Genomic DNA, 57,469 nt, shown 5'->3' with positions numbered 1-57,469 from the left:
ATCAACCAAAGGCGAATGCCCATACTATTCCAAAAAACTTAAAGAAGAATTAACTGAATTTATCGATAGTAAGGAAAAGGAAGCAAAAAACTTAATTAATGCTAGAAAAAAAGGAGAAATCCTTGATGAGGCCTATGGAAGAATAAAGAGAGGATAATAGATGTTCCTATTAAACTTTAAAATTACTTATCAGAATGCACCCGTGCATGTAAGAGAAAAATTCTCCTTTTCAAAAAAACATAGAAATGAACTTATGCGGCAAATATGCTGTGAAACTGGGGTAAAAGGATGTGTCATATTAAATACATGCAACAGAACAGAAATATATGCTGTAGCGGACAGAGGGGAATCTATAGAAGGGATCATACTACTTTTGAAAGATATAAGCCCGGATGTTGAGAATTATTTAGAAGTTTCTAGTGGAAATGAAGCAATAAGGCACTTGTTTAGAGTTTCTTCAGGCTTGGAATCCCTAATAATTGGTGAAAATCAGATTCTATCCCAAGTTAAAAATAATTATTTTGAATGTAAGAGCGAATGTTCAACAGATTCTTTATTAGATATAATTTTTAATCAAGCAATAAGAGTGGGAAAACTTGTAAGAACAAAAACGGATATTTCTAAAGGAGGAGTTTCCGTTGGTAGTGCTGCAGTTAAACTTGCTGAGAAAATATTTGGATCATTAATGGATAAAAGAATATTAATCGTTGGAGCAGGGGAGATGAGTTGCCTCATTGCAAAGTCGCTTTCATCGAAAGGTGTTGAAGGAGTATATGTTTCTAATAGAAATTATGAAACAGCAAGAAATATTGCGGAAACTATCGGAGGCCAAGCATTAAAATTTGACTATCTAATAGATCACATCAAAGTTTCAGATCTTGTTATAACTGCAACTTCTGCACCTCACACAATAATTCATGCAAGCGATATCAAAGAAATAATTAAAGAACTAAATAAAGATCTTGTTATTATTGATATTGCTATACCAAAAGATGTTGATGAATCGGTCGGAGAAATTGAAGGTGTTCACTTATACAATATTGACTCTCTTTCAGAGATAGCAAAAGAGAATATGGAAATAAGGAGAGAAGAAGCAGAAAAAGCCTCCTTAATAGTAGAAGAAGAATTAAAGAAACTTGAAACTAGTCTCAAGGGAATGTTTGTAGAGCCATATATAGCGGATGTCTGGATGAAAGCTGAAGATATAAGGAAAACAGAGCTAGATAGGGCATTAAAGATGTTAAGAACAAATAATGAAAAAGAAATAATGATTATAGAAGATCTTACAAAGGCCATCGTTTCTAAGGTACTTCACAAACCTGTCAGAGATTTAAGGGAGAAGGTATACAATAATTTGGAGGCGGTAGAATCTTTCCAGAAGTTAGATTAAGAAGACTAAGAAAAAATGAAAAATTAAGAGAACTACTTAAAGAACACGATGTAAACTCAAGTGATCTAATTTATCCCATATTTGTCCATGAAAAAAATGAAGTTGAAGAAATACCGTCTATGCCTGGACAATTTAGGTATCCCATTTCAGAGTTGAAATCCATAACAAAAAAAGTCGAGGATCTTGGAATTCCAGGAGTCTTACTTTTTGGTATGCCTGACAAAAAAGATGAGGTTGGTAGTGAAGCATATAACGATAAAGGGATTGTTCAAAAGGCCATAAGGACTATAAAAGAAAAAACAGACCTTCTTATAATAACGGATATTTGTCTTTGCCAGTACACTTCACATGGTCACTGTGGGATAGTTTGCGAGGGAACTATAAAAAATGATGATACACTTAAATTATTATCAAAAACTGCATTATCTCATGCAAAAGCAGGTGCAGATATAGTGGCCCCATCCGACATGATGGATGGAAGAGTAAAAGCAATAAGGGCAGAATTGGATAAAAATTCTTTTGAGGATATTTTGATTATGTCCTATGCTGCAAAATACTTATCTTCATTTTACGGACCTTTTAGAGAAGCCGCACATTCTGCACCCGTCTTTGGAGATCGAAGAACATACCAAATGGAACCGGCAAATATATTGGAAGCTTTGAGAGAAGTTGAGCTTGATATTAAAGAAGGCGCAGATATAATTATGGTGAAGCCTGCTTTACCGTATCTTGATGTGATTTATAGAGTAAAAGAAAGGTTTGAAATGCCAACAGCAGCATATAATGTTAGTGGAGAATATTCGATGGTAAAAGCAGCGTCGAAAATGGGTTGGATAGACGAAAATAAAGTAATCAAAGAGTTGCTTTTAGGAATAAAGCGTGCTGGAGCAGATTTAATAATATCGTACTTTGCATTGGAGTACGCATCTCTATGAATAGTTTCGAAATATATAATATTTTAAAAAATCATTTTGGTGAAGTTGGCAGCTGGTGGCCCAAAGATGGGCCTTTTGAAGTCATTATTGGCGCTATTTTAACTCAACAATCCACATGGACAAATGTAGAAAAGGCATTAAGAAATCTAAAAGAAGCAAATGTTCTTACACCAGAGGGCATAGTATCATTACCTTTGGACACTCTGAAAGAACTAATTAAGCCTAGTGGTTTTTTTAATCAAAAGGCAGAAAGACTTAGAAAAGTTTCAGAATATCTCATAGAAAATTATAATGGAGAGCTTGATTTACTATTTGCCAAAGATAAGGAAAATCTAAGAAAAGAACTATTAGAATTAAAAGGAATAGGAAGAGAAACAGCAGATAGCATTATTCTTTATGCTGCAGAAAAAAATGAATTTGTTGTGGATGCATATACAAAGAGATTATACTCAAGATTAAGTATCATAGAAGAAGAAATTGACTATGAAAATCTAAAGAATCATATAATAAGAGAGATTCCTGAAGAATTATTGCTATATCAAGAGTTTCATGGGCTTATAGTATTATTAGGAAAGAATATATGTAAGAAAAAAAATCCAAATTGCAAAGAATGCCCGCTTAGTTCAAAATGTAAATATTAAATAGAAAATTTAGCCATTCTTGAAGGCTTTTTTGTATATACTTTTTGCACTTTCAGAAAATCTTTTTGCGTCTTCCGTTCTACCTTGGGATTCATACATCTCGGCGAGATTCAACATTGCCATTGCTACATCAGGATTAGCACTGCCAAATACTTTCTCCAAAACTAGAAGCCCTTTCTTGAAATAAAATTCTGCTTCTTCATACCTTTCTTTTGCCCGGTATAATCCTGCAACGTTGTTTAAGAAAGTCACGAAAGAAGGATGATTTTCGCCCAAAGTATTTTGGCATATACTTATTGCTTCTTTGAAGTAACGCTCTGCATCGTCATATTGCCCCATCCCTTCTTTTACCAAAGCAATATTATTAAAGGTCATGGCATTATAGTGATGATTTAGCCCATAAGTTTTTTCATCGATCATCAAGACTTCCCTGTAAAGTTTTTCAGCTTCTTCATAATTCCCTTCAAGATAGTAAATTCCGGCGATATTATTTATGGCTGTTGCAATGTCGGGATGGTCGGGACCATAAGCAATCTTCCAAATTTCAAATGCCCTCTTGTATAGTTTTAGTGCATCGTCATACTGGCACTTAATCTTATATATTTCTGCAAGATTGTTCAAAGAAGAGCCGATATTTGGATCCTTAACATTCTTATTATGTTCAAAAATCTCAATAGCCTTTCTGTATAGAGACTCTGCTTCATTAAATCTTTTCTCTAAACGGTAAAGGTCAGCCAAATTGTTATAGCTTGTAGCAGTTTCTAGATGGTTCTGGCCAAATGCTTTTTCCTTAATCTCTAAAGATCTTTTGTATAAAGGTTCTGCTTCTTTATATTTGCCTCTTGATACGTATATCCCTGCAAGATTGTTCAGGCAAGTAGCAATGTCAGGATCATCTGGGCCTAGATTATGTTCCCATATCTCTAATGCGTTTATAGAAAGAGATTCGGCCTCGGCAAATTTTCCTTGAACATCATATATCAATGAGAGATTGTTCATAGAAATTGCTACTTTGGTGCTATCTTTCCCGTAGATTTTTTTGCAATATCAATAGAAAGCTTTGCAAGTTCTGCAGCTTCGTTGTACTTACCTTCTCGATAATTTGTTATAGCTTTGTAGGTAGTATTGTCCCATAGTGCATCATAGGCTTTTCCCTCATTTTTAGAGACCAATTCATTACCTCGATTATACTAGTATATAAAAACTAAATAGATTTATATTTCTCTATTATATCTTTCAGCTCGTTAAATCTAACTGGCTTTCTCAAAACTTCTTTAGCTCCTGCTTCTAAAGCCTTGGAGCCTATAGTAGAGCCATAAGCAGTGATTGCAATTATTTTTGCTTTTGGATCAATTTGGATAATTTCCTTAGTCGCATCAATCCCACTTTTCTTTGGAAGTTTTAAATCCATAAGGACTATATCTGGCTTATGTTCTTTGTAGAGGGATACAGCCGATTCGCCATCTGAAGCGGTAAATAAAGTATCTCCTTCTAAGAATTCTTGGTAAAATTCAGATAAATCTTTATAATCTTCCACTATTAAAATTTTAGACATAAAATCACTCTAATCTAAAATATCTATTTTCTGTATGTATTTATCGTATAAAAACTTTGTCATGGAAAACGATAGACTTTTAATTGGTACTAATTTAACCCAATTGGAACTTATCCTTTCAACAAAAACTTTAAAAGTCCTAGAAAGTATGATAAGTAACACAAAATCTAAATAAAGTAACACGATACGTTTGAGGTGTAATAAATGAAAGGTGCAATATTAGTTGGACATGGAAGTAGGCTCAGCTACAACAAAGAGCTCTTAACAAAATTATCTGAAATTTTTAAAGAATATTTCGACGGAAATATTATTGAGATTGGATTTATGGAAATGAATACTCCAAAGATAATGGACGCAGTAAAAAGTGCCGTAAAAAAAGGGGCTGATGAATTGTACATAGTTCCAGTTTTTTTGGCAAAAGGTGTCCATACAACAGAAGATATACCTGGTGAAGTCGGTGGTTTCGAAAACGGAAAAAGTACAATCGATATTGAGGGAAAGAAGGTTAGACTCATTTACTGTGAACCCATCGGACCTGACAGAAGAATTGCTGAGATTCTTTGGGACAGAGTAAAGGAAAAATATTAATGAAAAAATTCATTATACTTGATATAAATCATGGAGGAGATTACCTAGCTTCTATCCTTAAAGATAAAGGCTACGAAGTAATTGTCTATGACATATATCAAAAGAGAGGGGAAAAACGACAAAAACTCAACCAAAAAGGAATTAGGGTTTTTGAATCTGTTGATGGACATTATCCAGACTACACCGTCTCATATCCTGTCCATTGCCCCGATCATTTTCTTTCTTCTTTTTCTAACAATGCTAAATTAACTCACCACGAACTAGTAAATTTTCTATTTAACGGCGAAAATAATACAATTGAGATAACAGGCTCAAAGGGTAAAACAACAACTGCATATACCTTAGCTTTTCTTCTGTCATTTGAAGAAGAATTGTTGCTAAACTCTTCAAGAGGTTTTGAAAGTTTTCTAAATGGTGAAACTAAGTCAATAGAAAAAACAAATTCTATATCTGCTGGATATACGGCAAAAATATTGTCTAATGGTTACTCGAGATGCCAAGTTTTTGAAGAGAGTCTAGGGGTATGTGGAGTGGGCAATATATCAATTCTAACAAGTATAAATCCAATTTATAACATAAAAGGCGGGAATGGTAATTCTCTAGATGCAAAAAAGCAATTATTTCAATTATCAAAAGAAAATATTATTATCGATTTGAAAGATAAAACTGCAAATGATTTAGCTAATAAATATGAAAAAGATGTTTTTCGAATATGGGAAGATGTAAAAATAGAAATTCCGGATTATTTAGAAATCGGGAAGGATGTTAGTACTAGTATTTTTTTTAAAGATATAGAATTGAAATCCAAATTTAACGGGAATTATATTATAGTAGGTTATCTAAATCCTATATTGTTTAGCTTTATGGCCTTAAAGATACTCAACAAAAATCTAGAAAAAGCTTCTTATCATATGTCAAATTATAAAGGTGTTAATAATAGGCTATCAGTTGTTACTGAAAATAATTATACTAAAATAATCGATAAATCTGGAGGATTCTCAGAAGAAAGTCTAAGATATATTTTATCTCTTCTAAAAAAGAATTACGATATGTTTTATAAAAACATTAATCTATGTATTGATTTAACTAATGTATCACATTGCCAAAAAATAGATGTCTATCTATTAGATAGTGTAATTGGAGAATTTGGAAATCTTATAGACAATGCATTTTTAGTGGGAGACTATGATTTTGAAAGATTTAAATACCTAAAAAATAGCACTGAACTAAATATACAAAAAGGGGACCTTTTAATTGAATGTGGTAAGTGATAAGATGAATATTTTGACTCCAAGACCTAATCCGATAGTTGCAGCCTTGTACACATTAAGAGATCTTGATGTTGATGTTGCAGTATTACATGGGCCCTCTGGATGTGGATTTCGTGCAGCTAGATTATTAGAGGAAGACGGTATGAAAGTTGTAACGACTTCTATGTCTGAAGAGGATTTAATTTTTGGTGCCAGCGATAAACTAATCGAAGTATTGAATGAAGTTGATGAGCTTTTTTCACCGAGGACAATAGGAGTTGTTGGTTCTTGTGTGAGCATGATTATTGGGGAGAATGTAAAGAAAGCTATAATTGATTCTGGATTAAAGGATAAAGCGTTCTTTGTTGAAATTCACGGTTGTATGGGGGCAAATACAAGAGGGGCAATAGAAACTTTGAAAGCTGCAATGGAATTTGGCCTAATTGATGAAAAAGAGTTTCAAAGACAGGAAAAGATGCTTCTTTTAGCAACTGAAGTCGAATCAAATAGCGGTATGGCAAAATCAAAGTATACTAGGCCCTCAAGAGGTGCAGAACTTAAAACTGTTGCAGAATATATAGTCAATCTATTAAAAGATAATAAAAAAATAGCAGTTATTCTAAATGCAAAGAAAGAAACTGCATACCTTTTTGCTGATGTTCCACTTTCAATAAATTTGGCCTCTAAAAAACTAGGCGGATCAATTATAAACGTAGGTAATCTTTCTACTGAAGTAGGACTCTCAAGAATCAAAAGATATGCCGAGGATATCAAAAAAGAGTTTGAATCAAATGAAATTTCTATTGATTTTATTTCTGGAGGTATGGACGAGTATCCTATAGCTGGTAAAAATGCAATATCATATCTTAATGACAAGGATTTTGACCTTCTTGTTGCAGTAGGTATACCTCAAGCCTTGCCTCTTATAGATAAAGAATCAATAGCAGTCACAAATGGCCCAAGAGAAGTACACCCGCTAGAAGATGCAGGATATAAATATGTGACAGTTGAAATTGCTTCACACTCAACTGTTATGGGTACAAGGGAAATAGTTCTTAGTGAACTTGGTGAGGCAATAAGAAAAGCTGCAGGGATTCAATGAAACAGATTGCGATATATGGAAAAGGTGGAATAGGAAAATCATCAATTTCTTCAAATCTTTCAGTTAATTTAGCTTCCGAAGGATACGAGGTATTACTTATTGGTTGTGATCCGAAGAGTGACAGTACTATTAATCTCTTTGAAGGTAGAAGAATAGATACAGTGCTAGATTTATACAAAAAAGGGATTACCGACCCAGATAAACTAGTTTTTGAAGGGTATAATGGAGTAAAAGGTGTTGAGGTGGGAGGCCCCGCTGCAGGTGTAGGCTGTGCAGGAAGAGGGATTCTAGTTGCTTTAAAAACTCTTAACAAAGATTACTACCTTGAAAAAGGATTTGATATTGTAATATACGATGTCCCCGGAGATGTTGTATGCGGGGGTTTTGCAGGCCCAGCAAGAGAAGGGTATGCAGATGAGATCTACATAGTTACAAGTGGAGAGTATCTCTCAATATATGCGGCAAATAATATTGCAAAGGGATTATTTAATTTGAAAGTAAAGATGGGCGGAATAATAGGCAATATGAGGGGCATCCAGAAAGAAGAAGAGAAAATTCAATCTTATGCGGAAGAGATAGACTCTCAAATGATCAAAGCTGTTGAAAGAAATCCCAAAATATATGAAAGTGAAATTGAGGGTAAAACTGTTCTAGAAAAATATCCAAATGATCCTCTAAATTTAAAATTTAAAGAGATTGGAGAAAAAATTTTTGAAAATAAAAAAGCTAAAGTTCCAAATCCAACAACAGATGAAAAAATAAGATCAATACTTGGAGGCCTCTATTGAACATACCTAGGGTCGTAATTGCTGGAACTGCATCTGGGGTTGGCAAGACTTCAATTTCTTGTGGAATAATGAAAGCTTTATCAAAGAAAAATGATGTTGCGCCTTTCAAAGTAGGGCCAGATTTCATTGACCCCATATATCACAGATTTGCCACAGGAAACTTCTCGAGGAATCTTGATACTTTTTTTATGGAAAAAGATGCACTGATAGAGAATTTCCAAAGAGGTACCAAAAAGAAAGACATAGCTATAATTGAAGGTGTGAGAGGTCTGTACGAAGGGATAGATCCAATAGGTGAAGTGGGCTCGACATCTCACGTTTCAAAGATTTTAGATTCTCCTGTAATCCTAGTTATGAACACTCGTTCACTGACAAAAAGTGCTGCCGCTTACATTAAAGGATTTCAAGCTCTAGATCCAAATGTAAAAATTAGGGGAGTTATACTAAATCAAGTTAGAGACGAAACGCACTTTAAGAAATTAAAAATAGCTATAGAAACTTTTACTGACGTTGAAATTGTGGGCTATGTTGAACGTGGCGCGATATCACTAAGCTCAAGGCATCTTGGACTCGTTCCATTAATTGAAAGAGAAGATAAAGAAGAAGTTATGGAAAATCTTGGAAAAGAGATTGAAAATAGCATTGACATTAATAAAATAAAAGATATAGCCAAAGAAGCAGAAGATTTAGAAAAAAAAGAAGGGCATTTGTTTCAAATAAATCCAGAATTAAAAAATAATAGAATTACTATTGGTATACCATTTGATAAGGCCTTCAGCTTTTACTATAAAGAAAACATCGAAGCTTTAGAGGAAAATGGGGCTAAAATATCATATTTTAAACCTACCGAAGGGGATAATTTACCTGACGCCGACGGTTACTATATCGGAGGTGGATACCCTGAAATATACCCAGAAAACATCTCCAATAATACTAGTTTTTTAAAAGATTTAAAATCTGCTTTTGAAGAATCAAAACCGATATATGGCGAATGCGGTGGACTAATGGTATTATCCAAATACATTGAAGTAGAGAATAAAAAATATCCTATGGCGGGAATATTTGATGAAGGAACATTAATGAAAAAAAGTAAGCAAGGACTAAGCTATGTTATTGCTGAACCCACCGATAAACATTTCTTCTTAAAAGATATAGTTAAAGGTCACGAATTTCATTATTCTAAAATGGAGCCTATACCGCAAAAGGATTTTGCATACAAGATAATAAGGGGTAAGGGCATTAATAATGGTATGGATGGATTAATAAGAAACAAATGTATCGGATCATATCTACACATCCATATCGGCGGCGCCCCTTCTTGGGCTTCTTCCTTCCTAGAAAGTATATCATAATAAGTTACATTTCGAAGCCAGGTGGCATCATAGGCATTTTTCCCTTCATTCCTCTTAGTTGTCTTTTGTTCATGCCTTTTAAGAACTTCTTAATCATTGCGTACTGATTTAGAAGTTCTTTTACATCTCCCTGATTTGTACCAGAACCTCTTGAAATTCTTCTTATACGTTCATGGTTAATTAATTTAGGATTTTTCTTTTCCTGCATAGTCATTGAATCCATTATTATCCTAAACTTTGTAAGTTTCTCTTCTCCAACTTCAACCATATCTGTTGGTAGATTTGAACCCATTCCAGGTATCATAGATAAAACTTGTTTCAATGGCCCCATCTTACTTACCATCTCAAGTTGGCTATACATATCGAAAAGATCAAATTTTCCCGATAGAATCTTATCTTTGTCAAGTTTTGAATAATCTTCTGCCTCAGAAGCCTCTTTTACTTTCTCCAAAAGAGTCTCAAGATCCCCAAGACCCAATAATCGTGAAACAAATCTTTTCGGATCGAACGGTTCGATGGCATCGATTCTTTCCCCAGTTCCAATAAATTTAATAGGAGCGCCTGTTGCTGCTGCAGCAGATAGTGCCCCTCCACCTTTTGCTGAACCGTCAAGCTTTGTTACTATTATAGATCCTACGTTAGTTGCATTTGCAAATCCTTCAGCTTGAACGAAAGCCTGCTGACCAATCGTACCATCTATAACAAGTGTAACTTCATCAGGATTAATTGTAGTAGAGATTTCCGTCATCTCATCTATAAGGCCCTTTTCTTCCCTATGCCTTCCTGCTGTATCGACAAGGATTATGTCTGAAACTTTTTCCTTAAAGTGTTTTACCCCTTCTCTTGCCAATTTAATGCTGTCCTTTTCTTTAGGATCGCCAAACACAGGTATGTTATTTTCAGAACAGAACTGTTTCAACTGCTCAAAAGCCCCAGGCCTCCACGTATCGGCTCCAACGACGCCTACCTTAAAACCTCTTTTTTGGTAGAATCTTGCAAGTTTTCCAGTAGTTGTAGTCTTTCCGCTTCCCTGGATACCAACCATGAGGACTACTTTTCCCTTCTTATCGGGGAGGTGTTCTTTTTTGGTATCTGAGCCCATAAACTTTGAAAGCTCTTCGTAAACAATTTTTATAATGTGTTCCTTTCTAGACACGCCCTTAGGCAATTTTTCTTCCATCGCTCTTGATTCTATATTTTTTGATAGTTCAAAAACTAGCTTAACATTAACATCAGATAATAAAAGTGCTTTTTGAATATCCTTGACTAATTCCTTAATTAGAGATTCGTCGACTACGCCTGCCTTTGTTAACTTTCTCAATGCCCCGCTTAAAGCGCCTGAAAGGGAGTCTAAGACCATATATACACCTAACTTAAGACATTAATTTTCTTATAAAAAACTAATGGTCAATTTTCTTTTTTAAAGTAATGACAAATGTTCTACCAATCGGTTCTCTTTCAATAAGCTCCTTTTTTTCAAGATTTGTTAGAATTTTAGTAATTTTGGCTTTTGAAAATCCTGTTAAACTAGATAGCCTTTTTTGTTTCATCTTGCCACCCTCATTTTTCAATATGTCGCATATAATCATTTCATCCTCTGAAAGAAGAGAAGGCGGAATTTTAACATCTGGCTCTTTATGTGAAGACCTATAAAAAAGAAATACCCCTATTGAAATTAAACATATCATGACAAATGCCAAAGGGATTAGGATAGTGGTACCAAATCCGTTATTTTGCACAAGCGAGCTATATTTAATTTTAAACATCGTTGGAGTTTGAGGTGACTTCATCTCCCACAGAACAATGATTCGTTTACCGTCACTTTGTAAGTATGTAGGTTCTGGGATAATTGAAGAAATATCCTCGCTATTAACCCCATATGCTTGTGGAAGTTTTATTCTAAAAATCAGATTTTTGACATTCGGGTAAACTAACTCCCTCGTATAGATTAGATCATTTTTCTTTACCTCAATAGCGTTTGATAAGGTATAGCTTACCTTTATACTATTTAATTCATTAGGTATTAATTTTATTTTCTGACCTGATGTAGTATTAAGCAACTCATCATTAAATAAAATATCTAAGTTTTTGTAATCATTTGGGAGGTAAAGATTAAACTCAATTTCTTCTTTTGGATAGATAATTATATCAATCGATTCTTTTAAGGATCGGTCTTCCATTATCTCTACATCAATTTTGAGATAAGTAATTTCAAGTTGCTGATTTTCGGAAAAAGTAGGATTAACAGATAAGAAAGCAGTAACAAAAAAGAATGTTAACAATAAAGAGAGGAATTTAAGAGTTTTTTTCTGATCTTTTTCCATAATATTACCTAATATAAAAATATATGCAAATCATTATAATGTCTTACAAGGATAATTAAAATATAACATTTTTTGGACTAAAATTATATATAAGGTTTTAGATAAATGAAAATATATTAGAATTCAATAATAATACTTTAATTTAAAATATACTGAAAGAACCTTTTAGAACCGGCCATCAATAATAATACTAATTTAGATATCCTTAGCTCAATATGCAACATATTAAATAAAAAATATAACCTATTAGCCGGTTCTTTAGAGCTTATAATGCAATCATTGTTGAAGTCATTTGGACCCCATCAATGTTCCTAATCTTCTCTGTAAGGAACGGATCAAGGTCTTTTAACTGCTCCACATTTACCTTAACAACGATGTCATATTCGCCATATACAATATATGCTTCCTCAACTTCCTTCATACTCTTTAGACTTTCAAGTATCTTCTTTTCTTTTCCAGCATCCCCCACGATGAGGGCAAAAGCAACAACCATTATATCACCTATTATAATAATGAATTTAGATATTTAAAACTTTTTATGGAACGACTAGAAGTAACTTATTATATCTCTAACTAATTTAATGGAATTTTCAGGAGAAGATTCTAATCCTGTAAATATCCCGGTTGCAACTATCAGTATAAGTAAAAAAATTGAAGAAATCTCTATTGCCATATTTGCAAAAGAATTATCATACCTTAATCGTCCCCCAATCAAGGGGAAATGAACATGTTTTCTCTTGCCAAAAGGATAGTACAATGGTACACCCCATGAGGTGAGGCTATCTGCAAGAGTATGTGAAAAAACGGCAATTGAAGCAACAAGAGCAGAATCCCATGTGAAAAAATTAGAAAAAAACCCCCCGTATTCGATTACAGATAAGATTAGAATACTAGAAAATACTAAAATTGATGTGAATATAGAATGTGTAAATCCATTTCTGTGCTTTTTGATAAATATGTCTAGGTCCGGAAGAATCCCAAAAATAGCTCCAAGAATAATAAGATCTCCTAAAGGTAACTCCGTCTTTATCCCAATGGCAATTAGGATAAGTATGGTGATGCCAGCCGATAACATGCCCAAAGCTATATGGGTTCTTCTTTTCATGAAATGAAATTTAGTATTTTTTTTATATGGCTTGTGCCAAATAGTTTTTAAACTAATCATTAGGATATCATCCATGAAAATAATGGGTGCTATTCTACTTCTACTAATAGCAGCTTTTCCAATTTCTTGTGAAATGACTTCTCTTATAGTCCCATTAAATGATGGAGATATTCCTAAGGAGATTAAACCTTTTCTAAAAGAAGGATACAGAATCTATTTTCAAGGCTTTGAAGAAAATCTCGTTGAATTCATATGTTATGATGAAAATTCAGCTTCCTTACTACTGAATGAATTCTTAGCCTCGAGGGGCGGGTATAAGATTCAAGAATCCAAGGAGTATTCTTACAATGGGATCGATGGTTACTCGTTCACTTCTACATGGGGCAAGGGGTATGTTTTAATCAGAAAGAATAAGGTATATCTATTTAATTCCCCTTCTGAAAATACAGATAATCTTAAAATCCTAATGGAAAATAAATTCGGAAAAGAATACCCTTATCAATATTTAGCCTTGTTATTAGTACCTATTGGATTGATTCTCTACAGAATTATGAAATGAACTTTTCTATCTTTTCACAAAGCTCTTTTATCTCATTTTTTTCCATTCCATAAAGTTTGATGGTTTCTATTACAAAACCTTTTTCTTTTGTGCGATCGTACCTTGGGCACTTGGTAAAAAGCGATTTCCCACTTTTTGGTTTAATTTCTTTGTTTAACGCCTCAAGAGTCTTATTGGGATTTTCATTTCTAACAAAAATAGAAAATGATTTGGGATCATTATAGGGTATGTCGAGCGAAGATTTATGGAATATTTGTGCCATATCCCTTAATGCATCCAATTTTTCTTTTGAATTTTCAACTTCATCGATAAGTTTTAGGAAGTAACTTTCAGGCATTTTTGAAAGGGCCATTACTTTTTCTGATTCTTCAAGGTCGATGTCGGAAGAAACTCCGACAAATCCACCGTATCCGCACTCCAATATCTTTGGGCTACCTGTTGAACAATATACTATATCGGCCCAGCCAAATTCTTTATCTGAGAATACCCCAGATATATCTTCAATTGAAATAATCCCCTGATTCATTAATTCTTCACAAATCTTTTTAGAAGGATTAGATTTTAAGTACCCGGATAACGAGGAGAATAAATAAACATCAAATTCTTTTTTAAATCTTGGAACAATGACCCCATTATCAGTAGGCATTTCAATATAATTTTTTTTCAGTAGTTTTGGAATCTCAAGGAAACCCTTAAATCCTCCCTGATCGGGTATTCCTATTCTAGATATGTTAGAATCAAAAAGGATAGAAAAAAGACCAAATGTTGCAGAGTTTACAAAAAATATTTTGTAATCTTTATTTAGGAATTGGGATATCCTTTTTCTTAGACTCAGAATAGTCTCTTCCATATTTTCTCCACCAGTTTTTAACTGTAAAGTTATCAGGCCTTAAAAATTCATTGTTTTCTATGGAGAGGTCAGATATTACATCAACCCTCAAAGCTTTGATGCATTTTTCAGCTGTGTCATATCCAACAAGATATCTCTTCTCTGCCACTACGACGCCTAAGGGATTGATCCTTGATGTCCTAGATACCTTGTCCTCAAGATCAAAATATGATAAAAGAACAGATTTTTTTCTTTTTGATGCTTCGATTAAGTCTCTTGTTATATTTGGCCTGATATCCATACTCCTTTCAAATCCTTCTTCTCTAAAGAAATATTCCGTATCTTCTTTCTTTAACCCAGTTAAGTACCCTTCCTTAATAGATTTGATCTCAGATTTCAAATCAATATTTTCAGAAGATTTTTCTAGAAAGGATTCTTTCTTTTCATCGTATCCTTCAATGTGAATCTGTATAAATATCCCATTCTTCTCCAAAATCTCTCTTATCTTTGGAATATTCTCTTCTTTTATCAGAATAATGTTTGGTTCGATAGACTGTTCAATATAATTTTGGATCCTCTTGTTTATTTCCAAGAATAGAGGCATGTCATTTACTACTATGAATATACCCTTGAAGGCCCTTACTTTCCCATATTTAGAAGCCCAGTCCCTAAGTTGGTATATAACATTCTGAGGTATGTCATTAGAAGAGTATTTTTTCAAAAAGCTAATTATTCTATCAAGAGAAAATCCAGATTCGATACCTTTCATAATCGTTTCTGACGTTATCTGATACAAACTTACTATATCAGCTTTCTGTATGTCGGCAAATCTATTCAAATCAAAAAGCGCAATTTTATCTATCTCTTCAGATAAAACAGATATCTCAAAGTTTGGAGTCATGAAAAGAATCTTTTTCTGCTCTACTTTATTGCTCTTATCTAAGTAAATTGTGGGCTCTTTTGAAGCTTTTCTTTCTAAAGTCAAAAGCTCCTTACCAAACTCAGTGAGCGAGAAAGAAATCATTTTCCCATCTTTAAACCCGCCATCGACTATCCCCAACCACAGTAGATAATCAGATATTACCTTTTCAAAGAATTTATCGTCAAAATAAATCCAACGATTTTCATCTTTTTCATCAAATAGCATATTCTGTAATTTTTTAATAAAAGATTTAATGTAGATATTTTTTCCAACTTCTACTTTCTTAATCGCGTCAAGGACGATTCTAATGTTGAGCTCATTTACCCTACTTATGAAAATTTCCTTTCTCTTAAAACCTTCAATGCTCTCAAGTCCGAAAAAGATATACTTGAAGAACAATCGAATTAGGTCTTCATCTGTTATAGGGAGAATCTCATTAATCTTATCGGTGAGTATATACTGATCTCCAGATATCTTGATTAGGCCAAAATCAAGAGCAAGACTTTCGATAAACTGGGACCTTGACTCATTTTTTATGTGGAGCTTTTCAATGAATCGCTCTTGGTCTTTTTTTGATATTTCCTTTTTGGCTGTGAGTTTCAACTCTTCTTTTGCAACAAAGGATAAAAAAATAATAAGATCTGAAATAAGAAGATTTTTATCTTTTCTAATCTGTAAACTATCGAGAGGTATCTCTTCAGGGATCTTCTTGAAGGTATTGATTAATTTTTCTTTTAGCATAGGATTTATAACATAAGTCTTAATTATCCCATCCATTCCATCCAAAACTAATAGGTTGGTCTCGAGAGTTTTAATAACTTCTTCAAATGTCCAGAAGCTGTATTTTTCAATGAAAATATTTTGGGCGTCTTGCTGTTTCTTAACACCCCCGGCCATAAGTAAAATACCTAGAAATTCCTTTTCCTTAAGAGACAATGAATTAAAAACAGATTCTATATTACTTTCTTTTTCCAAAGCTACCTTTAGAGAGTCAATAATCTGCTCTCTAGGCGTCGTAGGGTCAACCCCCCAAACTTTAAGAGTGTTCTCTATCTGTTTTGCAGATAACTCCTTAACCTTTTCCCATGCGTCCAATAACTCACCTGTCAAGTGATTCTGTAAGTTTTTCAAATTTAAATACTTTATAGGGGCACGAGGATTGACACCTTAAACATGCCTCGCCATTACATCTTTCAGAGAGTATTCTTATTTTGAAATACCCTTCTTCTATTTCTTCTACCTTTAAAGCTCTTTCGGGGCATACTTTTTCACATTTTCCGCAGCCTTGACAATTTTCAAATTCTGCAAATAGTTCTACTCCAATGTGATCTATTACTTTCAATTCCTGGCCAATATCCGGTATGTCCCTCTTAACTATCTTATTTATTTCTAAATCCCCCTTAACAGGTGGCAGTTGTTGGATATTTTTTAAAGTGAGCATCTGGTTGTATTTATCCATAGACATTCCCTGCTCCCAATATGCAAGCTCTTGGACATAAACATCAGTGAATATCTTTGAAGTTGCAAACATTATGTGCTTGCTTCTTATTTTATCGGCAAGTTTTTGTAATTCATCTAAAGTATATTTTCCAACTAAAACGTCGTTGGCCAAAAGTAATGAGGTATTCCCAACTTGGTATACCTTTTGGATAGTTGGAGGTATCAAACCTATTTTTCTTGATTTCATTGCATCTACATATGTTCCAGAGGCGCCGCACATGTACATTGTCTTTACGTCTTCAAGTTTTATCCCAGCTTCCTGTGCAAGAGTGAGATGGCCTGCTCTTATAGCACCAATTGCTTTTCCTGCTTCTTTTAGGTCATCTTCTGTAAAGTAAATATTTTCATCTAGCCTTAATCTCCTAGTTTTAGTATAGATGTAAGGAAGCTCTATAACTCCAGTTTCAAGCCCTGCATATATGACCGATACTACTCCAGTACCTGTAACGCCAATTGGTTGGACATTCGAAAGTTTCTTTCCTCTAAATTCCTCTTTCCATAAATCTAAAATTCTAACGCTCTGTGGCATCATATTCTCATCCAGTGCTATCGTATGCCATCCAAATTCAAGGACAACATCAGATATAGCCCCCGGAGAAGCTAGCATTCCACAGGATACTTCTTGACCTTCAAGAGCGGGCCCAGATGCTGCAGAACCTGTAAATATTTTATCCCCAACTTTCAAGGCCATTTCAGCATTTGTTCCGTAATCTGTTACTAATGAAATTTCTTTATTATCAAGAAAATTACTTTTTAGCATCATTGCAAGGGCATCGGCACCGATTTCGTGCTTTATTGCAGGCGGTATGTATATGTCTGCGTCCATTCCCCTAATTCCTACTTCTTGCGAGGAAATTACTTTGGCATTTCTCGATTGAATCTCTATTTTTTCAGCTTCAAGGTATTTAGGATCGGCATACGCCAAATCTTTAATACTAATCCCCTCAAATAAAGAAAGTTGAATTGGATTACCGCAAATTGCAATTTTTTCAATAGTTTTAGGATCTATATTCATCTGATTTAGAATTCTTTCAAATGCGTCAATCATCAATTTGTGAGCGATATCCTCACTTACCTTAATAGCAAAGTTAAGATGATCCATCACGTTTGCACCCGGTAATGGATGCCTCAACGTAATAGCAGTTCTCAATACTTTCTTAGTGTCTAGATCAACAAGCTGAACTCTAAATCCGCTAGTGCCTATATCAAATGCAATCCCCATTGACATATTATCTCATCTCAGATTATTGTAATTCAAATCTCATGAATAAATTATCCCTTTTTTAATCTTTCGGAATAAAGTCATATTATCGGACATTATTAATAAGATAATAATATTAAAAAATAATGTAATATTTGAAATGAACAATTTTCGAAAATTATTAAGTAAATATTTCTTTTAGATTAAATATTTATTCACTATTAAAATCTATTACTAATAATTTAAAAAGGAGTCTAACATTTAATACCGAAAAATATATAAATGGTCTTTTAAAATGACAATCGGATAAGGTAACCTAATTTTAAACCTTGTCTAATTAATCCAGGAGGAATCTTTTTGGACAGAAAAGAAAGAATATATAAGACATTAAGCCAAATCGTAGGCGATGAAAAATGGGTCTCTAACAGTCCTGTTGACTGTTGGGCTTATTCCTACGATATGACATACAAGAGGCCACAGATGCCAAATTACGTTGTTCTCCCAAAAACGCCAGAAGAAATTCAGTCAATTCTTAGACTTGCGAATTCAGAGAAGATACCAGTAGTACCATTTACAGCAGGTACAAACATTGGTGGACTTTGCGTTCCAGAACAAGGCGGTATCTTGATGGATCTTAAGAGAATGGATCAAATTCTCGAAATCAACGAAGAAGTAAGATTTGCAGTTATAGAGCCAGGTGTAAGTCAGGCTCAATTTGCACAAGAGCTATTTAAAAGAGGATACAGATTTGGATGGCCAGTAGGTCCACCATCTGCATCAGTATTATCATGTGCAATACACCATGGAATTGGTGGAATGAGCGGAAGATACGGACTTAACAGTAACCACATTACTGGTATGGAAGTAGTAAGACCAACAGGGGAAATACTCATGTGTGGATCTCCCGCAATTAGGAGAGATTCATGGCAGAGCTGTATGCCTCTTCCAAGATTTGACGGTCTATTCACCGGTACTCTTGGAACAACTGGTGTTGTAACAAAGCTCGGATTATTCATACCCCCAGTACCTGATTACGTACATATCGGAACTTTTGCTGCAGACGATCTAACTGATATGGAAAAATTCATGAGAACATTCAGTAAATATGAATATGCAGATGATCTAACTGCAATCTCATGGTGGTTAAGCCAAGTACCAATTCCTTATCCATACATTGAAAAACCAAAAGGCGCTCCAGAATGGACTGGATACACTGTCTTGTACGCATTCACAGAAAAGGAATTAGAAAACAAAGTTGAAGTTTTCAATAAAGTAATAAAAGATCTAGGTAAACAAGGCAACTCTATTAAATCTACAGATGTTCCTGAAGAGTCAAAGAAAGGAAGAACTCAATTACCATCTCAGATTGTAGGTTCAACAAAGAACTACTGTAAGCAGGGTGGAGGAGGAATCGCCTGGCCTGGAACATTTACCCCTTCAAACAGATGGGTAGGTGTTTACAACTTGTGGAAAGAAATTTACACAAAGAAAGCTAAGATTCCATTATCACCATCAACAAGAGTTACAATGTACCGTGGATGTCACTATGGTATGTTAAGAATTATGACACCATTCCCAAGAGACAGACCTGAAGAAGAAGCAAACGCCGCTTGGTGTGTAAGAGAAGCAGCAAAAGTCTTAATTGATGCTGGAGGTATCCCATACAAGCCACCAACAGACTTCGCTAGAGAAATTAACAAGAGAGCAGATCCAGGATGGATAGACCTTATCTGCGATATTAAAGACATGCTCGACCCCAACGGAATAATGAATCCAGGTAAATGGGGAGTAAGGTGATACAAATGCCAGAAAACTTTAAAGATCTTAAGTGGTATTCCCAGTTCTTCAGAAAATGTAGTAAGTGTGGAACATGTAAGTCTGCATACTCTTACGGACCACCACCCACAAATGCAACAATATGTCCCCAAGGAGAATACTTTAAACTTGATTCCTACTACGGATCAAGATCAAAGTCATTCCTTGGACATGCAATTTTGGAAAACAAAGTCGATTTAACAGATCCAGCCATACAGGAAGACATGCAAAAGGCAGTTTTCTCATGTACAGTATGTGGTGGATGTCAGTCCCAGTGTCTCCTTGACTACAAGCCATGGATTTGTGACTACATTGAAGAAATGAGACACTACCTAGTAGGTAAAGGAATAGGACCAACAAAAGCAGAAAAGATGTACCAAGAAAAAGTAATAAAAGACCACAATCCATACGGTGAAACTCACTCTTCAAGATTCAACTGGTTAAAAGATGTAAAAGATCTTAAGACAGATGGTAATATGGTTTACTTCGCAGGATGTACAGCATCTTACAGAAGAACTGAAATTGCCAAGTCAACAGCCAGTGTTTTATCAAAACTTGGAGAAGACTGGGGAGTAATGGGAGAGAACGAATACTGCTGTGGTTCACCTTTACTAAGGGCTGGACTTAGAGAAGAGCCAGAAAAACTTGCACAGCACAATGTTGACTACATAAACGACCATGGATTTAAGACAATTGTTACAGCTTGTGCAGGATGTTACAAGGTTCTTTCCAAGGAATATGAAAAATGGTGGGGCTTAAAGCTTAAAGCAAAGGTCATGCACACATCCGAATACCTCGAAGAAAAGATGAAGAAAGGCGAACTAAAGTTAAGCAATGTACCTGCAACAGTTACATACCACGACCCATGTCACATGGGAAGACACATGAACCACTACGAAGTTGACATGGAAGGAAAGAAGATGTGGAAAGGCGCATTCGTCCAAGTTGACAAGCCAGGTCTTTACGAAACACCAAGAAATGTCCTTAAAGCTATACCAGGTATACAGTTTAAGGAAATGTACAGAAACAGAGACAACTCATTCTGCTGTGGTGCTGGTGGAGGTATAAAATCTTCATACCCAGACGTAGCTCTTGAAACTGCAAAGACAAGAGTAAGAGAAGCAGAGGGTGTAGATGGAGTACAAAAGATTGTAACTCCATGTCCATTCTGTGTTACAAACCTTGGTGACGGTGCAAAGGCACTTGGTTCTAAGATGGAAGTAGTTGACCTTATACAGCTAGTTGACCAAGCTCTAAAAAAATAAATTAAAAATATTTTATTTTTTATTTTAAATTTTTATATTAGGAGATTTTTATGAAACCCGATCATTTTGAATTTAAATCTAATAAACCCGGCGTCTTTTCAGACATATATTCAGTAAAATCTTTAGGTAATTATGCAAAGTTTGAATTAGAACTTAGAGATAAAGAAGGCAATTTAATTAAGGAAGGGGAACTACATGTTCAAGTACTTTCAGAATTATTCGTGCCACTAATTGTAAAAAGATTTAATCCATTTGAAGGTAAATTATCCTTAACAATCGGTAATGAACACATTGGCCTATGTGAAGCTTTCTTTTTAATAAGATTTAAGTCAGACGAAATTATAGATGTTAGCAAATCAAAAATGGACATAGATTTCGTAAATGATATTTAAAAAGAAAAAGTTTATTTTTTCTTAAATTTTGTCGAGTGCGTTCTTTAAATCATTGATTATATCTTTATAATTTTCGATTCCAACTGAAAGTCTTATCATATTGTCTGTAATCTCGGCATCTTTTAGAGTTTCTGCATCTACTTCAGAGTGCGTCATTGCTTTAGGATGTTCAATTAAAGATTCTGTTCCTCCGAGACTTACCGCCAATTTACACAACTTGACATTATCCAAGAACTTAAATGCTTCTTTCTTACCGCCTTTGATATAGAAAGACAGCAAAGACCCGGGACCTTTACATTGTTTTTTGTATATCTTATACTGCTCACTTTTCTTATCGTATAATTCTGGATAAATGACCCTTTCTACTTTTGGATGTTTTGATAAAAATTCAGCTATCTTTGTAGCGTTTTCCATTTGCCTTTGCATTCTTATATGAACAGTTTCTAATGACCTGGACATGAGCCATGCATCGAAGGGATTCCCGTTAGTTCCTATCATTCCTCTTATTCCCTTTATCTTAGATATGTCTTCCTTTGACCCAAGTGCTGCTCCGGCAATAACATCAGAATGTCCTCCAATGAATTTAGTTGCTGAGTAAAGAACAATGTCGACTTTCTGTTCTAAAGGCGACTGAAATATTGGCCCCATGAAAGTATTGTCTGCAATAACTTTAGCATTTATTCCTTCTCTCTTTAATGAGTCCCTGATTTTTACAATCGCTTCTACATCTACCATTACATTGTTGGGATTTGCAGGTGTTTCGATGTATAAAATAACAGATCTTCCTTTAAGTTTATCTTTATGAGATTTTATCTTTTCTTCCATTAGTTTTGGAGTTTCTGATCCTGCTCTAGCGTGTATTGTAGACACTCCCATTTTCTCAAAAAACTCCTTAAAAAGAAATTCAGTTCCACCATATACAGGATTGGTGTAAAAAATATAGTCTCCATTTTTTACAAACGCAAGTAAAGTTGAAGTAATTGCCGCCATTCCCGAACCGAATATTGCTGCAGCTTCAGCCCCCTCAAGTAAAGAAAGCCTTTCTTCGACTATATCGAAGTTTGGATTTGAAAATCTAGAGTATACAAAACCTTCCTCCCCTTTGTCAAGGCCTAGTGCAACTCTAATAAATGATTCCCCTTCCTCTGCATTTTTAAATTTGTAGGTACTTGTTAAAAATATAGGAGGTTTTACTGCTCCATTATACTTTAATGGGTCATACCCTTTGCTAATAACAACCGTTTCTTTTTCCATTATATCACTCTCTATATTATTCCAAATATTTATAAAGAACATTATAAAAGTTTCTTTTATGAAGTCTGTTGGGAGAGTACTTTATTCTATCGGCCCTCTTTTCATCCTAAGATCAAAAAAAGTCAAAATTAGGGATATAGGTGCAGAAGCATTTATAGGAGAAAAGAAAATTGGCAAAGTTATAGAATTATTCGGCCCAGTAGAAAATCCTTATATTAAGATTGTCTCAAAAAGAGACCTTAAAGACAGAAAGAGTTTTGTTGGAAAGGATGTTTCGATTAGATAAATTTTTGAGGTCTTATATGAATAAAATCGTAAAGACATTACTAATCATATTTCTGCTTGTGCCATCATTTTCAAGTTTTAATCCAGTTTCAGGACAAGAGAGTGGCTACTCTATTGAAGTATTGCCTTCCTTTTCAATTGCAACTCAAGAAGACATACCGCGCCTTATAGAACTTGCTTCCAAAAACAATGTTAATACCATTTATCTACATGTAAAGCGAAGCACCGGTACAAATCCCTCTCCAGGCGTTGTTTTTTACAATAGCCGGATAGCCCCTACTTTTTATAATTTTGATGTGCTGTCTTTAATGGTAGAGGAGGCTCATAAAAAAAATATAAAGGTTTATGCGCTTGTTCCAGTTTTTTACGACGTAATTGCGGCCAATAAAGGTTTTGCATCTGTTGGACCCCAATCTGATGGTTGGGTATGTCCCCAAACAGGTTTTAATTATGAAAAAAGCATAATAGACGAGATAATAAATGGATATAATGTTGATGGGATAGTTCTGGATTACTTTGGATACCCAAATAATCTAAATTGCCAATGTCCCGAATGTATTAATGAATTTGCAAAAAGATATGGGGCATCTGCTGAAAGATTAAATCTAGAAACAGAAAAACAGAATAACTCTGAATTATGGGTCAAATGGAATACATACAGGGCAGACGAGCTTGCTAGGCTTTTGAATATTCTTTCTCAAGATATAAGAAATAACAAAAAAATGAAACTAGGAATCATCATCCCCCCCACCACATATAGGGATTATTTTGAGAATACCGATTTTGGAATTGACGTGAAAAAAATAGGCGACTATGTTGATTTTATAACTTTTAGGCGCCAAGGTTTACCTTTAGAATATGTTCCTGATGCTACGAACGGTTACAATCTACAATATGATGGGGAGATATATGTAACTGTGGAAAACAAAGATATAGGATTGCTTAACTTAGTATATTCCGGTTCAGAGTATACTTCAGGCATTATTTATTTCCAAAGAGAGCCCTGGACAGCACAGAGCTTTTCAAGAATAGCTAAATCAAGGATAGAATCCGCTAACATTTGGGCAGTAAGAGTTGATTCGAGAGAGTACTTTAATCTAGATCTTGATTCGTACATACCTATTTGGAAGAATAACAATATCAATACGGTTATTATTAGTGCAGGGAGGCCCTACTGGATAAATTTCAGATGGCCTGGGCATGAAAATGAATACAGCTCTTTAGTTCAATTATCAACTGACGACCCACTTGAAAAAATGACTACTAAACTGAAAAATGAAGGATTCAAAGTCGTAGTTTCATTTAGCTTAAACAGCCCAGAATATATACAAGCCAATCCAGCATCGGCAGCTCTAGATTATGTATTTTCAAGAAGTACTTCAAAGGTCTCGATGGTTGAAATCTCCCAAGGCGATTATGGCAAGTACTACATCGATACAGTAGAGCATATTATAAAGAATTATGACATAGATGCAATTTTAGTTACTAATGGAGACTTCTACGAATACAGTTTTGATTCTAAATCGGAAGCAGAATATCTGAAATATATGAATTCAAGAGGTATTGTGATATATGAGTGGCCAAAGACTAACTTAATAGTAAATATTGATGACAGTACAATCACGAACTGGCAAAACTTTGAAATGGAAAAATTTTATTCTTCGCTCAAAAATAGAATAGTCGGTTATGAAGTAGAATTATGGATTTCTGCTAAGACTGATGAAAAAGATCCAAATAATTTGTCTAGAAAATATGGACAAGATTTGAGTATGCTTAACAATTATGCAACTAGAGTTGTTGTAACAGCACCCCTTACGGAAGATATTGCTGGAAAGAACAAAAACTTTGCTGAAAATCTGAATGATGCCGGGATATCCTATGTTCTAGATGTTCCCCTAGTAAAAGGAGTTAGCACGCCTATTACAAAAGAAGAATTGGAACTAATAATGCAAAACTCAATAGATGGTGGAACAAAGTATGGATTATTCTCATCAAATTATTTAATTAATGAAGAAATGTGGGATTCCATCCTTAAACTATCACTATATAAAGAGATATCCGGGATAGATGATGCCCAACTTTTAAATCTGTACAATGGGGGCCGTTATGATCTATTAAAAGAACGCATCCAGGAAATAAAAAAGATTAGAGAAGAAGAGATTACAAATTTGAGAAATCAATCAATAATTAAACTTAGAAATTTGGAAAAAGTTGTAGGGAACGTTGACTCAAAAGCAGCACTTATCAAAGGGTTAGGATTTGATAATTCACAGATAGCGGAAAAAATGGATTTTGGTAAAAGAGAGTACAGCATAGCTAAAAATTCCTTTATAGAAAGTAGATACAAGGAAGCTGTTGAAAGTTCGGATAATGCTGAAATAGTTCTAGATCAAGTTAACTATGCCCTTCAAGTTGAAATTGACAAAGTATATTCATCTAGAATGTTTATTGGATTTACAGTAATAATTGTCTTTGTAATTTTTATGTTCCTTATTTATTACTCCTATAGGAACTAAAAAGAATTAATTTTAAATATTCATTTCTTTTAAATTAATCATAAATCTGAAAAGATTTAGAGATTATTGTTGTGATTGTTATGGTTAAAGATATTATTTTTGGTTTGACAGAAAAAAAATACCGATGGATTCTTTTATTGACATTAGCTTTAGTATACTTTTTTGTTTACTTCCATAGAGTCTCATCTGCAGTTATATCAAAGGATTTGTTACATGAGTTTGGTGTATCTGCCCTCTCTCTGGGGCTTTTGTCCTCGATGTATTTCTATTCATATTCGCTATTTCAGATACCTGTGGGAATATTCTCGGACACAATAGGGCCAAGAAAGACAATAGCTTTTCTAACTATATTTTCTGCTATAGGGTCATTTCTATTTGGAGTTGCATTGAACTTTAACATGGCCCTGTTTGCAAGATTAATAATTGGTGTTGGTGTATCAGGCGTATGGATACCTGCGCTCAAATTATTTTCAGTTTGGTATTCCAAGAGAGAGTATGCCACAATGGTGGGCGTTTTACTTGCAGTTGGTAATGTAGGGGCTATTTCTGCTTCATACCCTCTAGCCTTAATTGTGTCTGATTTTGGCTGGAGATATGCATTTTATGTAATAGGGATAATTGCAGTGTTTCTAGCATTGATATCTTGGATATTCATAAGAGACTCTCCTGAACACTACCTAAATAAAAATAAAGAAAAAAGTGTAGTAAATAAAGTTTCTGCAAGACAACATTTATCTAAAGATCTTATTAAATTAATTTTTAAAAATAAGGATGTCTGGATACTTTCGATATGGTTATTTGTTGTTTACGGGGCTCTTCTTTCTTATCAGGGATTGTGGGCTTATCCATACTTTAGGGATGTCTTCAATCTTTCCAAGGCGACATCTGGTTTTATCCTAATGTTTGTTAGCATTGGAATGCTTATAGGATCCCCTTTTGTAGGATACTTCTCAGACAAAATTATGAAAAGCAGAAAGAAGGTAATAATCATATGGCTTTCTTGTTTTATGCTACCTTGGATACTAATCTCATTTTTCACAGCAAGAGTTAATGTAAGCCTTCTCTACTTACTTTCATTCTGGATGGGATTCTTTGGATGCGGAAATGTTGTTGTTTTTGCAATAATAAAAGAACAGTTTCCATTGGGCGTAACTGGAACAGTTCAAAGTATAGTTAATGTTTTTCCTTTTGTTGGTGCTGCTTTCTTCCAGACTTTTTTGGGATACATCCTAGATCTAGTTGGTGGATTTGATGGAGTTTATCCAGTAGAGGCCTATAGTTTAGCATTCAAATTTGTATTTGCATTTGTTATCATTGTATACCTCATGTCATTTTTCGTTAAAGAAACACTGACTACAGATTAGCCTTTATGGAGAGCCAGTATGAAAGTAAATGCAAAGAGAATTGAAAATGATATAGAGGTAATAAATAATTTTAATTCAACTCCTGGCCATGGGATAAGTAGAGCAACATTTACAGAAGAATACATAGGAGCAATTGATTACATCTTCAATGAACTTAGAAAGATAGGTGCAGATGTAAAGATCATGAGAGGGGGAAATATTAGGGCAAGATTAGAAGGGAGTATCAAAGATGCACCTTCAGTTATGATAGGCTCCCACATAGACAGTGTCTTTCAAGGTGGAAAATTTGACGGCGTTGTTGGGACTGTAACGTCTTTAGAAGTCTTCAGGACCATTTTTGAGAAAAAAATGCCCCATAGAAACCCTATTGATTTTGTAGTATTTGTAGAAGAGGATGGCTCAAGATTTTCATCGGTATTGTTGGGTAGTAGGATATGGGCAGGAAAAGTAAAAGAAGAAGACTTGGCTAAAATAATGGATAAAGATGGAATAAGTTATATTGAAGCAATGAATAGTTCTGGATTAATTCCAGAGGACAATTCAACTCTAGAGGGTAAGAAAATTAAAGCTATGATTGAACCTCATATAGAGCAAAGCTTAGTTCTAGAGAGTAAAGGACTTTCAATAGGCATCGTTGAAACAATAGCGGGCATAAAACAATTGGAAGTGGTAATTGAAGGTGTTTCAAATCATGCGGGTGCAACTCCAATGAACTTGAGGAATGATGCTTTATGCAGTGTTGCAGAAATAATCTTGAATGCAGAAAAGATAGCTTCAGAGAATGGCACTTCTGTTGCAACTGTAGGGCTTGTAGAAGTATCTCCTGGAAAAACAAATATTATTCCTGGAAAGGTAAAATTTACTCTTGATATTAGGGATAAAGATGATGCCACTCTAAATGAAATATCAGAGCGAATAATCAAATTCATTGAATCTTCTTGCAAGAATAGAAGGCTTTCTCACAAAATAAAGCAGGTCTCTTATACTAAGCCAGTTTTTTTATCAAAAAAGGTAGTCGAGATAATAGAAAATTCTGCTAGAAACCAAGGTATTGATACATTGAGGATGGTAAGTGGTGCGGTCCATGATTCATCTGTCATTGCTGAATTAACTGATGTGGGCATGATATTTGTTCCAAGCAAGGAGGGTAGAAGCCATTGTCCTGAAGAGTACACACATTTAAAAGATATCGAGATAGCTGCAAATATTCTATTGGAATCAGTAATAGAACTTTCTAAATAAATTAAAATAATTTTCCCAATATAAAGAACCACAAATTAAGGTAAAATACCGAAAGAAGAGCAGAGATTAAATTTAAAGAGGCTATTGTTTCTTTGAAAAAGTCATACCTTTCGCTGAGTACTATCGTTGAAACTGCAATAGGCATCCCATGCATCAGCACTATAATGGTGCTCTCAAAAGAGGGTACAACAAAAACAAACTTCAACAATATAATTGCAATTAAAGGCAAGAAAACTATTCTCAAAAGACTCAATCCAAAGGCCGCTTTAAGATTTCCATAACTTCTGCCATAAAAAAATAATCCAAGCATGAATATCGCAACTGTTGAAGTAGTGCCCCCAAGCCTATGTAAGGTTGTAGAAATAAAAATAGGGACTTCATATCCTATCAAATTAATAGATACGCCTAATAATGTTGAAAGAATCAAAGGATTCTTTGAGAATCTCTTCACTATTGTCTTTATCCTAGAACTATTTTCCCCATCAAGTTTGTACAACTCTAAGACGGAAGTTGCAGTAATAACGCTAACTAAACTTATTGTAGACGCAAAGAGTGCAGCTAATCTTTCTGATTCCCCTGTACCAAAAGCAAACACCACAAAGGGTATACCGAAGAATGCAAGGCTGCCAAAAACAGTTGCTACTATCAATAAATACAAAGTTTTTTTATCTTTGACTATTTTCAATAAGAAAATAAAAACTAGTAAACCAAGTGCAATGAATATGGGTGCCACTCCGGCAATTACATATTCCAATACCTCTCTTGAAAATTCTACCTCATAGATATTTATAAAAAACAGTGCTGGAAGGGCAAAATAGTATATGTAAGAACTTAAGACTCTCTCGTCTCCATGCTTCAAAATACCATATCTTCTAGATAGATAACCAAGGGCAATTAAAAGCAGAATTGGAATTGAAGTTCTTAAAATAACGCTCAAGATAATCCTCTTGACTTCTCATTTATTGGATTTCGTTTAAAATCCTTTGTATTTTATTTTAAAAACTTTTAAATCCAATAGAATAAATTCATTACTATCATGAGCAATGACTTGTACCTTAAAAAAAATTTCCCAGAAGAGCCTGGCGTTTATGTAATGAAAGACTCTAAGGGAAATATACTCTACGTTGGAAAGGCAAAATCTCTAAAGAAGAGACTAGCTTCATACTTCCAAAAAAATATACCAGATAGGGTTTCATTCCTCATGAGCAGGGTAGAGGACATAGAATATGTTGCTACGGATACTGAGACAGAGGCACTCTTACTTGAGTATAATTTCATTAAAAAATACAAGCCGAGGTACAACATCCATTTCAGAGATGATAAGAAGTACCCATATATCAAAATAACAAATGAAGATTTCCCGAGGATAATTGTTTCTAGAAAGATTGAGGAAGATGGGGCATATTATTTTGGCCCTTATTCTGATGTTGGATCTGCAAGGAGAATGCTTGCACTAGCAAGAAACATATTCAAATTAAGAAGCTGTAAAAAAATGAATAAAATTCCTTGCCTTAATTTTTACATTAAAAGATGTACCGCCCCCTGCACTAATCCAAATTCTAAGGGAGATTATAATAACAGAGTAACTGAATTATTGATGTTCTTTGAAAATAGGGGGGAAGAGTTAATATCAAAACTAACAAGCGAGATGAGCGCCTATTCAAATGATCAAGAGTATGAAAAGGCCCTAGGTATAAGAGATAAAATAGACGCTATCCGAAAGTCAATGGAACAACAGAAGATCTTCCTTGACACACCGATAAATAAGGATATTATAGGATTCTACGATAAAGAATCGATATGCATCTGTGTAGTAATAGTTAGGGGCGGAGTCCTAACTGGAACTAAAAACTATCCTATAGATGAGGCTTTGTTTGAAAAGGAAGATACTTTGTCATCATTCCTAAAGCAGCATTATAGAGAAGAATTCCTGCCGAACAAGATTATACTGCCTTTTGACATCCCGGATAGAAAAGAGATTCAAGCCTTTTTATCGGATGGTAAATCCGATTTAATAATAACTCCTGCAATATCGCCAAGGGAAAAAGAGGAAGTCCTACTTGCAACAAAAAATGCTGAGCTCTATTTATCTTCAAAAAAGAAATCACCATTGGAAGGCCTTATGATGTCTCTTGGCCTTGAAGATCTCCCACGAAGGATTGAAGGTTACGATATTTCAAATATAGGTCCAGAAATAAAGGTAGGATCTCAAGTAACTTTTATTGACGGCAAACCATCAAAGGAAAATTACAGGATATACAAAGTAAAAACTGTTTCGGGCCAAGATGACATATCTTCACTTAGAGAGGTATTAAGCAGGCGCTTTAAGCATCAGGAATCACTGCCAGATCTGATATTGATTGACGGTGGGAAAGGCCATTTGAATACGGCTCTATCTGTACTGGAATCATTTAGTCTTGAGATACCAACAGTGGCTCTTGCAAAACAAGAAGAAGATCTATACCTTGAAGACGACCTTAATCCATATATGGATACTGAATCAAAAAATCTATTAATTAAGATAAGAGATGAAGCGCACAGGTTTGCTATAAAGAATCTAAGGAACATGAAAAGGAAGGCGTCTGTTCGCTCACCGCTAGATGACATAATTGGTCTTGGGTCAAAGAGGAAAGCAAAGCTACTTGAGAGATTTGGAACTATTGAGAATCTAAAGAAAGCAAAAATTGAAGAGATTGATGAAGTTATTAAAAATCACCCTCTTTCAGAAGGGATATTTAATTTTCTTAGGACACTTAAGTAAGATTATCGGTAGACGAAAATGGAAACCCAAAACAAAAACTATATATATGACACGCTTAAATTATGGATATGGATTCTGATTTCACCGAGCTTTTAAAAAATGCAAAGAACAAAATTATTCAATCCAAAGATTCTAAAATAAAGATTATTTCTCATATAGATGCGGACGGTATTTCTTCTGCATCAATCCTGTCCCTTGCTTTGGACAGGCTTAAGATTAATCATGATGTCCATTTTACATCTCTTGATGGAATGCCATCTTCCCAATTAGGTGACCTCACAATATTTCTTGATATGGGAAGTGGGCAGATAGACTATCTCATGTCGGAATATGGAGACAAACAGATAATAATCGTAGACCACCACCAAGGGGAATATCCAAAAACTCCTTTCTTGGAAGTTAATCCTAACAAGTTTGGATACAGCGGCTCAGAAGAAGTTAGTGGTTCTGGCTTATCCTATCTTCTATCCTTGGAACTTGATAGCAAAAATAAAGACCTCTCTTCAATTGCAATAGTTGGTGCCGTTGGGGATATGCAAGGTTCTTGGGGAGGGCTAAAAGGACTAAATAGAGATATACTCCTAGATAGTATAGAAACAGGTTTAGTCAAAGCTCAGGAAGATTTACTATTATATGGCAGATCAACAAGACCAATTTACAAATCACTCCAGTACTTTTCTGACCCGCCAATCCCAGGAGTTACAGGAAGCGATTCTAATGCGATGGCACTTCTAAATAGCTTGGGGATCCCTTGCTATGAAGGGGACTGGAGAACAGTGTCTGATATGACCTCTGATGAGAAGAAAAAACTTGCAACAGAGATCATAAGAAAAACAATAATGGCCGTTCCACAGGAATATATTTCATTTATCCCTCAGATGATTATGGGTGAATCTTATTCACTTCTAAATGAGGAGGAGAGAAGCCCGCTAAGGGATGCTTCTGAATTTGCAACATGCCTCAATGCATGCGGAAAGAACGGTAGACCAGAAGTAGGGTTCTATGTATGTAAGGGTAACAGGGGCGTTTATTATGATATACTACTTGGACTACTTAGAAAGCACAGACAGAATATTGCAAGAAGCATGAACTTAGTTGAGAGTAGAGGCGTAGTAATGAAGGAGAAGTTTCAGTACTTTGATGGAAGTGGAATTAATGATACAATTGTTGGCACGGTGGCAAGTTTAGTTCTTGGAAACAGAGATACAGATCCTTTTTTACCGATAGTTGCCTTTACAACGCTGGCAAATGACCCAAATGTTTATAAAATCTCTGCACGCTGCTCAAGATTGTTGGTGCTTAAAGGTCTAAATTTAGGGAAAGAGATAAAGAAAAGCGCAGAATCTGTAGGTGGCAAAGGAGGAGGTCACCCACCTGCATGCGGGGCATATGTACCAATTGAAAAATTAACAGAATTTTTAAATATATTTGAAGAGAATATAGCAACGTGTATCTAGAGTGTTTTTATGAGTAGTTTTAATGTTTCTGAGAGTCTTATCCTTCCAAAAGAGAGAATTTTTTTGAATCCCTCTGACGATTTTTACATTAACTATCTAAAGCCATATTATGTTGTTACAAAAGACGGCCAGTATCTTTTTGCATCTACACAAAAAGGTAGAAGGCCCGATAAAGTTTACTACATGGTTCCAAAAGGCTACAAGCTTGGGGCTGGTCAAAAAGGCTTTGATATTGATGTTGGGAAAGAAATCTATAAGATAATAATGGAATATTTGAGAGAAATCCCTCAAGTCCTAGTAGCGGATGGTGTTCAGGGAGAAAATGGCTATGAAGTTGGGATAAGGTCTGTTGTAAGTGTAGAAAATCCCCATAGTGCATATATCTCCTGGATGGGAAAGATGATGGTATTCCCTCCAAAGGAAGAAGTTAAACCAAGTTGCTATAATTTCATAATACCTGAAAAACTTCCTGAAAAATACACTAGCCAGATGAAAAAGGTCTGGCCTGACTATAATGAGAACGAGCCACTGTCTCTTTACGATTTTACCGAGATGGAAAATGACATCAGGCGTGTTATAAATCTTGGAATTGACTATTTTGGCGGGGCTTTCAAAAAACCCAATCTGACTATGGTATGGAACAAGGGAGAATCCGACAATATGATCTCCTTCCATGCAGGACTTTCAGAGAGCTCTGTAATTATTGGGTTAAGCGGCACAGGAAAGACTACACTAACAGTTGGCCCATATCTTGAACAGGATGATGCAGTTTTGGGAAAAGTAATTACAAAGGATGATAAAATTGTTGATGTAAAGTTAGTTGGCCTTGAAGCCGCAAGCTTTGCAAAATCTGAAGGACTTTCTGAAAAAAGCCCAGAGTACCCAGGTTTGATGAAATCAAAGGATAGAAAGCATATAGTTTTAGCGATGAACATTGATTGTGAAGGCGTAGATTACGTTAAGAAAAACATCAATGGATATGATGTTGAAATACCAGTATCTTCTGGTGACATAGGTTCATTACTATGCAAGAGTTATGAAAAGAGTAGAACGACAAATGGCAGATTTATTTTTCTCTTCAGCGATTTGAACTCGTCTTGGGCTAAGACAGACAAATACTTAAGAAACTTTGTTTTGAGTTTTAAAAGATATGACATTTTCAATCCAGTCATAAAAGTTACTAATCCTCTAATGGCCGTTGCATTTGATAGCGGCTGTGAGAGTATAATTACTTCAGCAGTATCCGGCAAGGTTCCTGGAACTAGAGTAAGGTCTTATTCTGCTACTGACTTTATGGCAAGAGAGCAGGCTGAGCAGGCCGTACTAAAAAAGAAAGTTTTTACTGATATGGGGCTTGGTCAAGATGGAAAAATCAACTTCTTGATAATTAATACTGGTTTTGTTGGGGAATTTGATCTTAGTGGAAAATCAATAGGTGGAGAAAAAATAACAGTTTCTGATTCAAAGACGCTGCTTAGACTTTGTACCCATGGACTTATTAAAAACTGGATAAAGGATCCTGCCTATGGTTATTTGGTTCCATCACCTAAAGAGCTAAGTGAAGTTCACGGAATGAAAAACTTTGGCGAGAGATTTAATCCCCTCAATTACTACTCCCCCCACGATTACGTAGAATTTGTTAAGATTGATATTAAGGAAAGAAAAGATTTCCTCCACAAGATATTTGCATCTCAAAGGAACTATAAGAATCTAGAAGATTTCATTGGTGTCTGGGATGAAATTGTATTGCCATCCGCCAAAGAAATCAAAAGATTCTATGGCACATATTATTCATGAACACCGAAAAGCTTTAAAATAAGTTCATTTAACTTCATGTAGCCCGGCGTGGCCTAGTCTGGTTAGGGCAGTGGACTGTAGATCCACGGATCGCTGGTTCAAATCCGGCCGCCGGGACTTTTTTTCAATTAGAAATCCCTTGGATGTATTTATGTTATTTCTAATTATACTAATATCACTAATCTTATAATTTTAATTATGCTAAACTAATTCAAAAAGAGAAAAACAGAATTTCTCTAGTATAGTAATAAATATAAAGTAACAAAATGTTTTTTATTCTAAATGGTAAAGAAGAAAGACATAACGAAAAAAACGAAAGACCTATCAAAAGAAACTATCAAAGAAGTAACAAAAGATATACCTCTACTTAAATATCTCACAAAAGCTCATGATAATATAAAAGAAAAAGAACTTTTTAATAAACATGACAAACTTATGCGAAGTAAGCTTAACAAAATATTAGATTCTTTAGAAAATGGCGAATTTCAAAAAGAGGAAGGTACTATCCCCAAATATATAAAAAATATGGATGAAGACTTTTGTAAATATTTTTATTTATTAAAATCAAGTCATGAATTTTTTATTAATAAAGGTTATGATCCAATTATTAAAATAGAAGATTGGATAGAAATTAACAAACTAAGTCAATATAAATATTCTGATTTAGATTATAATAAATTAGTAGAATTTTTTCAAAATAAAGCATTATTCTTTAGGAAAGTACATGAGTTAAACGAGTTAATGAAAAAATATATGGCCGATGTTGTATATACTCAAAAAAATTACATAGAAATAAATAATTCAAAGATTAGTAAATGCAGTTTTATGTTTATAAATTCAGATTATTCATTCAGTTATTGGTACAATATAAATGAATTTTATTTTGACTTAAAAAACAGGGAGCTTTTCCGGAAAATATTTGATAATAAGCCTTTGGATATTGAACTTGAAGAAATAGATAAAGATGTCGATGGTTTTTTTATGGACTTCATAGGATTTACAGAAGAGCTATTTCAACATCAAGTAAGCCTGAAAGAAAGAAAGGAATTTTATTCTTATTATCTTAATGAACGAGCATCTGAATATAAAATTTCCGAGAAATACGCTTTCAAGGGGGTTATATTCCCTCAAAACTTTGTAAAGGACGTTTATTCAGGTAAAATCTTCCAAGAATATAATCTTGAATATGATGAAGAAATATTTGGCAGTGAATATTGTAAGCTATTTCAAAAATTTGCTATTGTATTTTTAACGAATGACATTAGATATTTTGACCTAAATAAATTCATTAATAATATTGAAACACAAATGTCAAGTTGGCAAATTCCAACTAATTTTGAAATATATGATTTTCTAATGAAAATCCATAAAGAAAAAGATATTCCAAATAATTTCTCTAATATTATTTATTTTTTTGCAAATATGTTCAATGAACTTATATATACGTTTACTATTAAATCTCCAAACTCTAATTTCTTTTTGATTAAATCTAATTTTGATATGGAAGAACAAGAAGGTAAAAAATTAATTGAAGCTTATTTAACAAAAATTGATTAATCTATCCTTAGATATTTATATGTCCAAAGCATTCTTAATAATTACAAGTACCATAGCTCTTAATGTAAGATCTGTATACATAGCCAGTTCTTCAAGCCAATCCTTTCCTATAGCTTCACTGACATGAGGATATTTTTCCAAATTTTGTTTGAGAATAAGTTTTAAGAAAGTATATCTTTCTTTTTCGTTAATTAAAATAGATTCCATGTTATTTCCTAGAATGAGTATATTCCATTTTTTCATAAATGTGGCAATCAATTCAAAGAATGAACTAATATTAGCTTCCCTCTTTTTTAAATACAAATATAATAATTTCATCCTCAATGTCTTTTTTAGCCTCCTAAATATATTTTTCAAATTCTGAAGACTCTATTTCTTCTCTTCGGATTTTACTAAAATTATAAATACAAAATATTATTAATCAGGATATGCTTGTTAATTTATGGAATCTCTTGAAATACTCCATAATTTATGTTTACATAAAGATGACGATGGAATTAAAAAATATCTTGAAGATAAATCAGATGATGAATTATTGGGAATTCTTGATTCAATAGTTAAAGAAAGTATATTTTTTTATAAAATTGCCCTTATCCATCTTATTGATAGATTATATTCAACGAATGATTCTTTTATAAAAATTCTAATCGAACTCATTGAAGAAAATATATGTGACTATATGATAAATAGAATTATCAATCCCATTAAGGTAATTGCACTAAGAAACTATGAGATAACTTGTGAAATTATAAAAAAGATGCAAAATATGGGAAGAAGTCCAGGAGTATGTTCGGGCATTATAACTTCTATGCTACTTGGAGAAGGAATTCTAGATAAAGAAGTTACGACTAACTTGGTATCAGAAGATTGTATTCTACAGAGAAATTCTTTAGTTGCAATATGTAGTTCTGATTTAGACAAATTCAAAATATTCTTTCCTAATATTATTGATAATGTAGAGAATGTACATCAAGAAAATAAAGACATCTTAATTTATTGTTTAGTTAAAGGAATCAATTTATTAAATGATGAATCTGCTTTGATTGTTCTACAAAAAGAAATTGAAAATGCAGATTGTAATACTGCCCTCTCTTTTATTAATTATATTCGATTCAGAGAAGGATTTCCTATTGAGCTAATAAAAAAAGCTGTAATTATAATTGAAAGGGAATACAAAAATCATCCTTTCATTGATGACGCTCTTGGACTTATCTATAAAGGGGATTCTAAATTTGTCGTGGATCGATTACGAACAAGATTAAATGAAAAATCAAGGTATACCCTTGCAAATGAAATGCTAAAATTAAAAATAAAGGAAGTCGGCGTAACTCCTGTTATTAGAATGTTTGAGGAAGAAATCGACAAAAACAATTCTAGGATGATTTACTTTGGAGAAAGGGAACTAAATGATTTTTTAGGTTCAGGACAAGATTCAATAGAATGGTGTGAAAAATGGAAAGGGGACGAGAGAAAAGAAAGTGTTGTCCTTAGGCTTTTACAGGATATTTTAACAGATTTAATAAATTATAATCCTTCAGATATAAGAAATAGGGCAATATCCCTAGTTAGAGAATTTGGAGTAAATAAAGGCTTGGATTATGAAGATATAACAAAGAATATAAATCTTGGAAAGGATCACAATGAAGGGGCAAAATATAAAGAAGACACTTTGAAAGCACTTGAAGTCATTAATCACATCTTATATCCTCTCCCGAGAATCAACGTTGACACTCTGAAAAAAAATTTGGAAAAATATCCTTATATTTGTAAAGCTATAGGAAAGGATTGGCTCATAAGAAATGCAACTTCAAAAAAACCGCACTTATTAGCCCACATTTATAGTAGTGAATCAAAGAATAATGTATATCAACTCTATTGGGAACGAGTATTTAAGATTCTGGATAGGTATAAAATTGAGATAAATATAAAAAAATTACAGGATATAGAAAATGCAAGATTTATTCTTGCTGAAGCAGAGGTATTTTCTAGATTGGCACCAACTTTTAAAATTAATAAAGAGCCTGACATCAAAGAGTTTGGGCGCAGTAAGCTTGAAGCCAAAATAGAATATAATGGGCAGTCAGCTTTGATTGAAGTTGCAACAGTTGAAGAATTACTTGAGTTCAAAGTTTCAGGTCAAATAAGTTGCATTCCTGGAAGAAAAACTAAAAATATCTTAATGGGAAAATTTAGAAAACAACTAAAAAATGGAAAAGTAGACCCCGGGATTCCAGTTATTTTCATATTGTGTTTAGGTGCAGATAAAGACTTTTTAGATGTAGAAAGTGCAATTTATGGCATACTCAAAGCAAATTTTGTTACAAATGCTGAAACATTAGAGGTTGTGGAAGAAGGCCTAAAGAGAGAAGAAGGGTCTTTTTATAAAGAAGAACATAGTGACATAGTGACAGCAGTTGCTGCATATACAAGAGATTATTATAAAAGTGATTCCCTAGTAGGAAGAATATTCTTTCCCCCTAATTATATTATTTCAAAGAATCCTATAGGTAGAGAATTCAGACTTAGATTAAGAGATGCATTATTTGGAAAAAGTGAGAATAGTGATTGGCAATCACTTACGAAGATCAAAGGAATTAACAAAGAAATGGCTAGAATACTGCATGCACAAGGAATTGAAGATATAGAAGAACTTGCTATATCTAAAGCCGAAGACTTTTCGATAGAGGGATATGGCACTGACGAAATTAAAGAGTTTCAAAAAGAGGCTATGAGAGTAATACAAGCAATTTCAAGAGGTTCAATAAGATATCTTAAAGGAATTGATAAGCATACGTATGACGTATTAGTTAATAAAAAAATATATCTAATTAGTAAACTATTAGAATTAAAAGAAAAACCTGAAAATATTGATTCTGATATATGGATCCAAATTATAGAAGACGCAGAAAGAATAACTAGAAATTATGAAAACAAATAAATATAAAGAAAAATAAAATACTGTTTTTCTTTTTTAATTTATAATAAGTAAGTTCCCGCATCTGCTCTCAGTTCAAGATTAGAATTGAAAGTTTAACAAGCCCTAGCATCTTCTTGAATTCTTCAAGTGTCTGTGAGTATCTTCGAAACTTCTAAGAATTTTCCCATTGTATTTACTTTCTTTTTTGATTAAGAGGAGTTTATCTTCATCTAAAATTTACCCTATGTTTGAGAATTTATATAGTTTCATAGATTCAATGAAACAAATCTTTATATTTCCATAGACTTTTACTAATCCATGTTTCATTTTGAATCACGTTTAAAAATTCTAATCATTTTATCCTTATCTGCAATTTTATCCTTCTCGCTCTGGTTTAGTGCTAATGCGGTAATCCCCCAACTAACAGAATATTTTAACCTTACAACTTCTCAAAAAAGTTTACTAAGTATAATAGTAACAATAGGATTCATAGTCGGCGCTCTTACCTATGCAGTTCTTAACTTGCCGGATGTATTCAAAACAAAAAACGTGTTTGCAGCATCAGCAGCTCTTGGTGGCCTAACAAGTTTTATAGTAGCTTTCTTTGTTGAATCTTTTTCACTGCTACTTGTGCTTAGATTTTTTACAGGATTTTTCTTGGCAGGAGTATACCCTCCAGGAATGAAACTAGCTTCTTCTTGGTTTCAAAAGAAAAGAGGATTTGCAGTTGGATGTATGGGCGCTTCACTAGCCCTAGGCTCCGGGATGCCCTACCTTTTTAATCTAACAGGCATACCTGAATGGCGAATCTTGATTAGTTTTTCTGGTCTTGCTTCTTTGGTAAGTGCCATACTAGTTTTTGTGTTTGTAAATGAAGGGCCTTACACTGCAGGAACAATAAAGTTCAGAATAGAAAATTTGAGGGATATACTAAAAAATCAAAAATTAAAACTGGTAAACTATGGGTATTTTGGCCACATGTGGGAACTATATGCAATGTGGGCATGGATCCCAATTTTCTTAAGGGAATCCTATCTTAAATCTGGAGCAAATGATAATTCAATTTTATTCTTTTCACTAATCACCTTCCTAATCTTTCTCTTTGGCTCTTTGACAACATTCTTTGGTGGTTTCATTGCTGATAAGATTGGGAAGCCCCAGTTTAACATTCTAATGCTTTCAATAAGCGGTTTCTGTTCTCTAATAATTGGATTTACTTTTGGAGTCAATAACATTGCAATGATTATTATTGCTTTGATCTGGGGAATGAGTGTAGTTGCAGATAGCCCTCAGTATTCGGGTATGGCTACAGAAGTAGGGGATAAAAAATATATGGGGACTGCAGTTACGATACAGCTTGCAATTGGATTTTTCATATCAATCATCTCAATTAAACTAATACCAATAGTTGTTGATATTGTTAGCTGGAAGTATGCTTTTTCAATATTATTTTTAGGACCGCTCTTAGGATTGCTCTCATTGAATAAGCTACGAAGAATAAAAAGTTAAACTTAAAAATATCCAAAATCAAATAAATAAAGGGATGAAATGAAAAAAATAATTTTAATTTCTACTCTTATCTTAACATCTCTTTTAATTGGCTGCATAGCTCAGACTCCAGAAGGGGTAATTATCAAAGATAAAGAGATACCTGGATGCACACCAGATTTAGCAATTACAACAGTCAAGTGGGAATCAGATAAGTTAATTGTATCTGGAGAAGCAATTAATAATTGTGGCAAAGATGCAACTGACTTTTCAATAAAAGGGCAGTACTACGCAAAGGACGGGAAGGAACTAGGTATCGATAGAGTTATCGTGAAAGAAGTAAATGATAAAGCAAAAAAAAGCTTCACAATATCTTTCCCTGACCCAGAAAAGAGAGTCTCAAGATATGAACTTAGCATAGATCGTATTTACTGGAAACAGTAAAATATTTTTTTATTTAGAAATACTTTTATAGTCACATTGGATAGTATCTCTAATGGAAGAGATTTTTACAAATGTTTTTATTGATGGTGACAAGCTTTTCACAAAAAATCTTACTAGAGGGGAGAGAGTATACGGTGAAAAGTTAATTGACTTCAAAGGAAAGGAGCTAAGAGAGTGGAATCCGAGAAGGTCAAAACTTGCAGCTACAATAATGAAAGGATACAGGGATCTGCCTTTCAAAAAAGATTCAAAAATATTATACCTTGGCGCAGCAACAGGGACTACTGTTTCCCATATCTCAGACATTGTAGAAAATGGAAAAATATTCTCTGTTGAGATATCTGAGAGGAGTATGAGACAGTTTCTCAATATCAGTGAAGTCCGAGACAATATCTACCCAATACTTGAAGACGCCTCAAGCCCACATCTTTACTCAGGTTTGATTGAGCAAGTTGATTTTATATACCAGGATGTTGCCCAAAAACACCAGAGAGAGATACTGGTAAAGAATTCAGTGTATCTAAAAAAGGGCGGAACAGTCTTCTATTGTGTTAAGGCAAGAAGCATTGATTCTGCTAAGCCGCCAGAAGAAATCTTCAAAGAAGAAATAAAGCAGCTTGAAAAAAAATTTGATATTATAGAAACTATTGATCTTTCACCATATGAAAAAGACCACATTATTATTATTGCAACTTTAAGGTGATTTATTTGGAAAAGGTAAAACTTAGATTAAAATTGTTAGTATCATACTTAGAAAATGGAGACTTGAAAAAAGCAAGAGAAAACTATCTTCAGATTGCTGAACATTTAGGAGACACAGAATTCAATAAAGGTTACGCAAAGGCCATAAACGGTATTGTAACCTCAATGGAAAAAAATGACAGAGATTCAATTATCTGCAGAGCAGCCTCAAAAGAGATTGACAAAAGAGATCTAAAAAAGCTACTTCTAGAATCTACAAAAAGGGCAACAGATGCCTTTAGAACTGAAGAAGAAAAAGGTTTTGAAACAGCCTGGGTAGATGTCCTCTCAATTTACGTTGAAAGGGCCGGGGCTTAGAACTTTATCAAAAGTAACTTTGCTTTTTCTTCAATATAATAAATCCTCTTTAGTAATTTATTCTTTTCTTCCCTGTCGTTATCACTTCTAAAGTTAGTCCTTTCAAGTTCTGTCCTTAACTTGGATAGTTTCAAAACTTCCTTAAAACTATCCTTCTTGTCAAGATTTTCAGAAAGAAGCCTTTGCTCAATTGACTTGATACTCTCGCTAAATCTTTTTATTGCAATAGCATCTTCTCTTTTTCTTTCTTCAGAGAATTTTTGTTCAAATGTATCTAAGTCGGAATATATATCCTGAAACTTCTCTGTTATTTTCCTACCTTCCGCTGTAAGTCTAATGAATCTTATTCGCCCTTCCTTATAGGATTCAACTAGCCCAACTTCTTCAAGTTCTTTTAATATATTAAAAACGTGTGGATATATGGAGCCAACTTCCTCGGCAATCACTTTTGGGTACCTAGGTTTTTCTTCTTCAAGCATGCTAAGCAAGATCTCGACTGTTTTTCTATTGAAAAAAAGCTCCTTTAAATCATTCATAACGACTATTTTAACTCTAACTTTAAAATTATTTGCTTTTGATTAAGCTAAAAAGAAATCATGCCACCTTCAAGTAGCAAAATATTTAAATCAATAATTAAAAATAGCCTACGGGATAAGATGAGTCTTATAGATAGAAAAGGGCCACACGTTTGTGTTAATTGCGATAATCTTATTCAAAAGGATGATGAAAAAGAGATAGGCATATGCTCAATCGCAGCTTCCACAAAGACGACCTTTAAAAAGTACTACCAGAAATGCGATGAAAGATCAGCGCTCACTGGAGAACTCTGGATATATATTGATGGCGAAGATTGGGGTTAATTTTTTACTTCAATATTGTATTAATATTTTATTAATTCTTAAATACTACAGATTTTAATAGATTTAAAAAGAAGGAGTAGCCGGGGGCGGATTCGAACCACCGTCTCAAGGTCCAGAGCCTCGAAGGATTGACCACTACCCTACCCGGCTGTTAGAATCAAAAGATTAATCTCTATTAATAAGTTTTTCTGTTTCTCTGATATATGCCAAACTATCTTTTTCTAAAAGAGCCCTTACAGAAAAATCACTAAAAAGTTCATTGAACCTTCTTTTTAATGATCTTAAAACGTAGTCATCGTAGTACATATCACATTTTGTTTCAATATTATAAAGGAGAAGATATTCTGGGGGAAAAGGTATTGTACTGATGACTATATCGCCATTTAAAGAAGAGACGATATCCTCTTCAGTTAGATCCCCTGTGGCATATTCGACTATAGAACCAACAATCCTCCTAATCATCTGCCATAAAAATCCATTACCTTTAAATTCAAGAATAAAAACTGGGCCTTCCTTTCTATAACTTGTTTCGATAGTCCTTTTTGTTTCATCAATTCCATTGTACTTTGAAAATGAAAAGAAGTCATGATTTCCATTAAAAAAAGATAATCCTTTTGATACGAGAGTTTCATCATAGTTTTTGTCAAAAAGATAATATCTATAAGTTTTAGTAAAGGGAAACTTAACCTCCCTATTTGTTTTACCATATACCCAGATATCTTCAAGTGAATGGGTCAATTTTCTTATGTTTATATCGTCTTCAACTTCTAACCTTAAAATATTTGAAAGTGCGGATACACCTCTATCAGTTCTAGATAGAAAGCCATAGTTAATTGCATTTATACCATCATTTTTCAGAGTTTGAATTATGTCCCCTTCAACTGTTCTAACGTCGGGCTGGGATTGTGAGCCATAAAACTCTCTCCCATTGTATGCTACTTTCAAATAAACCATTAAATATAAATTATAAAAAAAATATAAAAGTGTTTTTATAAGATTTCAATAATAAAGTTCTTGTCCTTTATGATATTTACTTTCATACCTTTTTTGAAGAATTCACGCTCTACTCTTTCAACATAGTCCCTATCGAGCTCAAATCCATCGACTGTGATCTTTCCATTTTCTTCAAGACTTGATATATTATCTCTCAAAAGAGTCTTTACTTTTTGGACGTCCTTCCCAAACTTTGGCCCTATAATATCATATCGTGGTATGACTTCGATTATCTTCTCGTCAATATCTGGCTTTCCACTCTTAAGTTCTAGATTTGAAACGTTCATAGACTTTGAAATGTCCTCTGAGAGTTCTTCAATATTCTTTTCAGTGTAAACTACCGCCGCATTTAGGGGTGCATTTAATGGCATCTTAAGGTCAGATTTGTACCTTCTTATTGCAACAGTTATGTCCTTTAGAATTTCTCCTTTTTCGAAAGCCTCTTTATCGTAGAATTCAAATGAGGGATACTCTGTGAGGTGAATGCTGTTTATTCCTTCATCACTAAAGATTTCATTGTATATCTCCTCAGTTATATGCGGTATGTATGGTGAAATCAATCCGATTAGATTTCTAAGCAGGGTCTTTAAAGTAAATGCTGCCTCGTCTTTTTTCACGTTATTATACAATCTGTATTTGACTACCTCAATATAATTATCAGCAACTTCATGCCACAAGAATGTTCTTATTTCCTTTAAAACTAGAGCAAAACTATAGTCATCAAGCTCCTTTCTTGATAACTTGATTAGCTCAGATAGCTTTGATAAAATCCATTTATCAGATACTGTAAGTGAATCAAGATCAATGTTTTTGGTGTTTGCATCAGATATATTCATCTCAATAAATCTTGAAACGTTCCAGAGTTTAGTTAAAAATCTGTTACCATGCTCTATTTCTTTCCAGGTGAATGGGAAGTCTTCTCCCTTGGATGCAAGAAGCGCCCACTGTCTCAATGCGTCAGCACAGTACTTACTAAGGGGTTCATCAGGCTCGATAACATTTCCTAATGATTTACTCATCTTTCTTCCATCTGGGCCTGCTACCATCCCATGTATTAATGTCTCGTTCCAGGGATTTTCTCCTGTGATCAGATTACACCTAAATAAAGTGTAAAATAGCCATGTTCTAATAATTTCATATCCCTGGGGCCTTATAGTTGAAGGATAAGTTTTACTGAAAAACTTCTCGTCATTATTATACTTTGAAATTGCAAGAGGTGTTGCAGATGAATCTACCCAGCAGTCACATACATCTGATTCCCCTATAAATTCATTGGAGCCGCATTTACATTTTTCTTTTGGCGTATCAAATCTTGGATCAACTGGTAGCCACTCTTCTTTTGCAGGCATTAGCTCCCCACATTTTTTACATTTCCAGAAAGGAATTGGGGTTCCAAAGACTCTCTGTCTGGATATGATCCAGTCCCAGTCCATTGAGTCTGTCCAGTCATAGAACCTATCGTACATGTATTGTGGGTTCCAGGATATTTTCTTTCCATTTTCAATAAGCATGTCCTTGTAGTCCCTTACATTGATAAAGTACTGCTCCATAGGTAAAAGCTCAATTGGGGATTTGCATGAACCTCTTTCAACGTGAAGCAATACTCTGTGCTTCATTTTTTCTTCTTTAATGAGAAGCCCTAAATCATTTAACTCAGATACAATGACTTTCCTTGCTTCTTTAACTGGGAGGCCGTCATAATCCTTTCCGGCCTTTAGCCTTCCATCCTCAGTTATAGAAGTTATTACTTCAAGATTATACTTCTTCTGCCAAAGTATATCCTGTTCATCACCATAAGTACAACAATAAACTATTCCAGTTCCAAAAGACATATCGACTTCTTCATCTGATAATATTGGAACTTTTCTCTCAAATAGCGGAAGGACTACACTCTTGCCTTTAAACTTCTCATATCTTGGATCTTTTGGGTTAAAGAATACGCCAACACAAGAAGGCATTAGTTCTGGCCTTGTTGTGGCAATCTCAACATGCTCTTTTCCACCTTCAACTGGAAGTTTAAGATAATACAGTTTTCCATCTTTTTCCTCATACCCAACTTCTGCCTTTGCAAGAGCAGTCATGCATTTTGGACACCAGAGAATTGGGTGTTTTTCCCTAAATAGATGGCCTTTGTGATAAAAATCAATTAATGTCTTTTGAATGAGCTTAACATATTCAGGTTTCATTGTGAGATACATTCTTGACCAATCAGGGAAGTACCCAATATCGGTCATCTGTCTCCTCATTCTGTCAACACAATATGCAGTCCACTCTTTGCATTTTTCAATGAAAGCTTCTTTATCATCTTTTGAAATCTTAAACTCATGCTCGACTTTCAATTCAGTTGGAAGGCCGTGACAGTCAAATCCTTGTGGGCAGTAGACGTTGAATCCTCTCATTCTCTTGTATCTCTGAACAAAGTCAATCCATGTGAAATCCATTACATGACCCATATGGAGTGAACCGGACGTAAATGGCGGTGGCGTATCTAGAACATATACTTCGCCATTTTTGTCTGGATTGAATTTGAATATCTCTTTTTCAAGCCAATAATTCTGCCATTTCTTTTCAATCTTTTTACCGTCGTAATCTTTATCCAACATTATTTCACCGTCTCTTGGTAGCTAAGTTGCCCATTCATATAAATCTTTAATCCTTCATCGGCAATAAAAGTTTTAATACCTGTGCTTTCTTGTATATAGCGCCTTTCTTCTTCTGCACCTTTTAAATGCATCTTGTAACCAATATGGGTGATAACTGCCACTTCTGGATTTACCTTTTTTACGATATTTTTTGCATCGTCAGTTGTAAGATGAAATGGGATTCTATCTCCATTTGGTCTTGTGACGTTAAGAATCATTACACGAGACCCAATGTACTGATCTTCCATTCCATTAAAATACTCAGTATCGGAAGTATATGAAATGGCGCCTGAATCTGTAAAGATTTTATATCCAATCGCAAATGGGTCTGAATGCTTTGCTTTCAATGCTTGGATCTTCTGCCCCTTGATATCAATATTTTCCCCAGCAGAGAGAGATATGACAGCTTTCAAATTTTTTCTGTAATATGGAAAAATAATCGAAGCAAACTCATCCCTTCCCTCAATGACGCTTTTGCTGCCAACTACAAAACCTTCTTTTTTCAACATGCCCCCAGTCATGCTCTCAACCATTATAGGAACATCATTAAAATGATCTGTATGGCAGTGGGAGATTAAAAGAGCCTCGGTCTTTCTTGGGTCAAGCCCATTTTGGATTGCCCTTAGATGTGCCCCAGGTCCTGGATCTACGTGAATCTTTATCCTATCTTCAACATAGAATCCTCCTGTTCCTCGTTTTTGAGTAATGGTCATGAATCTTCCTCCTCCACTACCCAAAAAAGTTATCCTTGCCATAACTACCTCTAAGTAACTTTTTTAAGAGTTCAATTTATTGAGTTTATAAAACTAATTAGTGGTAAGATGTTAGAAGCGTTAAAAGAAAGTAGAGGCGGCACAATTATTGAAATTGAAGTTGTTGCAAACTCCAGTGAATTTCACATTGAATACAATGAATGGAGCAAGAGAATAAGGCTAAAAATTACATCACCTGCAATAAAAGGCCAGGCAAACAAAGAAATTCTAGCCTATTTTAAAGGTATTTTTGGGAATGCCACTATCGTAAAAGGCGAGCATAATAAAAAGAAATCTATATTTGTTAATTCTACATTAGAAGAAGTTTCTAATAAATTATCTAAAATTTTAAAATAATCCAAAATTCGCTATAGCAAGACTTATAAAGAATTAATAACTAGTTATCAATAGGTGAAATTGGATGTCAGAAACGAAAGTCAAACATGCTGATGAAATATTTAAGTCATTTAAAATGCAAAGTGTTTCTGAGTTCTTTAAAAAGAATGCAGCAATGCTAGGATATACTGGTAAATTACGTTCATTAACAACACTTGTTCACGAAGGTGTTACAAATTCTCTTGACGCCTGCGAAGAAGCCAGGCTTTTCCCGGATATTTCCGTTTATATTAGTGAAATAGGGCCTGAGCATTATAGAGTCATAATGGAGGACAATGCTTCAGGAATCCCTTTAGATTATATACCTCACGTTTTTGGGAAGATGCTTGCAGGTAGCAAAGCCCATAGAAATATTCAATCACGAGGGCAGCAGGGGATTGGTGTTTCTGGTGCAGTCATGTACTCCCAAGTTACTACTGGAAAGCCAACTGAAGTTGTAACTTCTACTGGGGACAAGATCATTAACAAAGTTAATATCAAAATAGATGTTGAGAAGAATGCTGGAGAGATTCTATCACACGAAACTTTGAAGAATCCTGAAAAGTGGAGAGGGACAAGGATAAATCTCGAGGCAAAGAATCTTCAATATAACCGGTCAAAGTATGGCCCATACAGTTATCTTAAGATGACTGCCATTGCAAATCCTCACACAAGAATTCTTTTTGTTGAGCCAGATGGAACAAAGATATTATTTGATAGAAATGTCAGGGAAATCCCAAAACATCCTAAAGAGATGAAGCCACACCCTCACGGTTCATCAGCTGATGATATACTTTCCATGATTAAGAATTCTAGTGCTACAAGGGTAAGGACTTTTTTAGTTTCTGAGTTTACAAGGGTGTCAACTAAAAAGGTAGAAGAAATAGAACAGATTTCTGGCCTTGACCTTGATATTAATCCCAAGAAAGTAGACTGGGAGTATGCTGAAAAACTAGTCAGTGCAATAAAGCAGATCACTTTTATGGCCCCACCAACTGAGGGCCTTATCCCAATAGGCGCAGATTCTGTGAAACTTGGGCTTGAGGGAATTCTTGCACCTGAATTTGTACATACAGTTACAAGAAGTCCTCAGACATACCAAGGAGGTATAGCCTTTATCGTTGAAGCAGGTCTTGCCTATGGAGGTGGTGCCGGTAACAATGGACTTGATATTATAAGATACGCCAATAGAACCCCACTAATCTTTGATCAGGGAGGATGCTGTATCACAGAAGCTGCCAAATCAATTGAGTGGAAAAGGTATGGCGTAAAAGATGACAATGCACCACTTACAATATTCGTTAATCTTGTTTCTACACACATCCCGTACACATCTGCAGGTAAGCAGGCTATTGCAACTGAAGAGGAGATCTACAACGAGATAAGATTTGCACTTATGGAAGCAGGTAGATCTTTATCGAGATACCTATCAGGAAAAAGACGTGCCCATGAGAAGCTTACAAAGAAGAAGACTCTTCTAAGATATGTAATAGAAACATCCAATGCTCTTGGAAGCCTGATTAAAACAGATGATAACTCTAAGATAATCAAAGCTCTGACTGACATAGTTGAGAAAAAGTATGACTTTGAAGAAACAAATGGCAACGAAGAAGAATCTACGACATTATCTGAAGAAAACGGTGAGGAAGAGGTGATTGAAAATGGAGAATAAATCTCAAGACATTCCATCAACACTCGGTAAGTTTGGTGAGGAGCTTTATGGGCAGATAATGAGAGAAGAAAGCCCTTCGATAAAGATACCCCAAAGAGGTAAATCTAACGTATACTTTGATGACGAGGAGAAAGTTATACAGCTGGGAGATAAGTTCTCCAAGAGGCACTTCTTAAATGTTGCACATACAAAGAAGTTTATGCAGACTGTTCTTGTTGCTTCATACTGCAGAAGGCTTGTCGAAGAGAACAAGCACGCTGGTATAAGAGAGTTGTACTATGCCTTAAAGCATACAGTGGAAGGATCCAAAGAGAATACTTTTGATGACCAGATAGAATCTAATCCCATTATTGAAGACCTAGAAACAGCACTTGATATATTGAGAGAAGAATTGAATCTTACTGCAGATAGAAGAGGTTATATTTACGGAGATGTAGTCCTAAAAGATGGTGATGATGAGTTTAACGCCTCAAAACTTGGTAGAGGCGGATGGGCAGTTCCAGGTACTGTAGAAGATATAGAATTTTTGGACCTGAATGCCGAATATATTCTTGTTATCGAAACTGCTGCAATGTGTGATAGGCTTATTGAAGAAAAGTTTGCTCAGGGCAACAATGCACTGCTTGTGGCATGCCAAGGACAGGCTCCAAGAGGTATCAGAAGATTGATTAATAGACTACATACTGAAAAGAACTTACCTGTTTATGTGTTTACAGATGGCGATCCTTACGGATGGTACATCTACTCTACAATAAAGCAAGGTTCAATGAATCTAGCATACCTTTCTAGAAGACTTGGAGTCCCGGATGCAAAGTTTATAGGTATGACTATGGATGATATAGACGAGTACGGACTTCAAAAAGTTACTGAAAAGCTAAAGGACATGGACAAGAAAAGAATCAATGAGATAATGGAATACGAGTGGTTTAAACACAAAGACTGGCAGGAACAGATGAAAAAGTGTCTAAAGCTTGGGGTCAGGATAGAGCAGCAGGCTCTTGCAAATAAATCTCTAGAGTTTGTCGCCAAAGAATACTTGCCTCAGAAGATAGAAAATGAGGTATTTTTACCTTAAATAAAAAAATAAATTTATTTTTATTTTGATAAGATTTCTATCAGAAGCCTCATTCCTTCTCCGATTGCTTCACATTTCTCTTTTGTTAATCTTTGTGCAAGCCCATAGTTACCCTTGTCGTATGCATTCTGTGCCTCTTCACAAAGTTCGTCTGCTTTATCAAGTAGTTCTACAGCCCTAAGGTACCTTGGATCTCTATCAAGTCCTTTTTTCATTACCTCAATCTTTAGTTCTTCGATAATATCGTCAGGTCTGCAGCAAGTGTCATCTTCATCGAGCACATTCTGATTAGTAATCAAGTTTCTTGCTTCTTTGGCCAAATCCCTGCTATAACATAGATCGCATCTCTTCATGTATCCTTTTGTGATTATTCTTAGAGACTCTCTTGGATTTCCACCAGGATGCTTTAATATTTCTACTTGATCGTCATCAGATACAGGGAATCCATTTGGAGGTTGACCTTCTGTAATCGCATAATTTATGCTCTTGTTTTCATAACCGTTAAACTTTGCAGAGAAGGTTATAGTCTTACTTTCTCCAACATCTAATAGTCCAATGTTGTTCCATGTTATCGTAGTTGTCCCATCTCCATTAACTACAACTGCATCGGGCACTGGAGTAGCCAAATTAGCATATGTTAGTCCAACTGGTAACGTATCAATTACTGAAACAGGATCTAATAGTACCTCACCAGTATTTGTTATTACCAATGTGTACTGATTGGTAAATCCTGTCTTACCCCATGGTGGTTCAACTGATTTAACTATATTAATTGCTGGACCTTTTACCCCAACTGGAGAGTCATCTGAGTCTGTTACATCACCTATCGTTGAAGTACCTATGACTGTGGCATTATTAATGAAGGTTCCAGTTCTCCCTGGATCCACTGTTGCCTGGAATTGAACTACTATCACATCTGTTGGATTCATTGCACCTATATTGTTCCAAGTAAGAACTTCTGGTGACCCAACAATAGTATCTGGTTCTTGTGGTACGCCACCTACAATGCTATAACCAGGCCTATATGTGAGACCATCAGGTAAATAATCTATCAGTTTTACTGGATCTAAGGCCATTGCACCAGTATTTGTAATAGTGAGACTAAAGTATACAATTCCTCCAGGTGAGGGAACATTAATATCTGTATTTAGGGTGACCTTCTGCAAATCTGTCCCGGGTGAGATTACATTCCAATCGTCTGAAAGTGGGCCGTATTGTCTCCTTCATCGTTACCACTTGGTAGAGACCAGTACTCCGTATTTGTAACGGTATTGGTAAAGCTTCCTCCTTCTGGAGGGATTGTAGCGTCATACTCTAATGTTACTGACTGGTCTGGAGGTATTGATAGGTAAGTCCATTGAATTATATCCCCAATTACCATTGTAGTATCTGCTGTAGGTGAAGATGTAATTGATCCACCTACTAGAATTAGGCCTGAAGGTATTTGATCTTGAATTGTAACATCAAAGGCCGAGCTATTTCCAATATTTTCTACAGTAATTGTATAATGTACATTTTCTCCAGGCAATCCTTGAGTTTTATCTCCTTGCTTTTCAATTGTCAACTCTGGTTCAACGATTCTGACATCGTCTAAATCACTTATATTGTATGGTGCCAAATCTTGAATAAAACTTGTATTAGCATTATTTACTAGTATAACATCTGTAACATTATCGGGTAGAATGTTCTTGATTCTACCGGTGATTTTAATTAACACATTATTTGGCCCCAAGAAATTTCTATTTGATGCACCGAGCGGAGTTCCTAATTTCCAAGTAAGAACTTGTCCATTTTGATTAAACTGTTGAATTGTTCCTCCGTAAGTATCAGCATAAGTATGAGAAACATATTCAATTCCATCAGGTAAATGATCAACTATAGTTGTATTAGTGTAATTTGCACCTACCCCAGAATATACCACGGCCAAATCAAATACTACTTCTTCTCCTATTGTTGCTTTTTCTTTTTCTGACTCTTTAAATAGGCCTTGTATATTGATTATCCTTGCACTATCAGTTGCACTGCTGTATATGCATCCGTTGGAGCATTTGCCCACTGCAATAACTCCGTTTGTTCCTGTACCTGCATCAACTTTTAATCTAGCCGATAAAGTTGCCGACCATGTACCTCCTGATTGTGCAATTGGACCTGGTATCTGCCAAGTTATAGTATTGCCAACAACATTCGGCATTTCTCCATTTGTTCCATTTCCTGCGACTATTGGTGCTTCCCAATCAGCGCTTAACGTATCAATAACAGTCACATTGTAGGCTGGACTGTTACCTGTATTTGTAACAGTGATGGTCCAGCTTCCAGTACCTCCTGGCGGGACTGGTTGTATGGCAGGAGTCTTAGAGATAGATAAAATTGGTTTTAAAGGAGTAATTAGGCCGCTTGTATTTGTTACATTGAGTGAATTCCCACAACTATCTTGGTAATCTATTCTAACATTATTTGTTCCTGGCGTTACAGTTCCACAACTTAATCCATCATTTTTGACCCTAAATTGAAGTACTGTGTTTGTTCCGCTAGCTGTCATATTGCCGAGTGACCAAATAGGTTGGGAAAGATTAGACGGAGGATTTGGAATTGGATCAGGGCCAGAAATCATAGAATCAAATACAAATCCCGGAGGCAATGTAGATGTTACAAAAACATTGTAAGCTGTTGGGTATCCAGAATCATTCCTTAGTCTTATCGTTATGACTCCTTCACATGTAGTAAAAGTACCAATAGTTTGAGACCTAACAAAGTTTGGCCTAGTCCTTAAAGAACGGGTGCCACCAGATGCAATGTAAGTAAACCTGCAATTGTCATCACAACCGTATCTAACATAAGCAGTGTTGTTTGTAGCGGCCCCACAGCCACCTGCATTTACAGTTCCCCAAACATAATAAGTAGCAGTATTGCTACCTGAAACGTTTGACAATGTACCGTGTCTCCATGGGTCCGCCGATGTTCCTGAGCCCACGGGCACAGTGCCTACTGCAGGATATTGACTTGTACTAATGCCGCCAAAGGTCATGTTTGTAGGCAAAACATCATAAAATTCGACATTTGTTGCGGGTGCATTTCCACTATTTGTTATCACAAGTCGCCATTCTACAATATCGCCCGGTTCTGCAGCAACATTATCGGCAAAAGATGAGCCAGTAGTATGATTTCTACCACTTTTGGCTATAGCTAAAGTTGGAGTTCTTCTACTAATTTGAGAAGAAGCTTGAGGTGACGTTCTACCGTCATTACATGGGGTTAAATATGTAGCCTGTGATGTAAATGTTCCTGTTGAAGGCATGTCACAGCTCGAACGGATTGTAAACGTAATAGCAATTTCAGATGAAGGTGCCATAGCTCCTAAACCTGGAATTTGAGTTTTTGTCCACCTAATTGGGTTCGCACCGACATTTTCAGGATCAGATGGATTTCCAGAACCTACAACATATGAAATCCCTGTTGGCAATGTAGCCGTCACATTGACATCATAAACATAAGTTAAACCAACATTTTTTACGATAACAGTTGCACTTTGCTGATCACACATATTAATTGTCTGAGGAATAATATTGGTAGTGATGGCATCAGTATTTGGTATTCTAACTGATGCAGTATCTGTTTTTATTGGCTGACAATCTCCGCCTAAACAGCCAGCACTAGTTGATGCTAAATTTGTAAGATTGGTACATGAATCAATATTAGCGGTAAACAAAATCTCAGTCTTATCGCCTGCATTAATTTTATCAATAATCCATGTTGCCCCATTTATTGGATTGCCATTCCTATCTTGATTAATGAAAAGTTGGGAATAAGTTCCAACTGAAGAGTTATAAGAAAGTCCTGAACCGATTACATCTTCAAGCCAAATATTGTAGCTTGCACCACTTCCAGCATTTGTGAGGCAGAGTTTCCATGTAGCTTGATTAGTAGTGGCCCAGAGTAGCTCTGGAACCTTCATAAGACATACGTTTCCACTTAGGACCAAAGGATTTTGAGAAGCTCCATCTTGGCATTCCCTATCATAAGTTCCATTTCTGTTACATAAACCATCCCAGTATAGGTTAGAACTCATTCCACCTTGATCGGTACATTTTTTTGTTACATTCATTAAAATTCTTGCTTGTGTGTTTGTGGCAAAATAATCCCCATATTGCCATACAAAATCTGTGGGACTATTGTTACTTTCTGAAGGCGTATGTCCCACATAAGAAACAGAATTGATGTGATAATTACTTAGAGGAAAGACTACTTCTACATCATATGCTCCAACTGAAGAACTTCTGTTAATGACTAGCTCTATATCATATGTTCCACATTTATCAACAATTGGTGGAAGCCCAGTAATACTAATTCCCATCTCGGAATCATTTACGGGTACAAATGTGCCCTCTCTTATCTGTTGAGAATTTTCATAACATCCACTACCCACTACAGTTTTACCAGTATTAAGAATTGACCAGTCAAAGAAAGACCCAGAACCGCAAGAGGGACTTGATGAATTTTGAGTGGACATGTTGTATTCTATTCTTATCTTGGTGCCCCTAATTGAAGTAGTATCTGCATCAAAACATGAAGAGAAGTCAACATCAGAGAAATTAACATCAAGATATGTCGAGACAGACGGAGTGTAATAAACTATACAAGTTCCATTAATATCAATTTTAACTTGCCCTTGAAGGATTTGATTATTTGGCCTTTCTTCTCTGAATTTGAGGTTTGACACATTTACATCGTCCCAGAAACTTGTGTCTGAAAAGTTAAATTCGTTAGTGTATTTTATTGGGGTGCATTTTTCAAAGTTAAAACTTGAAGATACATATTTGTCAGAAGATATAGTTTCTGCACATTCAAGTATTGTTGACTGTGAAGCAGAGGCCGTTCGAACGCATCCACAACAATCGGTAACTGTAGCATTTAAAGTATTAGTTGCAGTTGTATAGCAATATTCACAGTCTGCATAAGTTGGAGACTGGAGAGTAATTGAAGTGTTTAATCCAGCTGCAGGGGTAACGTTCCAAGTTATTGTGTTTCCTGAAACACTTCCCCCTCCTGCATCAGTTATAGTAAAACCAGTAGGTATTGTATCTACTACAACTATATTTGATGCAGTACTAGTTCCACAGGACGTTGGGCCAGAATAAGATGCTGTGATATTGTACGTAATAGTTCCCCCCAAATACATCTGAGAAGGTGCACCTGTTTTTGAAACAGAGATCGATGGAACGTTCTGAACAGAATAGCTCCCAAATTTTACAGGAGGAAAGAATTCTTGAGTACAATAAAAGTATTCGGGCCTAAATATAATTGTACCAGAAGGTAAAGGCCCACACCACCCACCAGAAGGAACTAAATCGAATGTTAGATTTGTAGTTCCATTGGGTATATCACCTACAACGAAGTATTTTCCAACATTATTATAAGTTGCGCCAGATGGTGAAGTAATATTAGTGACTGTTAGGCTACCAAAATCAGCAGATAGATTAAAATCGTACGCAGTTCCGCCTGTATTAGAAATTGGTATATTGAATGTATTTCCAGTGTCACAATAATTTATATTAAATGAGGGAACACTATAATCAATTTTAGGGGGATTTGGTTGAAAAGCTATGCTCGCTATAGTTTCTTGTGTTTGGCATCCTCCTCCACACCCCCATGTGACTCTAGCTGTATCATATAATTCTGTGCATCCAATGATCTTTGCTCTTATTTGAATTTGTACCTCATCATCAGGATCCATATGGGAAAGGTCGGATATCTCAGTAGACGTCCACTGATACTCGCCCGGTCCAGTTTGAATTCCTGCGGGAGATGAAGAAAGGTATTGTAATCCAGGTTCAAGTATGTCTGTCACGAAAACGTCTTCAATCGGGCCAAGACCGGTGCTTTTTACAGTAATTGTCCAAGAAACATTTTCTTCCAATGTTGCGTTTTGCGTAGAAGGAGTTTTCTCTATTGTAACTGCCCCTTGTAAAACTGTTATTGGTTTAGTAAAAGAGAGTGGATGGGAACTGTTGTTATAATCATAAGATCCATTGACAGAAATATTTCCAACTTGAGTATTGCACAAAGTATCAACATTAATTTTTATTTTATCAGATAGCCCTGGACCTAAAGATGGAATATTATAAGTAAGGGGATCAGTTGTGCTAAATCCTGTTGGAAGTGACACTGTATAATTAATATCAATAGCGCTTTCATTGACAGAGGTATTTGTCAAAGTAACGTTGTATTCATAAGGGTAGCATATATAGACTGAGGCATTTCCGTCTATACTAACATCTATTATCTGGGCAGACACAGATGTCAAAGAAAAACTTAGCATAGATATTAATAAAATAAATATAATCGATGGTTTATTCATGTAATGTATGCAAATGATTAATATATAAACTTTTCGTCATTGGTAATCAATTACTGAATATATGATTGCAATGACTACTCATTATTTCAAGTTAATTTAAAAAAAAGAAAAGCTGGTGGTATGTTTTATTATATCCCGTTATTGATTAAAAAAGAAAAAAATATTTTTTTTATAGTCCTTTGAATGCTTTGTCAATTAGCTTCTTCTCTGGAGGCTTTGTCAGAAGACTTACTATTATCATAAGAGCAACTGAGATTGGTATTGCAATGAAGAATGGATCTAGTTGGGTCAAAGATGCTTTTGCATTTAGGAGTGTTGGTTTTCCAAATATAAATTGACATACTCTCAAAGGCTCTGATTCACCTACTTTGAAGAACAAAGTCCATATGATCCAAGATAAGAATCCTCCAATCATCGAAACTATAGCACCGATCCTTGTTGCCCTTCTCCAGAATAAAGCTCCTGTGTAGGCGGGCAAGAATACGGCACTGCACATTCCAAAGAATATGGTTGTTCCTCTAGCAATTATTGCAGGTGGAAGGATATATCCTAAAGCAAGGGAGATCAAAACTGTTGCGCCTATACCTATTTTTGTCGCAGTTACAGCATTTATCTTCTCTGAAGCATTTTTTACCCACACATGATAAAAGTCATGTCCGAAAGATGTACCCATTGCATGGAACTGCCCCGAAATTGTAGACATTGCTGCAGATATCAAAGGCAGCATGAAGAGTATGACAAACCAACTGGGGAACCTGTAGTTTACATATTCAGGTATAGCTGAATCTGTCCAGTAGACATACTCTGAAGGTCTACTAACTAGTTTTCCATTTTCATCATAATTAAAGTACATATCTCTAATCTGTTGATTTGAGAGTGTGGGGTCGTACCCTGATTTTATTACTTCTACACCCTCTTTCTCAAAATAGGCGTTGGTAAGCGATCCTACTGTAAAAGCCACCCCAGTCATCAAAAGAATGAATACGCCGCCTATTCCAACAGCTTTTGTTAGATCACGTTTGCTTTTTGCAGTCATGCACCTAACAGCAAGTTGGGGCTGAGCTAGTACGCCTATACCGACACCAAATATC

The 57,469-nt window shown here is 34.9% G+C and carries 49 protein-coding genes, 2 tRNA genes and 1 pseudogene; 31 read left to right on the top strand and 21 right to left on the bottom strand.

The annotated features are described in order from the left end of the window. The 4 genes and pseudogenes from HPY60_05260 to HPY60_05245 all read left to right on the top strand — a co-directional run. Positions 1–157: hypothetical protein (locus tag HPY60_05260; protein NPV50588.1), on the top strand; the 157-nt coding region annotated here is incomplete at its 5' end. A gap of 3 nt (positions 158–160) precedes the next feature. Further along, positions 161–1,390, top strand: a pseudogene (locus HPY60_05255) (glutamyl-tRNA reductase). Next, on the top strand, positions 1,369–2,325 hold the full coding sequence (gene hemB / locus HPY60_05250; GenBank protein NPV50587.1) for a porphobilinogen synthase: 957 nt from the start codon (positions 1,369–1,371) through the stop codon (positions 2,323–2,325). The pseudogene HPY60_05255 and the gene hemB overlap by 22 nt, the downstream one beginning before the upstream one ends. Continuing rightward, positions 2,322–2,966: a hypothetical protein gene (locus tag HPY60_05245; GenBank protein ID NPV50586.1), complete on the top strand. Its 645-nt coding sequence runs from the start codon at positions 2,322–2,324 to the stop codon at positions 2,964–2,966. Before hemB ends, HPY60_05245 begins: the two co-directional genes overlap by 4 nt. Positions 2,967–2,975: 9 nt before the next feature. On the opposite strand, the gene HPY60_05240 is transcribed toward HPY60_05245, so the two are convergent. The 3 genes from HPY60_05240 to HPY60_05230 are packed head-to-tail and all read right to left on the bottom strand — an operon-like array spanning position 2,976 to position 4,521. Further along, complete coding sequence (locus HPY60_05240; protein NPV50585.1) at positions 2,976–3,965, bottom strand: tetratricopeptide repeat protein; 990 nt, start codon at positions 3,963–3,965, stop codon at positions 2,976–2,978. Positions 3,966–3,973: 8 nt separating this feature from the next. Then, the gene (locus tag HPY60_05235; protein ID NPV50584.1) at positions 3,974–4,138 is read right to left on the bottom strand and encodes a hypothetical protein; all 165 of its coding nucleotides are present in this window, start codon (positions 4,136–4,138) and stop codon (positions 3,974–3,976) included. Between the two features lie 32 nt (positions 4,139–4,170). After that, positions 4,171–4,521, bottom strand: a complete 351-nt coding sequence (locus HPY60_05230) for a response regulator (protein ID NPV50583.1) — start codon at positions 4,519–4,521, stop codon at positions 4,171–4,173. A 204-nt stretch (positions 4,522–4,725) separates the two neighbouring features. On the opposite strand from HPY60_05230, the gene cfbA reads away from it, so the two are divergent. Genes cfbA through cfbB form a run of 5 tightly spaced genes read left to right on the top strand, consistent with a single transcriptional unit; the run spans position 4,726 to position 9,601 of the window. Next, on the top strand, positions 4,726–5,109 hold the full coding sequence (gene cfbA / locus HPY60_05225) for a sirohydrochlorin nickelochelatase (GenBank protein ID NPV50582.1): 384 nt from the start codon (positions 4,726–4,728) through the stop codon (positions 5,107–5,109). Continuing rightward, entirely contained in the window at positions 5,109–6,380 is a 1,272-nt protein-coding gene (locus HPY60_05220; GenBank protein NPV50581.1) for a hypothetical protein, read from the top strand. The genes cfbA and HPY60_05220 overlap by 1 nt, the downstream gene beginning before the upstream one ends. 13 nt (positions 6,381–6,393) lie before the next feature. Next, positions 6,394–7,461: a Ni-sirohydrochlorin a,c-diamide reductive cyclase catalytic subunit gene (gene cfbD / locus HPY60_05215; protein NPV50580.1), complete on the top strand. Its 1,068-nt coding sequence runs from the start codon at positions 6,394–6,396 to the stop codon at positions 7,459–7,461. Beyond that, on the top strand, positions 7,458–8,249 hold the full coding sequence (locus tag HPY60_05210; protein NPV50579.1) for a P-loop NTPase: 792 nt from the start codon (positions 7,458–7,460) through the stop codon (positions 8,247–8,249). Before cfbD ends, HPY60_05210 begins: the two co-directional genes overlap by 4 nt. A 2-nt stretch (positions 8,250–8,251) precedes the next feature. Beyond that, a complete protein-coding gene (gene cfbB / locus HPY60_05205; protein ID NPV50578.1) occupies positions 8,252–9,601 on the top strand; it encodes a Ni-sirohydrochlorin a,c-diamide synthase in 1,350 nt (449 codons plus the stop codon). A gap of 4 nt (positions 9,602–9,605) precedes the next feature. Here the strand turns inward: cfbB and ffh are convergent, their stop codons facing one another. The 4 genes from ffh to HPY60_05185 form a co-directional block, all read right to left on the bottom strand. Further along, positions 9,606–10,961, bottom strand: a complete 1,356-nt coding sequence (gene ffh, locus HPY60_05200) for a signal recognition particle protein (protein NPV50577.1) — start codon at positions 10,959–10,961, stop codon at positions 9,606–9,608. 40 nt (positions 10,962–11,001) lie between these two features. Continuing rightward, on the bottom strand, positions 11,002–11,925 hold the full coding sequence (locus tag HPY60_05195) for a MarR family transcriptional regulator (protein ID NPV50576.1): 924 nt from the start codon (positions 11,923–11,925) through the stop codon (positions 11,002–11,004). A gap of 265 nt (positions 11,926–12,190) precedes the next feature. Then, positions 12,191–12,418 carry an Lrp/AsnC ligand binding domain-containing protein gene (locus HPY60_05190; protein ID NPV50575.1) on the bottom strand — a complete coding sequence of 76 codons (228 nt, stop codon included), beginning with the start codon at positions 12,416–12,418 and terminating at the stop codon, positions 12,191–12,193. Positions 12,419–12,472: 54 nt separating this feature from the next. After that, positions 12,473–13,030 (bottom strand): metal-dependent hydrolase, encoded by a 558-nt coding sequence (locus HPY60_05185; protein ID NPV50574.1) that lies wholly within the window; start codon positions 13,028–13,030, stop codon positions 12,473–12,475. A 73-nt stretch (positions 13,031–13,103) separates the two neighbouring features. Here HPY60_05185 and HPY60_05180 point away from each other — a divergent pair, with 73 nt between their 5' ends. Continuing rightward, positions 13,104–13,589: a hypothetical protein gene (locus tag HPY60_05180; GenBank protein ID NPV50573.1), complete on the top strand. Its 486-nt coding sequence runs from the start codon at positions 13,104–13,106 to the stop codon at positions 13,587–13,589. On the opposite strand, the gene HPY60_05175 is transcribed toward HPY60_05180, so the two are convergent. Genes HPY60_05175 through HPY60_05165 form a run of 3 tightly spaced genes read right to left on the bottom strand, consistent with a single transcriptional unit; the run spans position 13,579 to position 18,068 of the window. Beyond that, positions 13,579–14,439, bottom strand: coding sequence for a hypothetical protein (locus HPY60_05175; GenBank protein NPV50572.1), 861 nt, complete (start codon positions 14,437–14,439; stop codon positions 13,579–13,581). The genes HPY60_05180 and HPY60_05175 overlap by 11 nt on opposite strands. After that, the gene (locus tag HPY60_05170; protein ID NPV50571.1) at positions 14,387–16,435 is read right to left on the bottom strand and encodes a WYL domain-containing protein; all 2,049 of its coding nucleotides are present in this window, start codon (positions 16,433–16,435) and stop codon (positions 14,387–14,389) included. Before HPY60_05170 ends, HPY60_05175 begins: the two co-directional genes overlap by 53 nt. Positions 16,436–16,439: 4 nt before the next feature. Next, on the bottom strand, positions 16,440–18,068 hold the full coding sequence (locus tag HPY60_05165) for a methylamine methyltransferase corrinoid protein reductive activase (protein NPV50570.1): 1,629 nt from the start codon (positions 18,066–18,068) through the stop codon (positions 16,440–16,442). Positions 18,069–18,398: 330 nt separating this feature from the next. Between HPY60_05165 and HPY60_05160 the strand changes: the two genes are divergently transcribed. From HPY60_05160 to HPY60_05150, 3 genes are read left to right on the top strand one after another with little or no spacing between them, the layout of a single operon-like run. After that, positions 18,399–19,838 (top strand): FAD-binding oxidoreductase, encoded by a 1,440-nt coding sequence (locus tag HPY60_05160; GenBank protein ID NPV50569.1) that lies wholly within the window; start codon positions 18,399–18,401, stop codon positions 19,836–19,838. A 5-nt stretch (positions 19,839–19,843) separates the two neighbouring features. Continuing rightward, positions 19,844–21,121 carry a (Fe-S)-binding protein gene (locus tag HPY60_05155; protein ID NPV50568.1) on the top strand — a complete coding sequence of 426 codons (1,278 nt, stop codon included), beginning with the start codon at positions 19,844–19,846 and terminating at the stop codon, positions 21,119–21,121. 50 nt (positions 21,122–21,171) lie between these two features. Continuing rightward, positions 21,172–21,513, top strand: coding sequence for a hypothetical protein (locus tag HPY60_05150; GenBank protein ID NPV50567.1), 342 nt, complete (start codon positions 21,172–21,174; stop codon positions 21,511–21,513). Between the two features lie 21 nt (positions 21,514–21,534). Here the strand turns inward: HPY60_05150 and HPY60_05145 are convergent, their stop codons facing one another. After that, positions 21,535–22,809: an aminotransferase class I/II-fold pyridoxal phosphate-dependent enzyme gene (locus HPY60_05145; protein ID NPV50566.1), complete on the bottom strand. Its 1,275-nt coding sequence runs from the start codon at positions 22,807–22,809 to the stop codon at positions 21,535–21,537. Positions 22,810–22,825: 16 nt separating this feature from the next. Here HPY60_05145 and HPY60_05140 point away from each other — a divergent pair, with 16 nt between their 5' ends. The 4 genes from HPY60_05140 (at position 22,826) to HPY60_05125 (ending at position 28,174) form a co-directional block, all read left to right on the top strand. After that, the gene (locus HPY60_05140) at positions 22,826–23,053 is read left to right on the top strand and encodes a hypothetical protein (GenBank protein NPV50565.1); all 228 of its coding nucleotides are present in this window, start codon (positions 22,826–22,828) and stop codon (positions 23,051–23,053) included. Positions 23,054–23,069: 16 nt separating this feature from the next. Next, on the top strand, positions 23,070–25,568 hold the full coding sequence (locus HPY60_05135) for a hypothetical protein (GenBank protein NPV50564.1): 2,499 nt from the start codon (positions 23,070–23,072) through the stop codon (positions 25,566–25,568). An 80-nt stretch (positions 25,569–25,648) separates the two neighbouring features. Next, positions 25,649–26,932, top strand: coding sequence for an MFS transporter (locus HPY60_05130; protein ID NPV50563.1), 1,284 nt, complete (start codon positions 25,649–25,651; stop codon positions 26,930–26,932). A gap of 18 nt (positions 26,933–26,950) precedes the next feature. After that, positions 26,951–28,174, top strand: a complete 1,224-nt coding sequence (locus tag HPY60_05125; GenBank protein NPV50562.1) for a Zn-dependent hydrolase — start codon at positions 26,951–26,953, stop codon at positions 28,172–28,174. Position 28,175: 1 nt separating this feature from the next. Here HPY60_05125 and HPY60_05120 read toward each other — a convergent pair whose 3' ends face one another. Next, positions 28,176–29,111: a hypothetical protein gene (locus tag HPY60_05120; GenBank protein ID NPV50561.1), complete on the bottom strand. Its 936-nt coding sequence runs from the start codon at positions 29,109–29,111 to the stop codon at positions 28,176–28,178. Positions 29,112–29,210: 99 nt separating this feature from the next. Here HPY60_05120 and uvrC point away from each other — a divergent pair, with 99 nt between their 5' ends. The 5 genes from uvrC (at position 29,211) to HPY60_05095 (ending at position 35,746) form a co-directional block, all read left to right on the top strand. After that, positions 29,211–30,935: an excinuclease ABC subunit UvrC gene (uvrC, locus tag HPY60_05115; protein NPV50560.1), complete on the top strand. Its 1,725-nt coding sequence runs from the start codon at positions 29,211–29,213 to the stop codon at positions 30,933–30,935. 68 nt (positions 30,936–31,003) lie between these two features. Next, positions 31,004–32,392, top strand: a complete 1,389-nt coding sequence (locus HPY60_05110) for a DHH family phosphoesterase (GenBank protein NPV50559.1) — start codon at positions 31,004–31,006, stop codon at positions 32,390–32,392. 9 nt (positions 32,393–32,401) lie between these two features. Further along, entirely contained in the window at positions 32,402–34,189 is a 1,788-nt protein-coding gene (locus HPY60_05105; GenBank protein ID NPV50558.1) for a phosphoenolpyruvate carboxykinase (ATP), read from the top strand. 42 nt (positions 34,190–34,231) lie between these two features. Next, positions 34,232–34,306, top strand: a tRNA-Tyr gene (locus tag HPY60_05100). 165 nt (positions 34,307–34,471) lie between these two features. Next, positions 34,472–35,746, top strand: coding sequence for a hypothetical protein (locus tag HPY60_05095; protein ID NPV50557.1), 1,275 nt, complete (start codon positions 34,472–34,474; stop codon positions 35,744–35,746). Between the two features lie 15 nt (positions 35,747–35,761). Here HPY60_05095 and HPY60_05090 read toward each other — a convergent pair whose 3' ends face one another. Further along, on the bottom strand, positions 35,762–35,953 hold the full coding sequence (locus HPY60_05090; GenBank protein ID NPV50556.1) for a hypothetical protein: 192 nt from the start codon (positions 35,951–35,953) through the stop codon (positions 35,762–35,764). 235 nt (positions 35,954–36,188) lie between these two features. Between HPY60_05090 and HPY60_05085 the strand changes: the two genes are divergently transcribed. The 5 genes from HPY60_05085 to HPY60_05065 all read left to right on the top strand — a co-directional run bounded on the left by HPY60_05085 (position 36,189) and on the right by HPY60_05065 (position 41,654). Then, on the top strand, positions 36,189–38,684 hold the full coding sequence (locus tag HPY60_05085) for a hypothetical protein (GenBank protein ID NPV50555.1): 2,496 nt from the start codon (positions 36,189–36,191) through the stop codon (positions 38,682–38,684). A gap of 297 nt (positions 38,685–38,981) precedes the next feature. Continuing rightward, positions 38,982–40,172 carry an MFS transporter gene (locus HPY60_05080; GenBank protein NPV50554.1) on the top strand — a complete coding sequence of 397 codons (1,191 nt, stop codon included), beginning with the start codon at positions 38,982–38,984 and terminating at the stop codon, positions 40,170–40,172. A 39-nt stretch (positions 40,173–40,211) separates the two neighbouring features. After that, positions 40,212–40,595 carry a hypothetical protein gene (locus tag HPY60_05075; GenBank protein ID NPV50553.1) on the top strand — a complete coding sequence of 128 codons (384 nt, stop codon included), beginning with the start codon at positions 40,212–40,214 and terminating at the stop codon, positions 40,593–40,595. 52 nt (positions 40,596–40,647) lie between these two features. Beyond that, on the top strand, positions 40,648–41,298 hold the full coding sequence (locus HPY60_05070; GenBank protein NPV50552.1) for a fibrillarin-like rRNA/tRNA 2'-O-methyltransferase: 651 nt from the start codon (positions 40,648–40,650) through the stop codon (positions 41,296–41,298). Positions 41,299–41,303: 5 nt separating this feature from the next. Continuing rightward, positions 41,304–41,654, top strand: a complete 351-nt coding sequence (locus tag HPY60_05065; protein ID NPV50551.1) for a hypothetical protein — start codon at positions 41,304–41,306, stop codon at positions 41,652–41,654. Here the strand turns inward: HPY60_05065 and HPY60_05060 are convergent. After that, entirely contained in the window at positions 41,651–42,190 is a 540-nt protein-coding gene (locus HPY60_05060) for a winged helix-turn-helix transcriptional regulator (protein ID NPV50550.1), read from the bottom strand. The two genes, HPY60_05065 and HPY60_05060, sit on opposite strands and share 4 nt — an antisense overlap. Positions 42,191–42,310: 120 nt before the next feature. Here HPY60_05060 and HPY60_05055 point away from each other — a divergent pair, with 120 nt between their 5' ends. Continuing rightward, positions 42,311–42,514 (top strand): hypothetical protein, encoded by a 204-nt coding sequence (locus HPY60_05055; protein ID NPV50549.1) that lies wholly within the window; start codon positions 42,311–42,313, stop codon positions 42,512–42,514. 77 nt (positions 42,515–42,591) lie between these two features. On the opposite strand, the gene HPY60_05050 is transcribed toward HPY60_05055, so the two are convergent. The 4 genes from HPY60_05050 to HPY60_05035 all read right to left on the bottom strand — a co-directional run bounded on the left by HPY60_05050 (position 42,592) and on the right by HPY60_05035 (position 46,904). Beyond that, positions 42,592–42,664: transfer RNA gene (locus HPY60_05050), tRNA-Gln, on the bottom strand. 15 nt (positions 42,665–42,679) lie between these two features. Further along, positions 42,680–43,468, bottom strand: a complete 789-nt coding sequence (locus tag HPY60_05045; GenBank protein NPV50548.1) for a hypothetical protein — start codon at positions 43,466–43,468, stop codon at positions 42,680–42,682. A 35-nt stretch (positions 43,469–43,503) separates the two neighbouring features. Continuing rightward, positions 43,504–46,110: a valine--tRNA ligase gene (locus HPY60_05040; GenBank protein NPV50547.1), complete on the bottom strand. Its 2,607-nt coding sequence runs from the start codon at positions 46,108–46,110 to the stop codon at positions 43,504–43,506. Beyond that, positions 46,110–46,904 carry an MBL fold metallo-hydrolase gene (locus HPY60_05035; GenBank protein ID NPV50546.1) on the bottom strand — a complete coding sequence of 265 codons (795 nt, stop codon included), beginning with the start codon at positions 46,902–46,904 and terminating at the stop codon, positions 46,110–46,112. The genes HPY60_05040 and HPY60_05035 overlap by 1 nt, the downstream gene beginning before the upstream one ends. 66 nt (positions 46,905–46,970) lie before the next feature. Between HPY60_05035 and HPY60_05030 the strand changes: the two genes are divergently transcribed. The 3 genes from HPY60_05030 (at position 46,971) to HPY60_05020 (ending at position 50,023) form a co-directional block, all read left to right on the top strand. Then, positions 46,971–47,258: a YggU family protein gene (locus tag HPY60_05030; GenBank protein NPV50545.1), complete on the top strand. Its 288-nt coding sequence runs from the start codon at positions 46,971–46,973 to the stop codon at positions 47,256–47,258. Between the two features lie 64 nt (positions 47,259–47,322). Beyond that, a complete protein-coding gene (top6B, locus tag HPY60_05025; protein ID NPV50544.1) occupies positions 47,323–48,948 on the top strand; it encodes a DNA topoisomerase VI subunit B in 1,626 nt (541 codons plus the stop codon). Further along, the gene (locus HPY60_05020) at positions 48,938–50,023 is read left to right on the top strand and encodes a DNA topoisomerase IV subunit A (protein ID NPV50543.1); all 1,086 of its coding nucleotides are present in this window, start codon (positions 48,938–48,940) and stop codon (positions 50,021–50,023) included. The genes top6B and HPY60_05020 overlap by 11 nt, the downstream gene beginning before the upstream one ends. Before the next feature lie 20 nt (positions 50,024–50,043). On the opposite strand, the gene HPY60_05015 is transcribed toward HPY60_05020, so the two are convergent. The 3 genes from HPY60_05015 to HPY60_05005 form a co-directional block, all read right to left on the bottom strand. Beyond that, positions 50,044–51,189: a DUF11 domain-containing protein gene (locus HPY60_05015; GenBank protein NPV50542.1), complete on the bottom strand. Its 1,146-nt coding sequence runs from the start codon at positions 51,187–51,189 to the stop codon at positions 50,044–50,046. A 17-nt stretch (positions 51,190–51,206) separates the two neighbouring features. After that, entirely contained in the window at positions 51,207–56,378 is a 5,172-nt protein-coding gene (locus tag HPY60_05010; protein NPV50541.1) for a DUF11 domain-containing protein, read from the bottom strand. Between the two features lie 169 nt (positions 56,379–56,547). Beyond that, positions 56,548–57,469: hypothetical protein (locus HPY60_05005; protein NPV50540.1), on the bottom strand; the 922-nt coding region annotated here is incomplete at its 5' end.

This window comes from Methanofastidiosum sp., assembly GCA_013178285.1.
Classification (GTDB): Archaea; Methanobacteriota_B; Thermococci; order Methanofastidiosales; family Methanofastidiosaceae; genus Methanofastidiosum.
Note: the sequence above shows the minus strand (reverse complement) of the source record. Positions and strands in the feature narration are given on the sequence as shown.

What these genes read in the sequence shown, in the direction of transcription:
- HPY60_05245 (NPV50586.1), top strand. Translation starts at nt 2,322, where the DNA reads ATGAATAGTTTCGAAATATATAATATTTTAAAAAATCATTTTGGTGAA.
- HPY60_05165 (NPV50570.1), bottom strand. Translation starts at nt 18,068, where the DNA reads ATGTCAATGGGGATTGCATTTGATATAGGCACTAGCGGATTTAGAGTT.
- HPY60_05190 (NPV50575.1), bottom strand. Translation starts at nt 12,418, where the DNA reads ATGGTTGTTGCTTTTGCCCTCATCGTGGGGGATGCTGGAAAAGAAAAG.
- HPY60_05110 (NPV50559.1), top strand. Translation starts at nt 31,004, where the DNA reads ATGGATTCTGATTTCACCGAGCTTTTAAAAAATGCAAAGAACAAAATT.
- HPY60_05030 (NPV50545.1), top strand. Translation starts at nt 46,971, where the DNA reads ATGTTAGAAGCGTTAAAAGAAAGTAGAGGCGGCACAATTATTGAAATT.
- HPY60_05175 (NPV50572.1), bottom strand. Translation starts at nt 14,439, where the DNA reads ATGGAAGAGACTATTCTGAGTCTAAGAAAAAGGATATCCCAATTCCTA.
- HPY60_05055 (NPV50549.1), top strand. Translation starts at nt 42,311, where the DNA reads ATGAGTCTTATAGATAGAAAAGGGCCACACGTTTGTGTTAATTGCGAT.
- HPY60_05080 (NPV50554.1), top strand. Translation starts at nt 38,982, where the DNA reads ATGTTTCATTTTGAATCACGTTTAAAAATTCTAATCATTTTATCCTTA.
- HPY60_05145 (NPV50566.1), bottom strand. Translation starts at nt 22,809, where the DNA reads ATGTTCTTTATAAATATTTGGAATAATATAGAGAGTGATATAATGGAA.
- HPY60_05185 (NPV50574.1), bottom strand. Translation starts at nt 13,030, where the DNA reads ATGAAAAGAAGAACCCATATAGCTTTGGGCATGTTATCGGCTGGCATC.
- cfbA (NPV50582.1), top strand. Translation starts at nt 4,726, where the DNA reads ATGAAAGGTGCAATATTAGTTGGACATGGAAGTAGGCTCAGCTACAAC.
- HPY60_05135 (NPV50564.1), top strand. Translation starts at nt 23,070, where the DNA reads ATGAATAAAATCGTAAAGACATTACTAATCATATTTCTGCTTGTGCCA.
- HPY60_05140 (NPV50565.1), top strand. Translation starts at nt 22,826, where the DNA reads ATGAAGTCTGTTGGGAGAGTACTTTATTCTATCGGCCCTCTTTTCATC.
- HPY60_05130 (NPV50563.1), top strand. Translation starts at nt 25,649, where the DNA reads ATGGTTAAAGATATTATTTTTGGTTTGACAGAAAAAAAATACCGATGG.
- HPY60_05180 (NPV50573.1), top strand. Translation starts at nt 13,104, where the DNA reads ATGAAAATAATGGGTGCTATTCTACTTCTACTAATAGCAGCTTTTCCA.
- HPY60_05240 (NPV50585.1), bottom strand. Translation starts at nt 3,965, where the DNA reads ATGAACAATCTCTCATTGATATATGATGTTCAAGGAAAATTTGCCGAG.
- HPY60_05070 (NPV50552.1), top strand. Translation starts at nt 40,648, where the DNA reads ATGGAAGAGATTTTTACAAATGTTTTTATTGATGGTGACAAGCTTTTC.
- HPY60_05195 (NPV50576.1), bottom strand. Translation starts at nt 11,925, where the DNA reads ATGGAAAAAGATCAGAAAAAAACTCTTAAATTCCTCTCTTTATTGTTA.
- ffh (NPV50577.1), bottom strand. Translation starts at nt 10,961, where the DNA reads ATGGTCTTAGACTCCCTTTCAGGCGCTTTAAGCGGGGCATTGAGAAAG.
- HPY60_05020 (NPV50543.1), top strand. Translation starts at nt 48,938, where the DNA reads ATGGAGAATAAATCTCAAGACATTCCATCAACACTCGGTAAGTTTGGT.
- top6B (NPV50544.1), top strand. Translation starts at nt 47,323, where the DNA reads ATGTCAGAAACGAAAGTCAAACATGCTGATGAAATATTTAAGTCATTT.
- HPY60_05220 (NPV50581.1), top strand. Translation starts at nt 5,109, where the DNA reads ATGAAAAAATTCATTATACTTGATATAAATCATGGAGGAGATTACCTA.
- HPY60_05150 (NPV50567.1), top strand. Translation starts at nt 21,172, where the DNA reads ATGAAACCCGATCATTTTGAATTTAAATCTAATAAACCCGGCGTCTTT.
- HPY60_05095 (NPV50557.1), top strand. Translation starts at nt 34,472, where the DNA reads ATGGTAAAGAAGAAAGACATAACGAAAAAAACGAAAGACCTATCAAAA.
- HPY60_05210 (NPV50579.1), top strand. Translation starts at nt 7,458, where the DNA reads ATGAAACAGATTGCGATATATGGAAAAGGTGGAATAGGAAAATCATCA.
- HPY60_05040 (NPV50547.1), bottom strand. Translation starts at nt 46,110, where the DNA reads ATGTTGGATAAAGATTACGACGGTAAAAAGATTGAAAAGAAATGGCAG.
- HPY60_05045 (NPV50548.1), bottom strand. Translation starts at nt 43,468, where the DNA reads ATGGTTTATTTGAAAGTAGCATACAATGGGAGAGAGTTTTATGGCTCA.
- HPY60_05125 (NPV50562.1), top strand. Translation starts at nt 26,951, where the DNA reads ATGAAAGTAAATGCAAAGAGAATTGAAAATGATATAGAGGTAATAAAT.
- HPY60_05010 (NPV50541.1), bottom strand. Translation starts at nt 56,378, where the DNA reads ATGAATAAACCATCGATTATATTTATTTTATTAATATCTATGCTAAGT.
- HPY60_05075 (NPV50553.1), top strand. Translation starts at nt 40,212, where the DNA reads ATGAAAAAAATAATTTTAATTTCTACTCTTATCTTAACATCTCTTTTA.
- HPY60_05085 (NPV50555.1), top strand. Translation starts at nt 36,189, where the DNA reads ATGGAATCTCTTGAAATACTCCATAATTTATGTTTACATAAAGATGAC.
- HPY60_05230 (NPV50583.1), bottom strand. Translation starts at nt 4,521, where the DNA reads ATGTCTAAAATTTTAATAGTGGAAGATTATAAAGATTTATCTGAATTT.
- HPY60_05060 (NPV50550.1), bottom strand. Translation starts at nt 42,190, where the DNA reads ATGAATGATTTAAAGGAGCTTTTTTTCAATAGAAAAACAGTCGAGATC.
- HPY60_05035 (NPV50546.1), bottom strand. Translation starts at nt 46,904, where the DNA reads ATGGCAAGGATAACTTTTTTGGGTAGTGGAGGAGGAAGATTCATGACC.
- HPY60_05155 (NPV50568.1), top strand. Translation starts at nt 19,844, where the DNA reads ATGCCAGAAAACTTTAAAGATCTTAAGTGGTATTCCCAGTTCTTCAGA.
- HPY60_05105 (NPV50558.1), top strand. Translation starts at nt 32,402, where the DNA reads ATGAGTAGTTTTAATGTTTCTGAGAGTCTTATCCTTCCAAAAGAGAGA.
- HPY60_05090 (NPV50556.1), bottom strand. Translation starts at nt 35,953, where the DNA reads ATGGAATCTATTTTAATTAACGAAAAAGAAAGATATACTTTCTTAAAA.
- uvrC (NPV50560.1), top strand. Translation starts at nt 29,211, where the DNA reads ATGAGCAATGACTTGTACCTTAAAAAAAATTTCCCAGAAGAGCCTGGC.